The sequence below is a fragment of the Enterococcus sp. genome (assembly GCF_032555305.1).
Taxonomy (GTDB): domain Bacteria; phylum Bacillota; class Bacilli; order Lactobacillales; family Enterococcaceae; genus Enterococcus_A.
The window spans coordinates 1-57,671 of sequence record NZ_JAWGOQ010000017.1 but is presented as its reverse complement, the minus strand read 5'-3'; the positions used below and the strand labels follow the sequence as shown (position 1 = coordinate 57,671).

Annotated in this window: 58 protein-coding genes and 1 pseudogene (1 of these 59 running past the window's edge); 47 read left to right on the top strand and 12 right to left on the bottom strand. The window is 41.2% G+C overall.

From position 1 onward, the window contains the following. Both E6139_RS13330 and E6139_RS13325 read right to left on the bottom strand, forming a co-directional pair. A protein-coding gene (locus tag E6139_RS13330) for an ABC transporter ATP-binding protein (protein ID WP_316403560.1) crosses the window boundary here: on the bottom strand, nucleotides 1-1,005 show its 5' portion. 717 nt of this gene lie to the left of the window's left edge; the window shows 1,005 of its 1,722 coding nt (coding positions 1-1,005); its start codon is at nucleotides 1,003-1,005; its stop codon lies off the left edge, out of view. A 25-nt stretch (nucleotides 1,006-1,030) separates the two neighbouring features. After that, nucleotides 1,031-1,465 carry a MarR family winged helix-turn-helix transcriptional regulator gene (locus E6139_RS13325; protein WP_316403559.1) on the bottom strand — a complete coding sequence of 145 codons (435 nt, stop codon included), beginning with the start codon at nucleotides 1,463-1,465 and terminating at the stop codon, nucleotides 1,031-1,033. A 335-nt stretch (nucleotides 1,466-1,800) separates the two neighbouring features. Here E6139_RS13325 and E6139_RS13320 point away from each other — a divergent pair, with 335 nt between their 5' ends. The 10 genes from E6139_RS13320 (at nucleotide 1,801) to E6139_RS13275 (ending at nucleotide 12,989) form a co-directional block, all read left to right on the top strand. Beyond that, complete coding sequence (locus tag E6139_RS13320) at nucleotides 1,801-2,565, top strand: ABC transporter ATP-binding protein (protein ID WP_316403558.1); 765 nt, start codon at nucleotides 1,801-1,803, stop codon at nucleotides 2,563-2,565. Beyond that, nucleotides 2,562-4,238: an ABC transporter permease subunit gene (locus E6139_RS13315; protein WP_316403557.1), complete on the top strand. Its 1,677-nt coding sequence runs from the start codon at nucleotides 2,562-2,564 to the stop codon at nucleotides 4,236-4,238. Before E6139_RS13320 ends, E6139_RS13315 begins: the two co-directional genes overlap by 4 nt. Then, the gene (locus tag E6139_RS13310; protein ID WP_316403556.1) at nucleotides 4,162-5,136 is read left to right on the top strand and encodes an extracellular solute-binding protein; all 975 of its coding nucleotides are present in this window, start codon (nucleotides 4,162-4,164) and stop codon (nucleotides 5,134-5,136) included. Before E6139_RS13315 ends, E6139_RS13310 begins: the two co-directional genes overlap by 77 nt. A 10-nt stretch (nucleotides 5,137-5,146) precedes the next feature. Next, nucleotides 5,147-6,241, top strand: coding sequence for a 2-aminoethylphosphonate--pyruvate transaminase (gene phnW, locus E6139_RS13305; protein WP_316403555.1), 1,095 nt, complete (start codon nucleotides 5,147-5,149; stop codon nucleotides 6,239-6,241). Further along, nucleotides 6,231-7,052, top strand: a complete 822-nt coding sequence (gene phnX, locus E6139_RS13300; protein WP_316403554.1) for a phosphonoacetaldehyde hydrolase — start codon at nucleotides 6,231-6,233, stop codon at nucleotides 7,050-7,052. The genes phnW and phnX overlap by 11 nt, the downstream gene beginning before the upstream one ends. A gap of 745 nt (nucleotides 7,053-7,797) precedes the next feature. Further along, a complete protein-coding gene (locus E6139_RS13295; RefSeq protein WP_316403553.1) occupies nucleotides 7,798-10,047 on the top strand; it encodes a glucosaminidase domain-containing protein in 2,250 nt (749 codons plus the stop codon). 16 nt (nucleotides 10,048-10,063) lie between these two features. Then, complete coding sequence (gene lepB / locus E6139_RS13290) at nucleotides 10,064-10,630, top strand: signal peptidase I (protein ID WP_316403552.1); 567 nt, start codon at nucleotides 10,064-10,066, stop codon at nucleotides 10,628-10,630. Nucleotides 10,631-10,648: 18 nt separating this feature from the next. After that, nucleotides 10,649-11,392, top strand: a complete 744-nt coding sequence (locus tag E6139_RS13285; RefSeq protein ID WP_316403551.1) for a hypothetical protein — start codon at nucleotides 10,649-10,651, stop codon at nucleotides 11,390-11,392. An 18-nt stretch (nucleotides 11,393-11,410) separates the two neighbouring features. After that, nucleotides 11,411-12,526 carry a hypothetical protein gene (locus tag E6139_RS13280; RefSeq protein WP_316403550.1) on the top strand — a complete coding sequence of 372 codons (1,116 nt, stop codon included), beginning with the start codon at nucleotides 11,411-11,413 and terminating at the stop codon, nucleotides 12,524-12,526. A gap of 142 nt (nucleotides 12,527-12,668) precedes the next feature. Beyond that, the gene (locus E6139_RS13275; RefSeq protein WP_316403549.1) at nucleotides 12,669-12,989 is read left to right on the top strand and encodes a DsrE/DsrF/TusD sulfur relay family protein; all 321 of its coding nucleotides are present in this window, start codon (nucleotides 12,669-12,671) and stop codon (nucleotides 12,987-12,989) included. A 40-nt stretch (nucleotides 12,990-13,029) separates the two neighbouring features. Here E6139_RS13275 and E6139_RS13270 read toward each other — a convergent pair whose 3' ends face one another. Next, nucleotides 13,030-13,440: a hypothetical protein gene (locus E6139_RS13270; RefSeq protein ID WP_316403548.1), complete on the bottom strand. Its 411-nt coding sequence runs from the start codon at nucleotides 13,438-13,440 to the stop codon at nucleotides 13,030-13,032. Further along, nucleotides 13,425-13,877 (bottom strand): LytTR family DNA-binding domain-containing protein, encoded by a 453-nt coding sequence (locus E6139_RS13265; RefSeq protein WP_316403547.1) that lies wholly within the window; start codon nucleotides 13,875-13,877, stop codon nucleotides 13,425-13,427. The genes E6139_RS13270 and E6139_RS13265 overlap by 16 nt, the downstream gene beginning before the upstream one ends. A gap of 203 nt (nucleotides 13,878-14,080) precedes the next feature. On the opposite strand from E6139_RS13265, the gene E6139_RS13260 reads away from it, so the two are divergent. From E6139_RS13260 to E6139_RS13230, 7 genes and pseudogenes are all read left to right on the top strand, one after another. Continuing rightward, nucleotides 14,081-14,611: a helix-turn-helix transcriptional regulator gene (locus E6139_RS13260; protein WP_316403546.1), complete on the top strand. Its 531-nt coding sequence runs from the start codon at nucleotides 14,081-14,083 to the stop codon at nucleotides 14,609-14,611. A 136-nt stretch (nucleotides 14,612-14,747) separates the two neighbouring features. Then, nucleotides 14,748-15,179 (top strand): effector binding domain-containing protein, encoded by a 432-nt coding sequence (locus tag E6139_RS13255; RefSeq protein WP_316403545.1) that lies wholly within the window; start codon nucleotides 14,748-14,750, stop codon nucleotides 15,177-15,179. Nucleotides 15,180-15,317: 138 nt separating this feature from the next. After that, a pseudogene (locus tag E6139_RS13250) lies at nucleotides 15,318-15,515 on the top strand (MerR family transcriptional regulator); the annotation flags it as partial. 147 nt (nucleotides 15,516-15,662) lie between these two features. Continuing rightward, nucleotides 15,663-16,109: a VOC family protein gene (locus E6139_RS13245; RefSeq protein ID WP_316403602.1), complete on the top strand. Its 447-nt coding sequence runs from the start codon at nucleotides 15,663-15,665 to the stop codon at nucleotides 16,107-16,109. Between the two features lie 314 nt (nucleotides 16,110-16,423). Continuing rightward, entirely contained in the window at nucleotides 16,424-17,701 is a 1,278-nt protein-coding gene (locus E6139_RS13240) for an OFA family MFS transporter (protein WP_316403544.1), read from the top strand. Between the two features lie 184 nt (nucleotides 17,702-17,885). Beyond that, nucleotides 17,886-18,320, top strand: coding sequence for a MarR family winged helix-turn-helix transcriptional regulator (locus E6139_RS13235; RefSeq protein ID WP_316403543.1), 435 nt, complete (start codon nucleotides 17,886-17,888; stop codon nucleotides 18,318-18,320). A 3-nt stretch (nucleotides 18,321-18,323) separates the two neighbouring features. Beyond that, nucleotides 18,324-19,703 (top strand): MATE family efflux transporter, encoded by a 1,380-nt coding sequence (locus E6139_RS13230; RefSeq protein ID WP_316403542.1) that lies wholly within the window; start codon nucleotides 18,324-18,326, stop codon nucleotides 19,701-19,703. A 51-nt stretch (nucleotides 19,704-19,754) separates the two neighbouring features. On the opposite strand, the gene E6139_RS13225 is transcribed toward E6139_RS13230, so the two are convergent. Further along, nucleotides 19,755-21,677 (bottom strand): BglG family transcription antiterminator, encoded by a 1,923-nt coding sequence (locus tag E6139_RS13225; RefSeq protein WP_316403541.1) that lies wholly within the window; start codon nucleotides 21,675-21,677, stop codon nucleotides 19,755-19,757. A 179-nt stretch (nucleotides 21,678-21,856) separates the two neighbouring features. Here E6139_RS13225 and E6139_RS13220 point away from each other — a divergent pair, with 179 nt between their 5' ends. From E6139_RS13220 to E6139_RS13110, 23 genes are all read left to right on the top strand, one after another. Continuing rightward, nucleotides 21,857-22,171, top strand: a complete 315-nt coding sequence (locus E6139_RS13220; protein WP_316403601.1) for a PTS sugar transporter subunit IIB — start codon at nucleotides 21,857-21,859, stop codon at nucleotides 22,169-22,171. Nucleotides 22,172-22,249: 78 nt separating this feature from the next. Next, complete coding sequence (locus tag E6139_RS13215) at nucleotides 22,250-23,518, top strand: PTS sugar transporter subunit IIC (RefSeq protein ID WP_316403540.1); 1,269 nt, start codon at nucleotides 22,250-22,252, stop codon at nucleotides 23,516-23,518. Nucleotides 23,519-23,536: 18 nt separating this feature from the next. Further along, nucleotides 23,537-23,881 (top strand): PTS lactose/cellobiose transporter subunit IIA, encoded by a 345-nt coding sequence (locus E6139_RS13210; protein WP_316403600.1) that lies wholly within the window; start codon nucleotides 23,537-23,539, stop codon nucleotides 23,879-23,881. Nucleotides 23,882-23,892: 11 nt separating this feature from the next. Continuing rightward, on the top strand, nucleotides 23,893-24,675 hold the full coding sequence (locus E6139_RS13205) for a histidine phosphatase family protein (RefSeq protein ID WP_316403539.1): 783 nt from the start codon (nucleotides 23,893-23,895) through the stop codon (nucleotides 24,673-24,675). Nucleotides 24,676-24,748: 73 nt separating this feature from the next. Then, nucleotides 24,749-26,179: a glycoside hydrolase family 1 protein gene (locus E6139_RS13200; RefSeq protein WP_316403538.1), complete on the top strand. Its 1,431-nt coding sequence runs from the start codon at nucleotides 24,749-24,751 to the stop codon at nucleotides 26,177-26,179. Beyond that, on the top strand, nucleotides 26,179-26,778 hold the full coding sequence (locus E6139_RS13195) for a YczE/YyaS/YitT family protein (protein WP_410470537.1): 600 nt from the start codon (nucleotides 26,179-26,181) through the stop codon (nucleotides 26,776-26,778). The genes E6139_RS13200 and E6139_RS13195 overlap by 1 nt, the downstream gene beginning before the upstream one ends. A gap of 118 nt (nucleotides 26,779-26,896) precedes the next feature. Continuing rightward, nucleotides 26,897-27,265, top strand: a complete 369-nt coding sequence (locus tag E6139_RS13190; protein ID WP_316403536.1) for a hypothetical protein — start codon at nucleotides 26,897-26,899, stop codon at nucleotides 27,263-27,265. A gap of 43 nt (nucleotides 27,266-27,308) precedes the next feature. Then, a complete protein-coding gene (locus E6139_RS13185) occupies nucleotides 27,309-27,737 on the top strand; it encodes a MarR family winged helix-turn-helix transcriptional regulator (RefSeq protein ID WP_316403535.1) in 429 nt (142 codons plus the stop codon). A 103-nt stretch (nucleotides 27,738-27,840) separates the two neighbouring features. After that, a complete protein-coding gene (locus E6139_RS13180; protein ID WP_316403534.1) occupies nucleotides 27,841-29,607 on the top strand; it encodes an ABC transporter ATP-binding protein in 1,767 nt (588 codons plus the stop codon). Continuing rightward, nucleotides 29,600-31,384 (top strand): ABC transporter ATP-binding protein, encoded by a 1,785-nt coding sequence (locus E6139_RS13175; RefSeq protein ID WP_316403533.1) that lies wholly within the window; start codon nucleotides 29,600-29,602, stop codon nucleotides 31,382-31,384. The genes E6139_RS13180 and E6139_RS13175 overlap by 8 nt, the downstream gene beginning before the upstream one ends. Before the next feature lie 344 nt (nucleotides 31,385-31,728). Continuing rightward, nucleotides 31,729-33,246, top strand: coding sequence for a zinc ABC transporter substrate-binding protein AdcA (locus tag E6139_RS13170; RefSeq protein ID WP_316403532.1), 1,518 nt, complete (start codon nucleotides 31,729-31,731; stop codon nucleotides 33,244-33,246). Between the two features lie 18 nt (nucleotides 33,247-33,264). Next, the gene (locus tag E6139_RS13165) at nucleotides 33,265-33,381 is read left to right on the top strand and encodes a putative metal homeostasis protein (RefSeq protein WP_316403531.1); all 117 of its coding nucleotides are present in this window, start codon (nucleotides 33,265-33,267) and stop codon (nucleotides 33,379-33,381) included. Nucleotides 33,382-33,515: 134 nt separating this feature from the next. Continuing rightward, a complete protein-coding gene (locus E6139_RS13160; RefSeq protein WP_316403530.1) occupies nucleotides 33,516-34,559 on the top strand; it encodes a YibE/F family protein in 1,044 nt (347 codons plus the stop codon). After that, nucleotides 34,556-35,326, top strand: a complete 771-nt coding sequence (locus E6139_RS13155) for a YibE/F family protein (protein WP_316403529.1) — start codon at nucleotides 34,556-34,558, stop codon at nucleotides 35,324-35,326. The genes E6139_RS13160 and E6139_RS13155 overlap by 4 nt, the downstream gene beginning before the upstream one ends. 832 nt (nucleotides 35,327-36,158) lie before the next feature. Beyond that, nucleotides 36,159-36,533, top strand: a complete 375-nt coding sequence (locus E6139_RS13150; protein WP_316403528.1) for an LPXTG cell wall anchor domain-containing protein — start codon at nucleotides 36,159-36,161, stop codon at nucleotides 36,531-36,533. Continuing rightward, nucleotides 36,530-37,288 carry a WxL domain-containing protein gene (locus E6139_RS13145; protein ID WP_316403527.1) on the top strand — a complete coding sequence of 253 codons (759 nt, stop codon included), beginning with the start codon at nucleotides 36,530-36,532 and terminating at the stop codon, nucleotides 37,286-37,288. Before E6139_RS13150 ends, E6139_RS13145 begins: the two co-directional genes overlap by 4 nt. A gap of 30 nt (nucleotides 37,289-37,318) precedes the next feature. Beyond that, nucleotides 37,319-38,107 carry a WxL domain-containing protein gene (locus tag E6139_RS13140; RefSeq protein WP_316403526.1) on the top strand — a complete coding sequence of 263 codons (789 nt, stop codon included), beginning with the start codon at nucleotides 37,319-37,321 and terminating at the stop codon, nucleotides 38,105-38,107. 26 nt (nucleotides 38,108-38,133) lie between these two features. After that, complete coding sequence (locus E6139_RS13135; RefSeq protein WP_316403525.1) at nucleotides 38,134-43,005, top strand: hypothetical protein; 4,872 nt, start codon at nucleotides 38,134-38,136, stop codon at nucleotides 43,003-43,005. A gap of 21 nt (nucleotides 43,006-43,026) precedes the next feature. Continuing rightward, entirely contained in the window at nucleotides 43,027-43,833 is an 807-nt protein-coding gene (locus E6139_RS13130) for a WxL domain-containing protein (RefSeq protein WP_316403524.1), read from the top strand. Nucleotides 43,834-43,944: 111 nt separating this feature from the next. Further along, on the top strand, nucleotides 43,945-45,027 hold the full coding sequence (locus E6139_RS13125) for a DUF916 and DUF3324 domain-containing protein (protein WP_410470539.1): 1,083 nt from the start codon (nucleotides 43,945-43,947) through the stop codon (nucleotides 45,025-45,027). Continuing rightward, the gene (locus E6139_RS13120; protein ID WP_316403522.1) at nucleotides 44,999-45,772 is read left to right on the top strand and encodes a class A sortase; all 774 of its coding nucleotides are present in this window, start codon (nucleotides 44,999-45,001) and stop codon (nucleotides 45,770-45,772) included. Before E6139_RS13125 ends, E6139_RS13120 begins: the two co-directional genes overlap by 29 nt. 10 nt (nucleotides 45,773-45,782) lie before the next feature. Beyond that, the gene (locus E6139_RS13115; protein WP_316403521.1) at nucleotides 45,783-46,226 is read left to right on the top strand and encodes a hypothetical protein; all 444 of its coding nucleotides are present in this window, start codon (nucleotides 45,783-45,785) and stop codon (nucleotides 46,224-46,226) included. Between the two features lie 6 nt (nucleotides 46,227-46,232). Then, nucleotides 46,233-47,696 (top strand): helix-turn-helix domain-containing protein, encoded by a 1,464-nt coding sequence (locus E6139_RS13110; RefSeq protein WP_316403520.1) that lies wholly within the window; start codon nucleotides 46,233-46,235, stop codon nucleotides 47,694-47,696. A 279-nt stretch (nucleotides 47,697-47,975) separates the two neighbouring features. On the opposite strand, the gene E6139_RS13105 is transcribed toward E6139_RS13110, so the two are convergent. Then, the gene (locus tag E6139_RS13105) at nucleotides 47,976-48,323 is read right to left on the bottom strand and encodes a DUF1905 domain-containing protein (RefSeq protein ID WP_316403519.1); all 348 of its coding nucleotides are present in this window, start codon (nucleotides 48,321-48,323) and stop codon (nucleotides 47,976-47,978) included. 162 nt (nucleotides 48,324-48,485) lie between these two features. Between E6139_RS13105 and E6139_RS13100 the strand changes: the two genes are divergently transcribed. From E6139_RS13100 to E6139_RS13085, 4 genes are all read left to right on the top strand, one after another. Next, on the top strand, nucleotides 48,486-49,058 hold the full coding sequence (locus tag E6139_RS13100) for a TetR/AcrR family transcriptional regulator (RefSeq protein ID WP_316403518.1): 573 nt from the start codon (nucleotides 48,486-48,488) through the stop codon (nucleotides 49,056-49,058). Continuing rightward, complete coding sequence (locus E6139_RS13095) at nucleotides 49,055-49,231, top strand: hypothetical protein (protein ID WP_316403517.1); 177 nt, start codon at nucleotides 49,055-49,057, stop codon at nucleotides 49,229-49,231. Before E6139_RS13100 ends, E6139_RS13095 begins: the two co-directional genes overlap by 4 nt. A 120-nt stretch (nucleotides 49,232-49,351) precedes the next feature. Continuing rightward, nucleotides 49,352-49,741 (top strand): Rrf2 family transcriptional regulator, encoded by a 390-nt coding sequence (locus E6139_RS13090; protein ID WP_316403516.1) that lies wholly within the window; start codon nucleotides 49,352-49,354, stop codon nucleotides 49,739-49,741. A 93-nt stretch (nucleotides 49,742-49,834) separates the two neighbouring features. Next, nucleotides 49,835-50,428, top strand: a complete 594-nt coding sequence (locus tag E6139_RS13085; protein ID WP_316403515.1) for a class I SAM-dependent methyltransferase — start codon at nucleotides 49,835-49,837, stop codon at nucleotides 50,426-50,428. 39 nt (nucleotides 50,429-50,467) lie between these two features. On the opposite strand, the gene E6139_RS13080 is transcribed toward E6139_RS13085, so the two are convergent. Together E6139_RS13080 and E6139_RS13075 are read right to left on the bottom strand one after the other, a co-directional pair. Further along, on the bottom strand, nucleotides 50,468-50,977 hold the full coding sequence (locus E6139_RS13080) for a TetR/AcrR family transcriptional regulator (RefSeq protein WP_316403514.1): 510 nt from the start codon (nucleotides 50,975-50,977) through the stop codon (nucleotides 50,468-50,470). Nucleotides 50,978-51,309: 332 nt separating this feature from the next. Further along, nucleotides 51,310-52,149: an aldo/keto reductase gene (locus E6139_RS13075; RefSeq protein ID WP_316403513.1), complete on the bottom strand. Its 840-nt coding sequence runs from the start codon at nucleotides 52,147-52,149 to the stop codon at nucleotides 51,310-51,312. A 227-nt stretch (nucleotides 52,150-52,376) separates the two neighbouring features. On the opposite strand from E6139_RS13075, the gene E6139_RS13070 reads away from it, so the two are divergent. The 3 genes from E6139_RS13070 to E6139_RS13060 all read left to right on the top strand — a co-directional run bounded on the left by E6139_RS13070 (nucleotide 52,377) and on the right by E6139_RS13060 (nucleotide 54,469). Beyond that, complete coding sequence (locus E6139_RS13070; protein ID WP_316403512.1) at nucleotides 52,377-52,970, top strand: Crp/Fnr family transcriptional regulator; 594 nt, start codon at nucleotides 52,377-52,379, stop codon at nucleotides 52,968-52,970. After that, a complete protein-coding gene (locus tag E6139_RS13065; protein WP_410470536.1) occupies nucleotides 52,970-53,542 on the top strand; it encodes a YbhB/YbcL family Raf kinase inhibitor-like protein in 573 nt (190 codons plus the stop codon). Before E6139_RS13070 ends, E6139_RS13065 begins: the two co-directional genes overlap by 1 nt. 75 nt (nucleotides 53,543-53,617) lie before the next feature. After that, nucleotides 53,618-54,469: an arginase family protein gene (locus E6139_RS13060; protein ID WP_316403511.1), complete on the top strand. Its 852-nt coding sequence runs from the start codon at nucleotides 53,618-53,620 to the stop codon at nucleotides 54,467-54,469. 34 nt (nucleotides 54,470-54,503) lie between these two features. Here E6139_RS13060 and E6139_RS13055 read toward each other — a convergent pair whose 3' ends face one another. From E6139_RS13055 to E6139_RS13040, 4 genes are read right to left on the bottom strand one after another with little or no spacing between them, the layout of a single operon-like run. After that, complete coding sequence (locus E6139_RS13055; RefSeq protein WP_316403510.1) at nucleotides 54,504-55,625, bottom strand: glycosyl hydrolase family 8; 1,122 nt, start codon at nucleotides 55,623-55,625, stop codon at nucleotides 54,504-54,506. A gap of 11 nt (nucleotides 55,626-55,636) precedes the next feature. Continuing rightward, entirely contained in the window at nucleotides 55,637-56,950 is a 1,314-nt protein-coding gene (locus E6139_RS13050) for a glycosyltransferase (RefSeq protein ID WP_316403509.1), read from the bottom strand. Then, nucleotides 56,950-57,090, bottom strand: coding sequence for a hypothetical protein (locus E6139_RS13045; RefSeq protein ID WP_316403508.1), 141 nt, complete (start codon nucleotides 57,088-57,090; stop codon nucleotides 56,950-56,952). Before E6139_RS13045 ends, E6139_RS13050 begins: the two co-directional genes overlap by 1 nt. 12 nt (nucleotides 57,091-57,102) lie before the next feature. Continuing rightward, nucleotides 57,103-57,519 (bottom strand): hypothetical protein, encoded by a 417-nt coding sequence (locus tag E6139_RS13040; RefSeq protein ID WP_316403507.1) that lies wholly within the window; start codon nucleotides 57,517-57,519, stop codon nucleotides 57,103-57,105. Between the last annotated feature and the right edge of the window lie 152 nt (nucleotides 57,520-57,671).

The following is a 57,671-nucleotide window of genomic DNA, read 5'->3' as shown; positions in this document are numbered from 1 at the left end:
ATCCTCAAAAACTAATTTAGTAGAGGCGGTGTTTCGCTGATCCAATGTTCCCGGCACTATAGCAGGTTTTTTGCGCAGGACTTCGTTGATCCGATTCGCCGAAGCTAAGCCGCGAGAATACAAAACAAAGATTCGCGTGATCGAGAGCATCGCATTTAGAATGATTGTGAAGTAGGTCAGGAAGGCCACGATGACACCGGGCTGTGTCAAACCAGCGTTCACCCGGTAAGCACTAACGACGATCACCAACGTTAAACCTAAGTTCAGGAATAAATCCAACAGAGCGGGAGAGGCAGCCAAAGTTACATTAGCTGTCGTCTCTGCATTGACTAAAGACTGATTTACGTTTTCAAATCGTTGACGTTCGAAGGCTTCCTTTGATAAGGCCTTGATTACCCGCGAGCCAGTCACATTTTCCCGAACGGTCAAAACAAGCTGGTCAACTTGCTTTTGCAGCTTGCCAAAGAGCGGCACTCCTTTTTTGGAAATATGCGTCACCATCACAAAGATGATCGGCATCACTGCAACTAGCACCAATGTCAAAATCGGATCTAAAGTAGTAGTGATCAAAATCCCACCAACTAAAAGAATTGGTGCGCGAATCCCCATCCGCAGCATGACACCAAGAGTCAGATGGATATTGTAGGTGTCAGATGTTACACGTGAAACTAATGAGGAGACTCCGACGTCTTCAATTTGCGTCGTGTCTAGATAAGTAATCTTGTGGAACAGGTCTCCACGAATATGTTCCGTCGTATCTTTTGCGACCCGTGAGACCATCCGATTGGCGACAATGTTTGCCCACAAAGCAAAGGCAGAAGCCGCCAACATGACACCGCCCCAGAGAAGAATTTTCTTGGGGTCTTTTTGCGGAATGACCTGATCTAAAATATAGGCTAAAGTCCAAGGCAGGATCAATTCCATCATGGTTCCCAAAAATTTAATGATTACACCTATCGTTACTCGGAAACGATAAGGCTTCAGGTAGTTTAGAATTAATTTCATTTTTGCTCCTTATCCATGTTATCCATTATTTCTTGCTGCACATTTCTGCTTCAGCTTTCTCCATGATTGTGTGCAATCCAGATAATACAGCCTCTTGTTGTTCAGCTGGAATCTCCGCTAACAACGTTTGGTTCCAATCTGCTAGGATTGAACGAATTTCTGATTCGATGGCTAAAGCTTTTTCGGTTGGAAAGATTCTCAGCCGTCGTGCGTCCTGCTGGTCGCTTTGTCGAGTGACGAAACCTTTCTGCTCCAGCTGCGCCAATTGTCGAGCAACGTTGCTTTTATTAATAAAGATTTTGCAGGCCAGCTCTTCCTGTGAAATTCCTGGTTCAGCACAAACACTTAAGATGTAAGCATGATGCATCTCACCTAAGCCTAACTTCTTAAATTTATTTTCTCGATAGCAGGTTGAGAGTTGAGCAATGCGATTGATTGTTTTTACAAAAGAATTCTCCAAAGAAATGTTCCTCTCTGATTTTAATTAGTTCTCACTGAAACGAGCATAGAATAGTATAAAAGAAAAACGTTGCGGGTGCAACGAATAGAGGCCAGAAAAAACAATAAGTCTACCAGAGTGCGTTTGGTCGTCTTTTTCCTGTTGGCCAAGTGCAAAAATTTACTTTCTTTACACAACCATAACAATCTTTATTTTATCTTTGCGTGAACTTGACGGTGTCTTTACACTGCATCGGTATACTTTTTGTCAGAGGATACCGCTGTCCTTGTTTGTTTTCGCTGACGGTATCCAGTTTGAAAAATTGATTCGTAAATGCGAATAAAGGAGAGATACATTTGTTAAAACTCGAAAACATTTCGAAAAAATTTCAAGAGACGACCGTACTGGAAAATATTAACTTAGAAATCGAATCTGGCGAGATTGTTTCTATTCTTGGACAATCAGGTTCAGGAAAGACCACTTTACTAAATTTGATTTTAGGATTAGAAGAGCCAAGCGGGGGAGAAATTTTCTTTGACGGGATGAATATCACGCACACATTGATGGAAAAGCGGCCCTTCAATATTGTATTTCAAGATTATGCTTTGTTTCCTAATTTAACAGCTTATCAAAATCTGACATACGGGCTACGCAATAAAAAAGAGTGTTCTACTAAAGCAGAGGTTGATGAACTGATCCAATTATTGAATTTGGAAAACCATTTGGAGAAACCGATCCATCAATTGTCCGGTGGGCAGAAGCAGCGGGTTGCACTGGGGCGCACGCTAGTAATGAAGCCGCAGCTGCTTTTGTTAGATGAACCGCTAAGTGCTTTAGATGGGGTAATCAAGGAATCAATCAAAGTCAAAATCCAAGAAATCGCGCGGAAGCTTCAATTGACTATCGTCATCGTCACTCATGATCCAGAAGAGGCTTTGACGATGTCTGATAAAATCGTTGTTCTCGATGAAGGAAAAATCGCTCAATGCAGTTCGCCGGTCGAAATTATGAGTAAAGCTTCCTGTCATTTTGTCGAAGAGTTCATCGTCAACCAATTGGCGATCAAGCAACAGAATATTCAGCAAATATTTCAGCAATCTGTGGAAATGGTGGCATCATGAGAATCGCCTTTTCATTGAAAAAAATGATTAGCTGGTGCGTGCTTGCTTTCTTCTTTTTATTTTTGGCTTATCCGATCATTCAGATCGTGTTGACCGCTTTTCCCAGCTCGGGGGGAAGCAGTATTCAGATTTTCAATCAGGATTGGCAGGTATCGTTTGGCAACAGCTTGAAATACTCTTTAGCGGCGACAAGCTGTTCAACGATCTTAGGCTTTTTCTTAGCTTACGGAAATAATTTTACGCGAATCAACCGAAGATTTTTGAAACTGAACGAGAGCATCCTGGATTTTCCGATGCTTTTACCAACCATTACTTATGGCTTTGTCCTTATTTATGCCTTTGGTAAACAAGGCCTATGGAGCAAGGTTTTTCAACAGGAACTGTTCCATATCTATGGCTCTATCGGTATTTTATTAGGCTTTGTCATCTATACATTGCCGCCAATCTTTATTTTGATCAATAACTCGATGAAATACTTGGATACACAATTATTTGTTGTGTCTCGTTTGATGGGGGACAGCTGGTATCGATCGCTATATAAGACGATTCTGATTCCTTTGACTCGCGTTTTGGCGGTCGCCTTTCTGCAAGGCTTCTTCATGTCGTTTACTGATTTTGGGATTCCAAGTGCAGTTGGCGGACAAACACCCTTTATCACGACATTATTATATGAAGGCTTTATGGGAACAATTCCGAATTTTCAGTTTGGCTCCTTGGTCGCCCTGACGATGCTGCTGCCATCGATCATCAGTATCTTGGTTCTGAATCATCTACAGAAGAAGGTAGTGCGCTATGAACGACCGCGTCAGGCAGTAATCAAAAAGAATGTGGTGAGAGATTGGTGCTTCCGACTACTATTTCTTAGTTTGTCACTGTTCATACTAGGTGTCTTTGCTGTCTTGATCATTATTCCGATGGTGAGTAATTGGCCTTATGATTTGCGTCCAACGCTAAATAATTTTGCCCGCTTTATGCAAGATGACAGCTTGGTTTTAACGTTGAAAAACTCGCTGATGATGGCGTTGTTGACTGCCGGAATTGGAACGATCATTGCCTATCTAGCAGCAATCTTGACTTCTAGAGAGCGTAAGCTTTATAAGCTCAACCAAGTGATCGACAGTATCGCTACAATCACCAACTCGATTCCGGGAATGGTTTTGGGAGTTGCTTACTTATTATTATTCAGCGCCAGTCAGCTGCATAACACGTTAATCGTCTTAGTCATTGTAACGATTGTTCATTATTTTTCAACACCGTATCAAATGGCAAAAGAAGCGCTGCAAAAGATGAATTTGAATTGGGAGAATACCGCCAAGTTAATGGGTGACAGCTGGTTGAAAACCGTTTGGCGGATCTTGATCCCTAATTCAAAGGTGACGATCGTTGATATCTTTGCCTATTACTTTTTCAACTCAATGGTGACAATTAGTGCCGTAATTTTTTTAACAAGTGCCAATACAATGGTTATTACTGCCAAATTAAAAGAGCTCCAGCATTTTGGTCGGTTTAACGATATATTTATGCTTTCGTTGTTTTTATTAGTAATCAATTTAGCCATGCAAGGACTTACACAACTTATAAAAAGGGGAATGATGAATGAACAAAAAGAAACTACTCGCTTTACTTGGAAGTCTGCTTTTCCTTCTATTATTAAGCGGCTGCAGCAAAAGTAATGCTGCGAACGAAAAGGTCACGATTTATACGAATGCCGATGAAGAGCCGGTAGAGGTCATTAAGAATGTTTTAGATAAGAACGGCTACAAGGGAAAATATACACTGCAATCTTTTGGCACATCAGAGCTGGGCGGCAAGCTTTTAGCAGAAGGAAAAAATATTGAAGCCGACTTAGTGACGATGAGTTCCTTCTATTTAAATAGTGCTCAGAAAAAAGAGGAGATGTTCAAGGAATTAAAATTACCAGTTGATTCATTAACGAAGATTCCAGACTACACCGCACCATTTACCGTCCAAGAAGGAACGATTTTTTACAATACGGATGTGATGAAGGAAATGAAGCTGCCGATTCCGAAGAGTTTGAAAGAGCTAGCGGATCCGAAATACAAGGATGCCTTATCGATTTCAGACATCAAACAATCTTCTACCGCTTGGTTGCTATTCCAAGCCTTAGTTGATAATTATGGTGAGAATGAAGCAAAAACAATCCTACAAGGTATCTATAAAAATGCGGGGGACCATTTGGAAAGTTCTGGCTCAGGTCCATTGAAAAAGGTTCGTTTAGGAGAAGTTGCGATCGGCTTCGGAATACGACATCAGGCTGTCAAGGATAAACAGGACGGATTGCCGATTGATTTCGTTGAGCCATCAGAGGGAACCTATGCTTTGACCGAATCATTAGCAGTGATTGATAAAGGAAAACAAACCAATCCAGAAGCGCAAAAAATGCTGGATCTGATTTTAGAAAAAGGCCGCAAAGACTTGCTGGAGATTTATCCTAGTGCTCTATACAAAGGAGAAATAGTCAATTCGGAACAAGTAGCCAAAAATCAAAAGGTTTTCCCGAAAGAATTGACTGCAGAATTATTAGAGAAGCATCAAAAATTAGTTGATTAAGGAGTGTAACATGGAATATAAATTATTAACCCCAGGACCGCTGACGACGAGTAAATCTGTCAAACAAGCGATGATGGTGGATCATTGTACATGGGACCAAGAATACAAAGGAATCACACAAGAAATCCGACAAAAGCTGTTGGATCTAGCGGGTGTCACCTCAGAAGAATACACCACTATTTTGATGCAGGGCAGCGGATCATTTGGTGTGGAATCAGTCATAGGTTCGATGATTGGACTGAAAGATCATGTGCTAGTCTGTGTAAATGGCGCCTATGGCCGTCGAATAGTCAGTATGTGCGAGTGTTACAATCTAATGTACAGTGTTTATGAAGTGGCAGAGGATGAAATTCCTCAAGCTTCAGATATAGAAAAAATCCTGACTGGTGATCGCACGATATCAGCGATCGCCATGGTTCACAGCGAGACGACTTCTGGCATTCTGAACGAGTTAGAAGAAATAGCAGCACTGGCTAAAGATCAAGGTTTGCTGTTTATTGTTGATGCGATGTCTAGCTTTGGCGGGATTCCCATAGATGTTTCCGCACTGTCGATCGATTTTCTCATTTCAAGTTCGAATAAATGCATTCAAGGTGTTCCTGGCTTTTCGTTTGTTTTAGCCAAACGGGAGCAGCTTGAACAACGGAAAGATTTTGCTCGAACAGTGTCTTTAGATCTGTATGATCAATATGAAACGATGGAAAAGGATGGCAAATGGCGCTTTACTTCGCCGACTCATACTGTTTTGGCCTTCTATCAAGCGCTGAAAGAATTAGATAAGGAAGGTGGGGTCTACCAACGCTACATGCGGTATTTGACGAATAATCGCCTACTGCGGCAAAAAATGGGAGAATTAGGCTACCAGCCATTCATCACGCAGCATCAAGGTCCTTTTATCACATCTTTTCTTTATCCAAAGCAGCGAGCGTTTGATTTTCAGCATTTTTATCAGCATTTAAAACAAAATGGTTTTGTCATCTATCCTGGAAAAATAAGCAGCGTTGATTGTTTCCGAATTGGAAATATTGGGGAGATCTATCCAGAAGATATTGATCGGTTGGTCAAAGTCATTGAAAACTATTCGGAGGTAGCACATGTCAGTTAATACGATTATTTTAGACTGGGCAGGGACCACAGTTGACTTCGGCTGTATGGCTCCAGTCCATGCCTTCAAAAAAGCCTTTAGTAATAAGAACATCGAGCTCACAAACCAAGAGATTCGAAAACCAATGGGGATGCTTAAAATAGATCATATCAAGCAGCTGCTTTCGCTTGATCAAGTAAAAAGAGAATGGCTGGCGCTTTATGGCCGTCCTTCTGATGAAAATGATGTTCTTAGTATCTATCAAGATTTTGAAACCTACCTGTTTGCAGACCTGGCGGAAAATAGTCACTTAAAGCCAGAAACGAAGCAAGCGATGAGAAAAATCAAACAATTAGGCTATAACATCGGCTCTACAACGGGCTATACCAAGGAAATGATGGAGGTCGTTTTTGAAACGGCTAGAGTAGAAGGATATCATCCAGATTACGTTGTTACACCGGATGATGTAGATTCATTGGGACGCCCGTATCCCTTTATGATTTTTGAGAACATGCGTTTTTTTCAAAACCGTTCAATGGCGGAGGTAATTAAGGTAGGGGATACAATCTCTGACATTCAAGAAGGAAAAAATGCGGGGGTATTAAGCATTGCTGTTACAGAAGGCAGCTCCGTGATGGGGCTATCACTGGAGGAATACAAACAGTATTCTAAGGAAGAAATGGAGCAGTTGAATCAGCAAGCGGCTGAAATATTTTACCAACATGGTGCGGATCTTTGCATCAAAAATCTCTTGGAATTGGCAGAGCTTTTACAGGAACATTCAACGCTCCAGAACCTGCAAATAAAAAAAGAAAAGATTCAGGTAAATTAACGGAAATATCGACTTTTGCAGTCGATATTTCTTTATTTTTTGGCGGCAGAAAAAAAGCGGACGTAATTATTCAAAAAATAAATAAAAAAAACAAAAAAAGATTTTTTCTTTCCAGGATGTTCTTAATAAATTCACAATTACTTAGATTTAGGCTACTACAATTGTGGAAACGGATACAATTACCCAATTCTCTTAATTTTATCCAAAAATTAAATTTTATATTTCAAAAATGGCTGAGACATTCCTTATAAATGCGGGTAGAATAATATGTGTAACCAATGGTGCGCGCAATGAAGGTGTTTTCTCGATTTTTATGAGGTTGCTGCGAGGGGTATAAAAAACAAGTTTTTTTATAGCAGATATCAACGGTCATAAAGGTTCATAAAAAAACAAAAAATACATATAGAGATCCGGCCATTGTAATTTTATTACTGACAGCATGCTGAAGGTTGATAGGTATACTCAATCAGTGAACATGTTGATTAGCGTCTCTCCTTTTTTGTAGGAGAAGCCAAAATGCCGCGAGTCAGTGAAATATTGTGACTTATCAGATGCTATTAGCGATGAGCGGCGGAGGATGATCAGCATTCATTGGAAAATTTAAGTGGATGCATCATTATCGAAGATTGAATCAAGGATGCGGATTATTTTCAGCATCCTTGATTTTTTTTCAATTCATTGGTTGCCCCTAGTATTTGTTTCAAATACTTAGCTTGATTCAGGATAGAAAGAAGGGGAAATGTTCATGAAAAAGATTGTTATGGTAATTTGCGGGGTAGCAGTAGTTTGTTGGGGAGCTGCTAGTCTGCGTAGCGGAGCATTGAAAGCAGATAATTTACTACAAGAATCTTCTGTCGTAGAGACGACAGTTCCAGAGAGTTCGACTGTTGCACCAGCGGCACCAGAGCCTGCGCCAGCACCTGTACCGGAAACACCGGCAGAACCGTCTGCGGCGCCAGTTCCAGAGGCTCCTGCAACGGAAGCACCTGCTGCAACGGAGTCACCAGCGGAACAAGCACCGGCGGAAAGTGCACCGCCAACGGAGCCAGCACCGGAAACAACACCGTCGAGCAGTGCAGCAGAACAGCCAAAGGGCGAAAGCTCAACCAGTGAGAGTTCGACAAATGAAAGTTCGACTAACAGCGGATCATCGAGTCAAAGCTCGACAAGCGAGAGTACAACGAGCCAAACATCTAGTACAACCAGTTCGACTACACCGCCAAGTGAAACGTCGACTTCTAGTAGCACGCCGGGAAGTACGACTAGTTCAAATACTGGTGGTTCAACAGGAACAACGAGTAGTTCTGTGACGCCGCCAAGTACTAGTCAGGAACCGCCAAGTACGCCAGATCCGCCTGCTCCCGCGCCAACTCCGGTTCCGAGTCCTGGGCAAAATGTACCAACGCCGCCAGCATCAAGTGAACCGAAAGTTCAGACGAGTGACGCGGTTATCCAAGCGACACCGGATGCATTTTCTGAAACTAGTACATTGCAACTTCCAAGTGATCTGAAGACGTCAGAAGTGGCTCAATCAGATTTGAAGGGCTATGAGCTGCCGTTGCTGTCCAGCTTTGAAAACAAGGCTCATGCTGCTTTGATTTACGATGGAATCAAAAAACTTGGGATAGAACAAGAGCAGGATTTTAGTGTAGAGCAATTAGCTGCCAATCTTTACGGCGATTTGTTTGCGATAGAGATCACCGGCACGCCAGAAAAAGTAAATGAGGAAATCAGCGTCGGCAGTCTCCTGTATCAAAAGAAGAATGATCAGCTCGAAATAGTTGGCGTCTATATTGGCAAAGATTATTATTTGACGGTTGAAGATGTTGAAGTGGATGACTCACTAGAATCAACAGAAGCAGCGGAAGATGAAGCTGAAGCGATCAATACTGAAAAAGACGATGAAGAGACAGACAAAAAGGAAAAACAACGGCAAGTTGTACTTCAGCCGATGAATATTGATGAAGACCTGTTGGTTCAAGCATTGCCGAATGCTTCATTGACAGAATATGGTCAAACGATTTTAGCAGAGTATCCAGCATCCATCAATTTCACCGAAAATGAAGGAGCCAAGAAATTCATTTCTACGATTGCAGAAGATGCACGCAAGCTGGGGCAAGAATATGATGTATTTGCTTCCGTGATGATAGCACAAGCATTATTAGAAAGCGGTTCTGGCACAAGCAGTTTGTCGCTCCCGCCAAACTATAACCTGTTCGGAGTAAAAGGAACCTATCAAGGCCAAGCTGTTTCGATGGCTACACAAGAAGATCGTGGAAATGGCGATTTATACTCCATTAATTCCGCTTTCCGCAAATATCCGAATTATGCCGCTTCACTTGGAGATTACGTGCAATTATTACGCGGCGGAATTTCCGGCAATGACGGATATTATCAAAATGCATGGCGTTCTACCGCAAAGAATTACCTGCGGGCAACGCAAGCCTTAACAGGAAAGTATGCGACCGATACTTCTTATAATAGAAAGTTAAATTCGATCATTGCTGTCTACAACTTGACGCAATACGATCGCGTAAAAGTCGATCAGTCTTCGGGTGTCTTTATCAAGGGAAAAGACGAGATTCCTGAAGAATATCGCTCATTGATGCGTTACCCGGATTATAACGGGGTCAATTACAATACCTCAGGTTCGTACCCAGTCGGACAATGTACTTGGTACGCCTTTAATCGTGTGAAACAGTTAGGCAAGAGCGTCGATGACTTTATGGGCAACGGCGGTGAATGGGGAACTAAAGGAAAAGCTTTAGGTTATGAGGTCAGTCGTGAACCCAAGGCTGGTTGGTTGATCTCCTTCACACCAGGAACAGCCGGATCAGATCCACGCTATGGTCACGTTGCTTTTGTAGAAGTGGTTCGACCTGAGGGAATCTTAATCTCAGAGGGCAATGTTTATGGCGGTACCGTGATTTCCTATCGGGTGATTGATGCCAACTTAGCGAAATCTGATCTAGTAACCTACATTAAAGCAAAATAAAGGGGTGCCATCACTCATGGCAAATAAGCGACACGGACACGCAGAGGATCCACCGAATGACAGGAGGGCATTACTCTTAACCGTCCTACTTCTCATCATTCTATCTGTAACGATGCTGCTTGTTATGAGAGGACAGTTACAAAAGCGGTATAGTGTTCATACGATTTCGGGCACGTCGATGATTCCGACGCTGACCGAGAAGGATCAGGTTCTTGTTAAGAAAAAAACTCAAATTCAACGCTATGATATTATTGCTTTCTCAGTTGATAAGGAAGAGGGGATGTTTGTCAAACGTGTGATTGGTTTACCAGGCGACAGCATGTTTGTCCGAAATGATCGAATGGTTTTAGATATCGGCGAACAGGGTGATTTTGAAACGACGAATACGTACCATTTATCACCAACTGTGGCGGATGAATTTCAAACGTTAAACAAAATTCCAGAAGATGTTTACTTTGTGATTGGTGATCATGTAGACGTTTCTAAAGACAGCCGGACGTTTGGTTTTGTCCATCGGAAGTCAATCGAAGGAACTGTCCAATTCCGTTTTCCAGCGATTCATCTCGCTAGATTGGAAGACTAAAAGAAAAGGGGAAAACACGTGATAATCATTAACTGGATTTGCGTAGGGCTCATCATTATAGTGCTCTTAGTGTGGTTATATCGAATGGTTATCAACGTTCGATTGCAGATGATCAAGCCACCAAGAGACGCATCGGCGACTTTTCAGCGAAAGTTGGATTATGTCAAGCAAATTCAACAAACGAAGCATATATCGGCGTTACTATTCGTGACCTTCTGCCTAGCAGTAGGATTACTCTTAACCACGTACAGTCTATTCCAAGTACAAGATCAGCTATATGCGATCAACGAGCAGAACAATGCATTAAAAGATGACATTCAAGTGATGAAAAAGGATCAAAAGAAACTAATCAATAAGCTGCCGGTCAAAAAATATCCGCAAGAAGGGATCGGCTTACAGGAATATACCTGGGATGAATTATTCTCTGATGATAGTCGCGAGAAGCAGTATGCGATGGAGAGTGATTTATCGAATAAACTCAGTCCTTACTTTGGATTGCCGACGACCTTGATCGTCTTAGATATACCGACCCAAACGTTGAATATTGCCTTGGCTGGAGATTTAACCAGTGAAGACAATCGTCAGCAAATCAAAGAAAATATCCAAGCCTTTGCTGCTGAAGCAGAGGGGGTATCCAATCTGACACAGATTACCTTCCAGCTAAATGTAAGGGATGGGGAGAAGCAGAAACAAGATTATAGTTGTACTTTCTCTCGTGAGAATGGAGAAGATAAATTTGTAATGATTCAAGAAGAAGACTAACGGAAAGAAGGGAAAAAAATGGTAGCACAACAAAAAAAGAGCGGATGGTTTTTCAACAAGAACATTATCGATGAGATCAATTCTGTTCCAGAAGAGAAAGTTGAAAATGAAGGTCAAGCACCAGTGACAGCCCAAACACAAGCACAGTCACCAGCGCCTGCACAACCACAAGCCAAACCTGCTCCTGCTTTAAAAATGGTTTCTGATAACACCGTTCCTGAATCACCAGAAAAGCAGGCAGAAGAGATCAAAGAATTGAAACGTTTGATTTTTGAAAAGGAACAAGTTTTACAGAAATATAAAAAAGAAATGACAGCCCAAACCCAACAGCTGACGAAAGAAAATGAAAACTATCGTCAATCTGTCTTACGAATGGGTGAAGAAAAAGCCCAAAATCGTCGTCAGATCCAGGATCTAGAAGCTGAGGTTCAACGAGCTCGGCAAGAGGTCCAACGTCTGAAAGAAACACAAGAATTAGATAACTTGAAACAGCAATTGGAACAAGTTCAGGCTGAAAATGAAAGACTGAAGGATTCCGTTGCCCACTTAGCCACTGTAGAACAGGAGTTGGAAGAGATCCACGAAGAACATCAAGCATTGGTTGCCCAGCAAAAAGATGAAGAAATCCAACGTCTAGAAAAAATCCATCAATTAGAAGCTCAGATCAATGAACTGATCGCAGAGATCAACGAGAAGGATGAACAATATTCTCAATTGGACAAAGTGATTGTCGAGAAAGATCAAGCGATGGATCAAATGGTGGAGGAACAAGCAGCTAAAGAAGTTCAAGAAAAAGAAATCATGGATTTGCGGGAAAAAGTCGCAGAGCTTCGTTCAGAAAATGAGCAGTTAAAACATGATGCGATTTCGACACAGCAAGAAATTGGGGAAGTCTTAATCTCCGCACGGAAACAGGCCAACCGTATGGTAGAAAAATCTAAGATGGAGGCTTACCGGATCATCGATGAAGCGAAGAAAGAATTAGCAACCATCAACGATCAAGCCAAAGAGATTTCTGAAGAAGTGAATGAATCACGTCAATCCGTACTTTCAATGTACGAAGAGTTACAAACTCGAGTAGATATCCTTGCGCAAGGAAAAATGCAAGAAGACGTAACCCGTGTCACAGAATAATTTGATCAAAACGAAAGGTATCCGTTAAAATGCGGGTACCTTTTTTTAATGCCCAGACTGTCACTGTAAGCGTTGTTTTTAATGGCTGAAATCGCTATACTTTAAGCATGATCGGTATTTAATGATTAAAGGAGCGGGTAAAATGAAATTAGCGATTATCTTGGAAACCAAGGAGCATGAAAAAGCCTGGAATGCCTTTCGTTTTGGCGTAGCAGCCTTAAAGAAGGAGCATGAAGTTAAATTTTTTCTGATGGGTGAAGCGGTGGAAGTTGAGAGCATCGAAGACGAACAATATGATGTTCCTGCGGAGATGAAGAAGCTGGAAGAGCAGGGTGGCGAATTATTGGCCTGCGGAACCTGTCTTAAATCTCGCCAATTAGAAGACCAGACTTCTTGCCCAATATCGACAATGTTTGATTGTGTTGAAATGGTAGAGTGGGCTGACAAGACGGTGACATTCTAATAAATCAGTAAATCCCTGACTCACGTGAGCCAGGGATTTTTTATTGATTTAATTGATTTAAAGTAGCGGCCATTTTTTTATTGTCGTATTTTGAGTAAAAGTAGAAAGTGATGATGTGCAGGATTAATGTCAACAACAGCTCCGCAATGAAAAATGGGCGGATCAGGTCAAACATCTGAGTCGAATAGAGATACACACCTGTATAAGCGCAAAGGGTGTTGAGCACCGTGCAGATAAGTATGTTCATAGCAGCCTTAAAGGTAGAGTAGCTCCAAAGGTACGGGTAAATAACCCCAAATAGCAGACCGATCAAAACACTGATTCCAATCAAATTCCAAATGTAACTAAAAGAAATCTGCGTAAAGAAATCTGTTATCGAGCAAAGGATTGTGATCCAAACGAGGGTACCAAAAGCTGCTTGAAAGAAATTATTTTTTAATTGTTTGAACATAAGAGTTTCTCCTTAATTTTTTTGGCATAATGGCGGCTGACAACATAAGTTGAACCTGTTTTAGTATGAACTTCTAAACGTGCATGCTCTCCTAATTGGAAAGAATGGACACAATTCAAGTTTAGAATCTGCGAATTATTGATTCGATAGAAATTTTGGCGTTCTAAATCAACTAACTCTTTCAGACGTTTAGACATGTGATAGCTTTGCTTATTATGCATGTAAACTTTTACTAAATGTCCCATGGTTTCAAAAGAAACGATTTGATCAAGCGGCAATTTGATCGAACGGTTGTTTTTAGGATCGACCGCTAAAAGTTCCTGCTCTTGTTGCAGCTGTTTTTCAAGTCGCTTGAGCGTTGTTTTATTTTCAGGGTTCGCGAAGATGTCGATTTCGTTTAAGGCTTTTTCTTTTACCCAAGTAAAGTTGATGTTCATAAGTTCCCCCCTCTGTGACTTTAGCATAGCAAGGATTTGCGACAGATAGAATCTTTTTTTTGCTTGTTGCATAAAAGGATAGGTTTGTTGCACATAAAGGCAATGTCAAACAGCGCTTGCGCGAGAAAAAGCGTATGTAAGCATGGCTTTCTAGTATAATTTAGTTATAGATCCTATCATCAAGTTAGGAGGGAGAGATCATCATGATTGCTGAGATATTAAAAGAAGAAAGAAAAGCGCGGGGACTGACCCAGCAGCAGGCGGCGGAAATTTTTAACGTTACGCGCCAAACGATTTCGAATTGGGAAAATGAGAAAAATTATCCCGATATTCCGACGCTGGTCGCCCTCAGTGATTATTATGAAGTATCCCTTGATTATTTGATGAAAGGGGATGTGAAGTACATGGCTAAGATGAAGAAAGAAGCAAAGCTGTTGCAGTCGCTTCGAGTTGGTTTGTTTTCTGTAATTTGTGCCGGTATGTTACTGCTTTTTTCATTTGTCGGGTTTGCGGCAGCGGTCAATGGTGGAAGTTTGGCTGGAATCATTCCAACTCAGCTGTTAATAACGATCGCTGCGATTTGGGTGTGCGTAATCCATTTTAGAAACTTGAAGGATGAAATGAATCCTTCGACCAGAAGAGTAATTCGTATTCTATTACTCGTTACGTTGTTTATCACTCTTTTATGCACGGTGCTTTTTGTACTTGCGGCGGCAGGCGTGATTCATTTTTAAAACCGGATAGGCATCTTTATTGCATTGGCTAGGCGAGGGGCATATATTTAGCGTGTAGTGGATGAATCCCTGATTTTCTTTAGTAAAAGAAGATTTAACGATAGAAGAAAATGTCGAAGAAAGAAGGAACCTAGTCATGTTTAAGACTGTTGAGAGAGATGCGCTGACCGTTCACGGCTGGATTACGACTCTAAATGCCCCGAATTCTCCAGATGGCTTGGCAGAGATGAGCAAGCAGAAGATGCGGGCAAAAGAAGAATATGCCTCCAAAATAGAAGGTGATCTGCTGGCTGTGAACGCAGTGATCAATGGTGACCAATGCTATCTGATCGGTAATACAGATACCACAGAAACTCGTCCGTCAGAGTTTGAATTGCCCGCGGGTACTTATGCTCGCTTTGATCTCAGCTATACGGATCAAGTAGAACTGGATCAATTGATTGGCCGCTGTTACGGTGAATTGAACCAAAGCGAAGCCTTTCAAATTGCTGGGAATTTTAATCTAGAAGAATATACGGGTGTAGGAAAAATGTCTTTTTACGTTCCTGTTCATCAGAAAAATCATTAAGATCGAATGAAGGGGTTCATTCTGAAGTGAAAGACTGTCAAACGAAAATCGTTTGGCAGTCTTTTAATGTTGACCTTCACACTGTGTGAAGGTATATGATAAGGTTATCATTCGAATGATGAAGGATGGGAGTTAACGATGTATAAAATAGGTGAGTTTTCCAAGCTTGTGAATATATCTCCTCGAATGCTTCGCCATTATGACGAACAAGGGATCTTTTCTCCGTCTTCGATTGATCCTGTTAGCGGTTATCGTCTGTATAGCCTTGATCAAATCGCACGACTCAATCAAATTTTATTATTGCGAGATTCTGGTTTTAAGGTGAGCGAGATTAACAAGACCCTCGAAAGAATGAATGATCCACACTTTTTGGAACAGATTTTGGAGAAAAAGAAGGCACAATCCTGCGCAGCAATTGCTGCAGAAGAAAAAAAGTTAAAGAAAATCGAACAGCAGCTGGAATTAATCAAGGAGGACAATAAAATGATCACAGGAACCGAAATCGATTTTGTCGTAAAGAATAGCTTGAAGGCATTGGAATTGTATAAAAAAATATTTGAAATTGAAGTAGTGGAGGCAACGAATTATCCAGAAGGTAGCAATGAAGCTGTTTTTACTCTCTATGATACGCGTTTTCATATGTTGGATGAAAATCCAGAATACAGTTTGATTGCGCCGACACCAGATAAACCAAACACTATTTGGTTTAATATTTCGGTTGAAGATATTGAAAAGACACATGCCGCAGCGTTGGAAAACGGCTGTACAGAAGTTCAAGGGGTCACCAGCATGATGGACGATGCACTTCAGAACTCGATCTTCGTTGATCCTTTTGGTTATATGTGGATGCTCCATCAGATCCATCAAGTACTCAGCTTTGAAGAACGGATCAAAATTATCGAAGAGGAAATGAATGAGGAGCTTTCTTAAATAGATGCTACACTTTAGGACACTTATCTAACTAAGGATAAGTGTTCTTTCTTATTGGTTGAAAATATGTGTTAGCTAACGTAAATATAAGTGAGATACACATAAACACGTACTGTAATATTCTTTTTTTTAATAGCAAACAAGATAATCGGATTATATCAAAATTTTTGTTGAATTTAATTAAATGAGAGCGTATACTCGTGTTTATTGAGTGCTTAAATAAAATAAATTTTTGAACAAAAAAAGATAACGAGTGTTATCTCTTTTTTATCGCACTCAAACACACAAATGCAATGAAATCAGGAGGGAAGAGGATGCGCAGGGAAAAAAATAGATGGCTGATCGCATTATCAGGAGTAGCGATTCATCTATCTATCGGTTCAGCATACGCGTGGAGTGTATTCAAAGAACCGATCAAAGAGTTGACAGGATGGGACAAATCGTCAATCTCTTTTGCATTTAGTTTAGCGATTTTCTGTTTAGGAACATCAGCAGCGTTTATGGGGAAATTTGTGGAAAAATTTGGCCCAAGAAAAACAGGGACGGTCGCGTCGATTTTATTCGGGTTAGGAATCATTTCGACTGGTTTTGCCGTTTCAAGTCATTCGTTGCCAATGTTGTATCTGACTTATGGAATTATCGGCGGAATCGGGTTAGGAGCTGGTTATGTCACGCCAGTATCAACGATGATTCGGTGGTTCCCGGATAGAAAGGGCTTGGCTACTGGACTTGCCATCATGGGATTTGGTTTTGCTTCTATGATCACTGGACCGATCGCTCAACAGCTAATGGTGCGGGTCGGTGTCTCTCAAACCTTCTATATCTTAGGGGTTGCTTATTTCTTAGTCATGTTCACGGCTTCACGCTATTTGGAAAAGCCGCCAGTCGGTTGGACGCCGCAAGGTTTTGAGGCTCCAGATCCAAAAGAAGAAGTGCAGGTACAATATCGCGGAGTACAATTGACCGCCAATCAAGCAATTAAGACCAAAACATTTTGGTTATTATGGTTTATGCTATTTTTAAATATTACTTGCGGAATTTCGCTTGTTTCAGAAGCTTCACCAATGGCCCAAGAAATTACTGGGATGACCGCCGGCATGGCAGCCACAATGGTGGGTGTGATGGGTGTCTTCAATGGTTGTGGTCGCCTAGTTTGGGCGTTGATCTCAGATGTTTTAGGACGAAAAAATGTCTTTACGATTCTTTTTGTGATCGATATCGTTGTGCTATTGAGTTTATCAGTGGTCAGTTCACCGTTGCTGTTCGCAGTATTGATTTGCCTGTTGATGACTTGCTATGGCGCGGGATTCTCAATCGTTCCAGCTTATATCGGTGATGTTTTTGGTTCGAGAGAAGTCGGTGCGATCCACGGCTATATTTTAACTGCGTGGGCAGCAGCCGGAATGTTCGGTCCGATTTTCTTAGGTAAGATTACAGAAATGTTCCATTCCTATACAAATGTTTTGCGGATCTTTGCTGTTTTAGCACTAGTCGGTTTTGCAGCTTCAATGATTATTCGCGGCTCAATCAAGAGCTTAGCGAAATCAAACAGTAGCGAGACACCAACAGGTTCAAATACTAAGCACGCGTGATAACAAACCATTCAAAGTGATCAAGGCCTAGGGGCGTTGATCACTTTTTTTGGTGCGGAGATAATCTTCGATAATTCTTTTTCGTTATCATCATACAAATGTTTGAATAATGGTTGACTGATCAACTAACGTTTGGTAAATTAGTTGAGTAGTCAACTAATTATTGGATAGTCTGGAGGAAATTATGAAACGAAGTGTCGGACGTTTGATCTCGATTTTATATCGTAAAAATCAAATTTATCTAAATGCGGCGATGAAGCCGTTAAATATTACCACGGCAGAACAGCCGATCTTAATGTATCTTTATCGGCATGATGCAGTGACGCAAGAGGAAATTAGTGCGTATCTTCAAGTAGACAAGGCTTTGACGACAAGAACGGTTCAGTCACTCTTAGAAAAGGGCTTAGTTACGAAGAAAAAGGATGAAAAGGACAAACGCTGTAATAAAATTTCTCTGACTCAAAAGGGGCAGGATATGCGGGAAGCAATGGTTGAGAAGTTTGTTGGTTGGAACAAGATCATGCTGGAGGGCATGGACGAAGCTAAACGCGATCTGCTTTTCGAATTATTAGAGGAAATGGTTGAAAAAACCGAACAGCATGACCTAAAAGGAGGGTAAAAAATGGAAGCAGCAAATCCATTAGGAACAGAAAAGGTTTCAAAATTATTAATGCAATTCTCGATTCCGGCAATCATTGGAATGGTCGTCAATGCGTTGTATAACGTGGTCGATCGAATCTACATCGGGCATGCTCCTGGGTTGGGTGCCAATGGTTTGGCTGGCATCACGATTGGGTTTCCAATCATGATCATTTTATTGTCGATCGGTATTTTATTTGGTGTCGGCGGCGCGACGCTATTTTCTATGAAGTTGGGTGCCGGAAAAATCGAAGAAGCAGAACGAGCAATGGGAAATGCTTTTTCTTTGCTGATAATCAGTGGTCTTCTGTTCAAGATTATGGGACATCTTTTTTTGTCGCCGTTATTATCAGCATTTGGCGCTAGTGACACTGTTTTACCTTATGCCATAAGTTACATGCGTATCATTTTCTCAGGAGCTGTTTTCCAGATCGTCAGTATCGGGATGAATAATTTTTTGCGGGCGGATGGACAGCCTAAGCTAGCAATGATCACGATGTTTATGGGAGCAGGAGTCAATATCATTCTTGATCCAGTCTTTATCTATGTCTTTGATATGGGAATGGCAGGCGCAGCATTAGCAACGATCTTGTCGCAGTTTATTTCAATGGTGTGGATCTTGGCTTATTTTCTCAGCAAACGCAGTCATCATCAGCTGCATGTTAAAAATATGCGCATCAAGGGACAGGTTGCGGCTCGCATCACAACCTTGGGTCTACCAAGCTTCCTGCTACAGCTTGGGAATAGTATCTTGAACGTCGTGTTGAATATGACACTGTTGAACTATGGCGGAGATATCGCTGTATCGGGAATGGGGATTGTCAATAGTATACAAACGATCTTATTGATGCCAATCACGGGACTAGTACAGGGGGCTCAGCCCATCGTCAGCTTCAACTTTGGTGCAAAAAAATTTGGCCGAGTCAAAGAGACTCAAAAGTATGCGATCGTTATCGCGACCACAATCGTATGTATCGGCTGGATAGCAACTAGATTAATGCCAGAGCAATTGGTGCGGATGTTCAATAATGAACCAGAACTATTAGCCTTTGGGACCAAGGCGCTGCAGACATGGTTTTTGTTTCTGCCAGTCATCGGTTTTCAAATTGTTGCTTCGAACTTCTTCCAAGCGACTGGTCGGACCCGTTCAGCGATTTTCTTAACACTGACGCGTCAAATCATTCTATTGATTCCGGCGATTTTGCTTTTTTCAAGTAATTGGGGAATGGATGGGTTGCTTCATGCAGCACCATTTTCTGATGCTGGTGCGGCTCTGTTAACAGGGATATTTTACATTGGCGGTATTAGACGGCTTAGTAAAGAGCAGTCTGCTTCGTCCGAATTAGAGCTTGACGTTGAATAAAATAATGTAAGAAGCACGCTCAAATCTTAGATTTGAGCGTGCTTCTTTGTGTTAATAGTTTCGTTTGATTCTCGCATAGATAAAAGCACGAAAGGCTGAGAAATCTTTGATTTTCTTGATTTCCTGATAACTCTCAGTTGTCTCAAATAGCGAAATCAACGCTTCGTAAATATCTGTAAAACGACGTCGATCGACATCATTGATCGCTGCCAGTAGGATGACGTGGACTTTCTTGTCGCCCCAAACAATACCTTTTTCAGAAATCGCAACACTGATGACTGTTTGATGGGCATCCATGTAGACAGAATGAGGGATAGCGATCGCCTCAAAGGCCGTTGAAGAGGCGTGCTCTCGCTCCAAGACATGAGCCGTGAATTCTGTTGGTATCATGTCTTCTTGTTCTAAGCGATGACACATCTCGCTGATAGCTTCATCCGCTGTATCTCCCTGTAGCTGACTAGTAAAGAAGGCTTCAGCAAAATAGTCATCAAAGTTTTTTCGCAGGATACTTTTCTTGCGGTCCAAACGAATATTTCCTAAATCGGCGATCAGATTTACTCGCTGCTCTTCTGTAAAAATCGGAGAAACGTGGATCACGATGTAATCATTTGATTCCGGCACGGGTAAGGTGGTGATTAACAATTCGAAATCCAATTCCATTGTTTCAGAAAACTTTGAGACAACCGTCTGAATAAGCAGATCATTGCCAAAATGCTGAGTCAGTTTCTCGTAAAGCTGTTCGTCCAGATTCATATATTTCGGACAAAGGAGCACGGTTCGAATTTTTGAGAGATTCCGCTTTTGTCCTTCTAATTCAGAGCCGATATGCAATGCGATGTAGGCGGTCTCATCTTCACTGACGGAAATATCAAATAGGGCGCTTAAGCGTAAGGAAAGATAGACAGCGACATCATAGACCATCGGAAAGCTTTTTTTCAACGATTCCAGCATCGGATTTTTCAAGGAAGTCTCTTGCTTGGCGCGGGAAAATAGACCGCTGACATGCAGTGAAAAGGGAACAAGAAAGCTTTCACTCATCAAATTGATCCCAAAGGTCTGGCGCACATCCTCTAACACTTCATCAACAATCTGAGAAACATCACTGCCAACGATCTGCTCCAATTCTTTCAGGTTGTTAGAAGGAATATAGTTGGCGTTCGCCTGAAAGATCATGTGGATTTCTTCTCTTTCCAAACTGTTCAGCGTCAACTCAAATTCCTCTTCGATCAAGCCAATCATTTTCGTAACCAATTTTGCTTTGTCCTCCCGCAGCCATGAGCTGAACCAATTGCGGGTGACTAGGGATTTATCATTTCGGACAGAATCCAGCAAAATCAATAAATGCAGCATCAAGTTGACAAAAGAAAAGTCATTCAAATGATAGTTGGAATCATGCATGATCGAGTGGATGATGCTGGATAATTTTTCAATGTCCTCTTTATCAAAGGTCGCTTCTAAAATTTGCTTATCAATAAATTTATGCGGAACCTCTTCAAAAATAATATAGGAGATCAAACGGCGTTTTTCCTTTTCTTCACCGATAATCTGAATCTCATCCTGCTTAAGCATAAATTTGACATGATATTTTTCATAAGCCTTGTTCATCCGTGCGAGATCAGATTTTAGCGTGGAGTAGCTGACGAATAGTTCATCAGAGAGATCAAAAATATTCAATTGGCGATGCTCCATTAAAATCTGTTTGATAATGAAGAAGGAGCGCTCCTTGAAGGTTTGAGGCAACTCGCCGCTGGTATTTTGCGGCTTTTCCAACAGCTTAGCGGCTTCATCGGGTATGACAGTGTAGCCAGCATTGGAGGAGTTGATCACAGGTTCTGATCCTAGCTTATTCAATTCGTAAATATAGTTCTTCACCGTTCGCACGGAGACACTCATTTTTTCAGCCAAGATTCTGGAAGAGATAGGACTGTCCTGCTGCAGCAATAATTTCAATAGTTGTTCTTGCTTTTCTTTCATTTCCTCATCCCCCTCTATAGGCGTTCAATTTATTATAGCGTGAAATGGTTTAAGAAAAAATAGAGAGTTGCACGACCAGCGTGCAAGAGTCTAGTTGAGGGAAATGTGAAAAATCGTAATAATGAGGATGTAAAGAGAACAGCGCAAGGAAAAAAACACACTTTTAGGAGGAAATTATGATGGAAACAGTAAATATTTTACTTTGTTGCGGTGCGGGAATGTCTAGCGGATTCTTAGCTCAAAAAACACGGAAGGCTGCGAAGAAACGTAAAATTTCAGGCTCGATCGAAGCGCGAAGCGAAAGTGAAGTGGCTTCCTATTTAGACTCGATCGATATTTTGCTTTTAGGTCCGCATTATGCATCATTTAAAGAAGAGATGGCTGCACAGGCAGCACCCCACAACGTTGTCGTCGATGTAATCCCGCAAGATATTTACGGCATGCTGGATGGTGAAGGATTATTGGATTTTGCACTTAGCAAATTGGGAAAATAAAACGTTCAGACAAATCACGTTTTAGCATACGTAACAAAATGATACACCTGAAAAAATGAATTAGGAGGAACAAGTAAAATGAAAAAATTTATGGATTGGCTGGCGAATTCTTTTGCACCAAAAGCAAAAAGTCTGACTCAGCGACCTTCCGTTGCCGGATTATCGAGTGCCATGCAGAAGCTGATCCCGTTTATCATGACCGGGTCGATCGTCTTCTTTTACAATGTGTTTCGCTCATATATTCCAGCTCTACCAGACTTAGGCAATATTTCTAATTATTCATTCGGCATGATTGGATTGATCGCGGCATTTATGGTCGCTAATCAATATATGGAAAAGTTCAAACATCAGAACTATTCGATTACAGCAGGGATCGTATCAGTCTGTATCTTGATGATGACCTTGCACCCAGTTGGCGCAGAGGAAGGCGTCTATGATATGGGACGGGTAGGGCCGACAGGGATTTTGATCGGTGTAATTGTTGGTGCGATCGTCAGTGTGATCTTCCATTATTTCAGTAAATTACACTTATTACGTAATTCTGAATTACCGGATTTCGTCGTTGAATGGATCAATAATATCATTCCAATTTTCTTGAGCTTAGCACTATGGTCAACCTTGATCTTTGCTTTGAAGATCGATGTGTTCGAAGTAATCATCAACTTGTTTGAACCGATCCAAAGCTTCGGACAATCATTGCCAGGTCTGATCTTACTTGTTTTGATCCCAGCCTTCTTTTATTCGATGGGGATCTCGACTTGGTTATGGTCAGCAATTCAAAATCCGATCTTTATCGCCGGAATCGCCGCGAATACATTAGCGCTTCAAAGTGGTGATTTAGGAACGAACATTGTAACGAATGAAACCGTCTACAGTTTAGGATTAATCATGATGGGCGGAACAGGAGCTACATTGACATTGAACTTATTGATGTGCTTCTCAAAAGCGAAGAAATTAAAGACTTTAGGCCGAATCTGTATCGGACCATCATTGTTCAATATCAATGAACCGATCGTTTTCAGTACACCTGTGGTCATGAACCCGATTCTTATGATGCCGATGTGGATTAACTCAATCACTGGAAGTATTGTGGTTTGGTTCGCGATGCGGGGCGGATTGTTGAATATCCCGCAGGAATTGATGCAGGTAGCCCAGATTCCAGCACCGATCTCTAGTGTGATGATTTTACAAGATTTCCGGGCGATCTTATGGTATGTCCTGTTGTTCGCGATGTACTTGATTACTTGGTATCCATTCTTCAAGGTTTATGAAAAAGAAGTCTTAGCAGAAGAAGTCAAAGAAGAAAAAGCCGGTGCAGAACTAACGGCTCCAGTAGAGGCTGTATAAATGAATGAGGTGAAGAAGATGATGGAAGAAACAGAATTAGTCGAAGAAGAAAATGAATTGATCCCGGTAGCGATGCAGATCATTATCCATGCTGGAAATGGTCGGACGAAAGCACAGGAAGCGATCAAATTTGCAAAAGAATTAAATTTTGAAGCAGCAAATGAAGCGTTGAAGGAAGCCAAAGACAATATCGTTTTAGCTCACCATTCACAGACCGCGGTCATCCAAAATGAAGCCGCGGGGAAAAGTTATCAGTCTTGCCTGCTCTTCACTCATGCGCAGGATCATTTGATGACTATTACCAGTGAAGTGAATATGACCAGAGATTTAGTTGATTTGTTCGAATTGGCGATGAAAAAGTAGGAGCTTATTAAATGAAGAGAAAAGTAATAGCTATATTGTCCCTATTGAGCGTTGTTTTGGCGGTCTTTGGTAGCTCCGTAACGAGTGAGGCAGCTAAGGAATCAAAGGAAACAACGATTTATCTAGTCAGGCATGGAAAAACTTGGTTCAATACCCAAAATCAAGTCCAAGGATTTTGTGACAGTTTGCTAACAGAAGAGGGCGAGTCACAGGCAAAATTAGTCGGTGAAGGCTTGAAGAACGTCAAATTCACTGCCGCTTATTCTAGTGATTTAGGTCGTCAAAGAAAAACAGCACAGCTGATTTTAGAACAGAATGAGAAGAAGGTTCCACAGATTATCGAAAATAAGGGCTTTAGAGAGAAAAACTTCGGCGGCTTTGAGGGTCAATCAAATGACGACATGAATCTAGCGGTTGCTAAAGCATTGAATTTGGATTATCCCGAAGGCAGTGACGAATTATGGGATTTCTTGAAGGAAGAGCTGACTGAAGAAGAGTTAGCAAACAAGGTGGCAGAGGTTGATCCGACCAAGACTGCCGAGACATATGACCAAATGAAGCAGCGAGTAGAAAAAGCGATGCCGCAAGTAATGAAAAAAGTCGCGAAAAAAGGCGGCAATGTCTTGATCGTTTCCTCGGGTGGCATTATTCCAATCTTATTGGAAAGTGTTGCACCAGGAAAATACCAAGGAGAAAAAATCGCAAATTGCAGTGTCACGACATTGACCTATAAAGATGGTAAATACACGATCAAGAAAATCGGTGATACCAGTTTTGTCGATCAGAAAGAATAAATCATGTAAAACCTGAAGCAGTCCGTTATTGACTCATCCTTCAGTTTTAAATAAAAAGATGAGGAGCAAAGATATGAATAACGAATTTCCAAAAGACTTCCTATGGGGAGCAGCTACTAGCGCGTACCAAGTAGAAGGCGCGGCACAAGAGGATGGGAAAGGACTATCCCAACAAGATATCATCAACAGTGAACGTCATGAAAAATTCGGCTTTGCCGATGCCAGCGTGGCCAGTGATCATTACCATAAATACAAAGAGGATATTGCCTTATTTAAGGAAATGGGCTTTACCAGCTATCGATTTTCGATTGCTTGGTCGCGAATTTTTCCAAATGGGGATGACGTGGTCAACGAAGCGGGGATTCAATTCTATCGTGATTTGATCAAAGAACTGAAAGACAATGATATCGAACCAATTCCGACATTGTATCATTATGACCTGCCATGGCCATTAGTAGAAAAATACGGCGGCTGGCTGTCTCGTGAAGTAGTAAAAGATTTCGAAGTCTTCGCCAAATATGTCATCAATGAATTTAAGGATGATATCAAGTATTGGATCACCATTAACGAACAAAGTATCATCGTGCAATATTGGACACAAAAATGCTACGTACTGCCAGAATACCAGGACAACAATCAACTGCGTTATCAAATCAATCATCACATGAACTTGGCGCAGGCAGTAGCCGTGAAGTTGGCGCATGAAGTAGGAGCGAAAGCAGGTCCTGCGTTAGGCTACGCGCCGGTGTACGCTCGGACATGTAAACCCGAGGACCAATTAGCCGCGTTGAATGCGAATGATCTTCGTAACGCCTATTACTTAGATGTTTATTTCCGTGGCTACTATAATGTTGCAGCGTTAACTTACTTGAAAAAGGCTGGTCTGGCACCGGAAATGGAAGAAGGAGATGAGCAGTTCTTTGCGGAAAATCTATCTGACTTCTTCGCGATCAACTATTACGACAGTCAATGTGCCCATGCCTGTCCAGAAGGAGAAGAACGCCGCTGGTCTGGCTACAACTTATCTGGTAAAAAGGGTGATATGTCTGGTTTTGAGACCCATCCAGGCTTTTACCAAATGTGTTCGAACCCTGAATTACGGACAACGGATTGGGATTGGGCAATCGATCCGATTGGTCTGGAATATGTCTATCGGGATCTTTATACTCGTTACCGCGTACCATTTATGATTACTGAAAATGGTTTAGGCGCTTACGATGAGTTGACTCCTGATGGAAAAGTTCATGATGATTATCGCATCGAGTATTTACGTGAACATATCCAAGCGACCAAACGCGCGATGGATCTTGGCGTTGAAGTAGTCGGTTATATGCCTTGGTCAGCGATTGACCTGCTATCAACCAGCAACGGCTACAAAAAACGTTACGGTTTGATCTATGTTGATCGGACAGATGACGATGTAAAAGAATGCAAACGAATCAGAAAAGACTCTTTCTATTGGTATAAAGAGGTAATCGCGTCAAACGGCACGAAATTGGATTGATGAAGATGTTTTTACGAAATGTGATTTCTGTTTTAGGCTCGTCTTTAGTAGGCGTTGGTGTGGGGTTGTGTGTTACGACTGGCTTAGGGGCGGATGCGTTGGGTGTTTTGTGGGAAGGTCTTGCGAAGCATCTGCCGATTACTGTAGGGCAAGCGTCTTTGTTAGTTACCTGTACCTGTTTGATTATCGTCGCGTTGATCGATAAGAAGGAATTAGGATTAGCAACTCTCCTAAACCCAATCGCTACCAGCATCTTCACTGATTTGATGATCAAGTATGTAGCGATCCAAAGTGGAATGCCTGTAAAATTAGTACTTGTAGTAGTGGGGATTTCTTTTATCGGGATTGGTTCGGGTATTGCAGCAGCGACGAACGCAGGTAAAGAAGGATATATTGCTCTGAGTTTTGCTTTGAGCAAACGTCTAACAGTCGACTTGGCAAAGGTTCGAATGGGTCTGGATATGATCTGCTTTGTTACAGGAATGGTTTTAGGCGGACAATTTATGGTGGGACCCATTATCGGTGTCCTGCTGATTGGTCCGTTGCTGAAAATGACGAGTCAATATTGCGGAAAAAAGATGCAGCCTTTGTTGAGTTAACATAGTAGGTGCTTGAGATTTGTCAGTCTCAAGCACTTTTTTGTTTCGTTAATCACTGTATTTTGGGCTATAATTTATTTAAGAAAAAGTCTTTGCGAAGAAAACTGGGGGGCTGGACATGCCGATTATGGGAATTATTGAAAAGGCAGGGGTAGATAATGTACCGATACTTTTTGGGGCTCTAGGATTAGTTGTTCTTCTAATTAGTGCGCAGGGATATACGGGCGGGATTGGTTTCCGTGGGATTGCTTTCTTGAAGTATGGTAAGCGGATCTGGCAATTTTCCAATCGTTTATTTGGCGGACTGTTAGTGGGGATATCTTTACTGTTATATCTGTTGTTCAGACTGAGCGGTATTTCCGCTGGTAATAAAGTATTTATCGCTACAAGTGCGGTCCTGCTGTGTGCTCTGGTCAGCGATATTATTACGCTTTTCTTAAAGAGACGGCGAATGGTAATTACAGAGGTTGACAAAAAGAGAAAATGACTTTAAAATAGTTAGCATGATAACTAATTAAGGAGAGAAACTCATGAAAGAACCGGAAACAGTTGGTTTTGAGGTCAGAGAGTTATCACTGTTGATTGCTAGGTACGTTGAAAAGATGAGCCCTGATGCTCATATTAGAGGGCCTCAAGGCTTTGCTTTAGGGTATCTGGTAAACAATCGTGACAAAGAAATCTATCAGAAAGATCTAGAAGAAAAATTATCGATTCGCAAACCTACCGCCAGCAAACTAGTTGACCGCATGATTAAGAATGGATTTTTAACGACTGCTCCATCTCAAAAGGATAAACGATTGAAGCGATTAATTGTAACGGAAAAAGCGATTCAAACAACGATCAAAATTGAAAAGCAGATTGATGAAATTGAAAAAATATTGAGACAAGGAATTTCAGATGAAGAATTAACACAATTTTTCGCGACGATGGAAAAATTCAAAAAGAATATTCAACTCTAATCTGGTCGATCAAACGATCAGATTTCAATTTCCTATAATAGTTAGCATGCTAATTTAAAACCAAAATATCATTTGTTTATTTAAAACGATTAAGGAGGCCCCTATGATACAACTAATCAAAAGAACCAATACGAAAGAACGACTGCTGGCACTGGTAAGTGTTCTATTTATCGTCGGACAGGTCTGGATGGATTTGAAAGTCCCAGACTATATGTCGGAAATCACGACATTGTTGCAAACACCTAATACGGCTATCAGTGAGATTTTAACACCAGGCGGTTGGATGGTCTTGCTATCGCTAATGAGCTTCGTCTTTTCATCAATTGTGGGTTTATTCGCGGCCAAAATCGCTGCAAGTTTAACCTGCCGATTGCGCCAAGATATGTTTGGCAAGGTGATGGACTATTCTACCCACGAGATTCAACAATTTTCGATCCCAAGTTTGACCACACGGACTACGAACGACTTAACACAAATTCAACAATTGGTCGCGATGGGATTGCAATTGTTGATTAAAGGACCTATCACAGCAGTTTGGGCAATCTTAAAAATCGCCGGCAAGAACTGGCAATGGACAACGACGACTGGCGTAGCAGTATTGATCCTATTAATCATGCTGTCGGTCATTTTAACGCTGGTGCAGCCAAGATTCCGAAAAGTCCAACAATTGACGGATAAAGTAAACAGTATTACGCGGGAAAATTTAACAGGACTACGCGTGGTACGTGCTTATAATGCTGAAGACTATCAAGAAGAAAAATTCGAAGAGGCGAATCAAGAGTTAACATCGACCAACCTATTCGCAGGACGCGTGATGGCGCTTATGAGTCCCGGAATGAGCTTAATTTCCAGTGGCTTAACTTTGGCTGTTTATTGGTTTGGTGCTTATATGATTCAACAGGCAGCAGGCATAACGAAGCTAACACTGTTCAGTGATATGATCGTATTTTCTTCTTATGCAATGCAAGTAGTCATGAGTTTTATTTTGATGTCGATGATCTTCATGATCCTGCCACGGGCGACTGTTTCCGCAAAACGGATCAACGAAGTGCTGAATAAAGAAACCTCCGTTGAATTTCCTGATGAGGGCGAGAAGGTTCAACCAGATATTAAAGGGACTGTTGAATTTGATCATGTATCTTTCCGTTATCCGGATGCTTCTGAGCCGGTAATCCATGATATCAACTTTAAAGCGGAACAAGGCGATACAGTCGCTTTCATTGGTTCGACTGGGAGTGGGAAGAGTACCATTCTGAATTTGATCCCGCGTTTTTATGAAACCAGTGAAGGAACAATCTCGATTGATGGACAGCCGATCAACACTTATAGTCACGTGAATTTGAATGACATCGTCGGTTATATTCCACAGAAGCCAGTATTGTTCAGTGGAACAATCCAATCAAATCTGGATTTTGGGACCAGCAGCAATACTCCGTTGGATGAGGAAAAAATGGACGAAGCCTTGTCAATCGCGCAAGCTAGTGAATTTGTAAATGAAAAAGAAGAAAAGCTAAATAGTCACGTTGCGCAAAACGGGAGCAATTTTTCAGGAGGGCAAAAACAACGTTTGGCAATTGCCCGTGTGATTGCCCGCAAGCCAGAGATTCTCTTGTTCGACGACTCCTTCTCAGCGTTAGACTATAAAACTGATAAAAAATTACGGGAAGTCTTGAACGAAAAATTAGCGAGCACGACAAAATTGATCGTCGCCCAACGGATCAGCACCATCATGGATGCCGATCAAATCATTGTTTTAGATGAAGGACACATCGTTGGACAGGGAACCCACGAAGAATTATTAGAATCAAACGATGTTTATCAAGAAATTGCCTATTCACAGCTCTCAAAGGAGGAATTAGCCCATGGATAATACCTTAGAGAATGTTCAAGCGCAGGCAAAAGAACACCCATTAAGAGATAATGTACTTAGGGCACTGAATCAGTATAAATGGCCCTTACTTCTAGCGATCATATTTGCAACGATTGGAAGCGTAACTCAGATCGTTGGACCGAATCGGTTAAGTGAGATTACTGATTTGGTCTCAGAAGGCTTAAGTGGTTCGATCAACCTCACACGAATCAGTCAGATTGGATTGAGTCTAGTCATTTTATATGTAATAGGAGCAATCCTCTCCTACTTTCAAGGCTTCATCGTAGCGACAGTTACTCAACGCTTCTCTAAGCAAATGCGTCGTCAAATTTCGGAAAAAATCAATGCGGTTCCATTGAATTATTTTGATTCCCATAGTCAAGGAGATACTTTGAGTCGGGTGACGAATGACTTGGATACAGTGAGCCAATCGTTGAACCAAAGCTTGAGTTCATTGTTTCCCTCAATCACATTGTTTGTTGGATGTTTGGTGATGATGTTCCGCACGAATTTACTGCTGACGATCACATCAATAGTAGCTGTTTTATTAGGATTTATCCTCATGGCAGTCATCATGGCAAAGTCACAAGTTCATTTTAACCAGCAACAGGAAAAATTGGCCAAGATCAATGGCTTTGCTGAAGAAGCATATTCCGGCCAACAAGTCATCAACGCCTACAGTGCTACTGAAGATATGAAAAAAGAATTTTCAGACATCAATCAAGATTTTTACGGCAGTGTTTGGAAATCGCAGTTTCTCTCGGGAATCATGCAGCCGTTGATGGGTTTCATTGGAAACTTCGGCTATGTCGCTGTCTGCGTTGTTGGGGCTGTTCTAGCTTTAAGAGGCGATATAACATTAGGGGTGATCGTAGCCTTTACCGTGTATATTCGTTTATTCTCACAACCGTTATCTCAGTTAGCTCAAGCCTTTTCGAATTTGCAATCAGCAGGAGCTGCAATGAGTCGTGTGTTTGAATTTCTTGAAGAGGAAGAATTAGATGATGAGTCAGAAAAGAAACAAAAGCTGAGAAATCCAAAAGGAAACGTTCGTTTTGAAAATGTCAGCTTCGGCTACAATAAAGATCAGACGATCATCCATAATTTCAGTGTGGATGCTAAAGCAGGACAAAAGATCGCGATAGTCGGTCCGACTGGCGCCGGAAAAACCACGATCGTTAATCTGCTGATGCGATTTTACGAGACAAATCATGGAGAAATCGTCATTGATGGTGTTTCTACCAAAGATATGACCAGAGAAGAAGTTCATGATCAATTTTGCATGGTGCTGCAGGATACGTGGCTGTTTGAAGGAACGATCAAAGAAAATCTGATCTATAACCAGCAGCATGTCTCTGATGAAACAGTTATCGAAGCATGTAAAGCAGTTGGAATCGACCATTTCATCCGTACATTGCCAAAAGGCTATGATACTTATCTGGATGATAGTGTCAGCTTATCCGTTGGACAGAAGCAATTAATGACGATCGCTCGCGCTATCATAAAGGATGCACCAATGCTGATTTTGGACGAGGCAACCAGCTCTGTTGATACGCGAACAGAGGAACTGATCCAAGCTGCGATGGATAAGTTGATGAATAACCGGACCTCTTTTGTGATCGCTCACCGTTTATCGACCATCCGCAATGCGGATCTGATTTTGGTCATGAATGAAGGAAATATCATCGAGCAAGGCGACCATGAAGAACTTATGGCACAAAAAGGTTTCTACGCGGATTTATATAATAGTCAGTTTGAGAAAGAACAATTGGCTTAGATAAAAGCGACTAAAATCTACTGATTTTAGTCGCTTTTTTTTTTCGTAGTGGACGAAGTAAAAAATGAAAGCACACTCACATGAATGAAATTTCATGTTATTTTATGTTGACACACTTTTTTTAAAATGATAAAGTATCGTTGTTGAATCGTAACGGTTACGCTTTGTATCTTGTAAATTGTAATGGAAATCAAGGAGATTTAAGGTTGAGAAATGGAGGGGTCTTTTTAAGGAATCTTACGATACGACAAAATAGTACTGCTCGAGAAAAAATCTACAGAGTCCACGTGTTTTTTTATAATAGAGGATCAAAATAAAAAGTAACGGATAGAAAGAGGTTTGGAATGAAGAAGTTAGGATTTGTCATGATCAGTTTGTTAGCACTTATCGGGTTAACTGCCTGCAAGGGTAATCAAGCAGCGACAGGAGATAAAGAAAAAAAGTTGCAAATTGTCGCAACGTTTTATCCAGTGTATGACTTTACGAAAAATATTGTTGGAGATGACGGCGATGTGACCTTATTAATGCCTGCAGGTTCGGAGCCCCATGATTATGAACCATCGGCAAAGGACATGGCAAAAATCACTGAAGCAGATGCATTTGTTTATCATAATGAGAACATGGAAACTTGGGTACCAAGTGCCCTTAAGTCTTGGCAGAAGGACAAACCTAGGATCGTGGAAGGCACAAGGGAAATGCTTCTATTGCCTGGCGGTGAGGAAGATCATGATCACAGTCATGAGGACGGACATCACCATGAACTTGATCCACATACTTGGCTTTCACCTTATCGAGCAATCCAAGAAGTGACATCCATCAAAAATCAATTGATCAACTTGTATCCAGATAAAAAAGCCGAATTTGAAGCGAATGCAAAAAAATATGTAACAAAGCTTGAAGCCTTAGATAAAGAATATTCAGATGTGTTGAAAACGGCCAAACAGAAGAATTTCGTGACTCAGCATACAGCCTTCAGTTATTTGGCTTTGGATTATGGCTTGAATCAAGTGGGAATCTCAGGAATCAATCCGGATCAAGAACCGGATCCTTCACGTATTGCTGAGTTGAAGCACTATGTTGAGGACAACGAAATCAACTATATCTATTTCGAGAACAACAACCAAGGAAAAGCGGCAAAAACGCTCGCAGATGAAACGAAGGTAAAACTGGAGGTCCTAAATCCATTAGAGAGCTTAACTCAAAAGCAAATGGATGCTGGTGAAAATTATGTGTCAGTGATGGAAAAAAATTTAGCGGCTTTAAAGAAAACAACAAGTGTTGCCGGGAAAGAAGTCAAGCCTGAAGAAGAATCTCAGCAAGAAGAAACGATTTATAACGGCTATTTCAAAGATTCACAGGTGAAGGACCGTAAACTATCCGATTATGCTGGAGATTGGCAATCGGTCTATCCTTTATTGAAGGACGGTACATTGGATCAAGTGTTTGATTACAAAGCGAAGCGAAACAAGGACAAGACGGCAGACGAATATAAGAGCTATTATGAAACAGGCTACCAGACAGATGTTGATGAAATCAAGATCACCGATAATCAAATAGATTTCATCGTTGACGGGAAGCATCACAACTATACGTATGAATATGCTGGATCCGAGATCCTAACCTATGAAAAAGGAAATCGTGGTGTCCGCTTTACCTTTGAAACTAAAGATCCGGATGCAGGGAACTACAAATATGTTCAGTTCAGCGATCACGGGATTGCACCAGCCAAAGCCGCGCATTTCCATATTTACTTTGGTGGTGAAAGTCAGAAAGCGTTGTTTGCTGAGCTAGAAAATTGGCCAACTTTTTATCCAGTAAAAATGAGCGGTCATGAAATCTCGCAGGAAATGCTGGCACATTAAATAAAAGAGGGGAAATCAATGGAAAAAACCGACTTGGCAAGTGCGTATCGCCGTTTAAAAAGTCCCAATATTAAGACCCGCAAACGAGCATTGAAAATCATTAAAGAGGTAAAACGTAATCAATTGAAGAAATAGTGAGCCTATCTCCTGATCAGAAAACTGGTCGGGAGATTTTTCCTTTAATTTTTTTAAGTATCAACTATAGGTGTGCCTAACTTTATTGCTGGATGGTAGAATAAGCGAAAGATGAATTATGAGGGAGGTCCTCTATGAAGAAAATTCTCACGTATAGTTTTGCTTTGTTGGCTATTCTCTTGCTAGGTCTATTGATCCAAGCAAAGAGCAGTGCCCTTTATTCAGAACCGGTGATGCGGGTAGAAAAAGCAGAAGCGGATGCCGCAACGCAGACGCAAAAAGTAACGGGGGAGCTGCTGAATCAAAGCGGCAGCGTCACCTTAGAAACAACCTATTATGAAAATGAAAGTGTCTCCCCGCTATATCGCACAGGAGATCAGCTGATTCTGCAAAAAATGGGGAACACTTGGCGAGTACAGGCGTTAAAACGAGATGGCTATGTCTTTATTTTGCTAGGCTTGTTTATTTTTGTGATGCTCTCCATTAGCGGGAAAAAGGGGCTTCGCGCGCTGCTAGGCTTAGTATTGAATAGCACCTTGCTGCTTTTGTTTTTATGGATCAATCAACAAAACGGCCGTTTGTCTCTCCTGTTTTTGATGAGTATCTATACAATCATTGCGGTATTTTTAGCGATGGGCACCTCTTATGGCTTTAAAAAGCTGGATATTCGAAAAGTCTTTGGTACCTTAGTCAGTGTCTTTCTCGCGTTTACTGTCTGTGTCGTTGCGATGAATTTTCTGAAAGATGAAGGCTTGCGGTATGAAGAAATGCAGTTTATCACGCGCCCATACCGTTCCGTCTTTTTAGCCGGGTTGCTGATCGGCGCGATCGGTGCAAGTATGGACAATGTAGTGACGATCATTTCAGCACTGGATGAGATTCGCGCGCAAAACCAGCAGCTTCCGTTGAAAAAACTCATACAATCAGGGCGAGAAATTGCCCAAGATACTGCTTCGTCAATGATTAATGTCTTAATGTTCGCTTATCTTAGCGGGGCTATTCCTTCCTTTGTATTTTACATGGCGAATGGCTGGATTTTTTCTGAGGTGATCGGTATGCACTTGTCATTAGAGATTTTACGAACCTTGTGTGGCGGCTTCGCGATCGTGTTGTCTGTTCCAGCCGCCTTGTTTGCCTTCAGTATGGCTGAAAAAATGGGCAGGAGGCGATTGCGATGAGTGTCTTGATTTTTCTTACCTTGATTTTGATGGGATTGGTGCTGCTGATCTTCAAAAAAAGTTCAATCTATATGATCACTGGGACGTTTGCTAATTTTTGTTTATTTATCCTGCTGTTGTATTTATTGAGTCAAGGCTTTCCAGTATATCCAGCAACCTTATTGATTTTTCTAGCTGTAACGATCGTGACATTGTTTTATATCAATGATGTGAATCAAAAAACGAAAGCTGCTTTTCTCTGTATCTTGTTTTTCTTGGTCGTATTTACAGCGGTCACGCTGCCGCTCATTCACGTAGTTAAAGTACAGGGCTTTGCTTTGGAGGAACTAGATGAATTACAGATGATGGACCTTTCTGTCTCTGTTCCTTTTTCCGCATTGAATCTCTCGATCATCTTGATGAGCTTCTCGGGAGCCGTGATCGACAGCAGCATCGCTGTCAGCAGTTCGACCTATGAAATTTATCGTCGCTCCGAGAAGCTGACATTCAAGGAGTTAGTTCAATCCAGTATGACAGTGGTTCATGAAATACTGAGTTCTACGATCAACACCTTGCTTTTTGCTTTTATGGGTTCAAGCTTAGCGTTGATTATTTGGTTTCAAGATTTGAACTATTCGTTTCTTGAGATTATCAACTCCAAAGCTTTTGTCGGGGAGCTGCTGACGAGTTTGTTGACGGGAATGGCTGCAGTAATCATTCTGCCGGTTGCCTCGTTGGTTTCCAGTTGTATATTTTTCAATAAAACATTTTGTTCGTTAGAAGATTAATGTGCTTGCTGACTGTCAAAAAGGTTCCCCATAGAATGAATAGTTCTATTTGTTATGGTTGGTTTAATAAATGAAAAAAGTAGTTCCTTTTTTAGATTTGTGTCTATACAAATTTAAAAAAGGGACTTTTTTGATTGTACTGTTAAATGAATATTTATATAAATATTTCGTAAGTACACAATAAATAACACTCGTTGAGCATTCAACTTTATACATAAATTTTTAAGTTTTTTGAAAATAATTTATAGATTTAAAAATAAGAATAAATTGTTAAAAAGTTTTGTTTCTATAGAAAAGCACTCATGTATATTGAGTATGTAGTTATTTTTAGATAATCAGCGAGAGAAAAAAATAGTCCAAAAAAATTCTTGAAAAATTCATATCTTTACAAATACTTACTTTTTGTAATGGAATAAGAAAGGGAATAACTTATTGAAATGAAAGTTAGTTAGCTGATAATTGTTCTTTAATGATCATGAGGTTTAATTTGAAATTTAATAAACCACTATGAATTCACTTTTAATAAAACTTATTTCATAGAGTTTCTGCCCTGTTATGGTGTTATCTTCAAAAATACATATGCTTGCTTTTTTTTTGTTGGACGTTGTAAAATCCACGGTGTGAAAATGATAATTATTACAAATTACCAAATAAATTAATTTGATTTATTTGAATAGTTCTTTTCGGTTCAGAAGATTTATACGTTCACTTTTTTTTTGTAAATCTAAAAAAAAACAAAATAGAATTTAAACCAAGAGGCTTGTAAGATATGGATTGTCCGTGAGATCAAAAACTTTTATCCAGACAGGTGTATCGAAAGGGGGGACTTACAATGAAAAAGCGAACCTCACTCATTCTATTCAGTTTGTTGGTCTTAAGTTTTTTTCAAGGACCATCGTCTTATGCGGAGGAGCAAGACTATCACTCACATGGTGTAACCAGCTTCTACGGAGTTTATGAAAAACCTGAACAGCCAGGAGCACAGCAGCCAAGTGGTTCGGATTCTTCCGACTCACAAGGAAGCCAGAAAAATGGAAGTTCGAATGGTTCTACGACTGCAACACCGAATTATTCGGCATCTGGTCAGGCCATTATTCCTAAGACAGGTGATCAAAGCTTTGTGACTATGCAAGTGAGCGGTTTCGTATTATTAATGATGGTTGTCACGTATGTATGGATACAGAAAAAAGGAGAGAATCTTAAATGAAAAAAGGCTTATTTTTAATGTCAGCTGCGGTACTTTTAAATTTAGCGGTGGGAACAGCCCAAGTTTTTGCGGCTGAAGAAGGCGGTACGATGCCTACAAATGGGACCGTCAACTTTATTCCAGGGGAAGACCCAACAGATCCGACAGATCCGACAGATCCTGGAAACCCTATTGATCCTATTGACCCGCCAACTCCAGTAGGCGGCTCATTATCAATCGATTATGCCTCACGCTTTAAATTTGGCGCACAAAAGATTTCATCGAAAGACGAAACGTATTACGCTGCGTTAGATAAGTTTAAGGGAACAGATGGAACAGAAGTTGAAGATAACAACTTTGTTCAGGTGACAGACAAACGTGGGAATTTAGCTGGTTGGAATTTGTCTGTTAAACAAGAAGGCCAATTTGTTACTGCGGAGAATCAAGAATTGACAGGTGCTCAGATCAAAATCGCCAAAGCCTCATTGATTGCAGCTGTGAATGATGATTCATTGGATGCTTATAAACCTAGCACGGTGGCAAATTCAATTACTTTGACTCCTGACCAAGCGGCTTCAGCAGTAGATGCGGAAGCTGGAAAAGGTGTTGGAACTTGGGTTTACCGTTTCGGAGATGATAATGAAGCTGGTAAAACAGCTATTGAACTATTTGTTCCAGGAAAAACAGTAAAACTGGCGAAGGAATATACAACAAAATTAAATTGGGAGCTAAGCAATGTTCCAAGTAATCCAGGAACACCAAGCGAACCCGTATAGAACTACGATAGATAGAAAGTTGGTAAACAAATGAAACGAATCAAATTATTTAGCGTGCTTGCTTTAAGTGCGATGACTATTACTACCTTGAGCACCACAGCTTTTGCGGAAGAAGCCGTTGAATATCACTCTCATGGGGTTGTAGAATTCCGCCCAAACACCGATCCGACTGATCCAGTCGATCCAGAAAATCCTGATCCAGAAAATCCGGTTGTCCCAACGGATCCATCCAATCCCGGCGGCGAACCAGAACCAGGAACACAAGGACCGTTGTCAATTGACTACGCCTCTACGTTTGATTTTGGTGTGAATAAAATTTCCAATAAAGATGAAACTTATTATGCACGTGCGCAACATTATAACGACGGGCATTCAGATACACCAGATTATGTACAGGTTACAGATAATCGCGGAACCAATAGCGGATGGAAACTGACAGTTAAAGAGTCAGGTCAGCTGACAGCCACTACGGATACCCTAAACAAAGTCTTAACAGGTGCTCAGATTACTCTTGCTCATCCAAACGTGACATCAAATGCATCTGGTGTGACTGCGCCGACCGCGGCGGAAGATATCTCTTTAAACCCAGATGGTAGCGAATCTGTTGTCATGACAGCGGCTGAAAAATCAGGAGCAGGTACTTGGGAAGATTATTGGGGGAAAGTCGAAAGTGTTCAAGAAGAGGATGAACAAGGAGCGAAACAAGATGTGAACATCACAAAAGATGTGGCGTTAAGCGTACCGGGTTCAACTCCTAAGGATGCAGTGAAATATCAAACGACGCTAACTTGGACATTGACAGACGTCCCTAGCAATTAGGAAAGAGAAGAAAGAGGCGAGAAAATTTGTTCAATAAATTTTTGGGAACGTTCATCACCGCAACCTTGCTTTTTAGTAATGCACCGATTGCGACCATGGCGGTACAAGCTTCATCCCCAGTAGAAAATACAAATGAACTTGTCGAAAAGACCGAGCCCACTAATGCTGAAACTATCATTTCAGCCTCTCAGTCTTCTCAACTTCCAGCTGCAACTTCGAATTCATCAGATAGATCGAATGCAACAACAAGTTCAAGTAATTTGGAAAATACTGCTTCAACTGAAAGTTCGACAGAACACGTTAATGTAACGATTTCGTTTCAAACGGATCAGGTGCATCCCTTTTCTGAGGGGAAAACGCAGATTGATTTAGAAACAATGGAAGGAAAATTAACAAGCATTCCTTCTTTTGGACCGACTGATCAAGCAGATTTGACAGGTTGGCAGGACAAGCAGGGGAAGGCTTGGACCGAAGCTGAGCTGAAAGATCACATATTTACTCAAAATGAGACATTTATCGCGGTATTTAAGAAACGTTCAAATGTAGCATTGACATCTGTCTCTGACTCAATTAAGGACGTTATCAGCACAGCGGATAAGACAAAAGTAATCGCAGTGCCAAGTCCAACAGGTGAAAATTATAAAGAGTATGATGGCACAGAAGCAGGCGTCAAAGAAGCATTGTTTGATATGTATTCTGTTAGCGGCAATAAAGACTATGTTTTATATTTTGGGAAAAATATTTCTATTGGTCAGTCAACATTGGATCGGACGATACCTGCAACAGTCGATAAATCGACGATTACCTTTTATAGTTTGCAAGGTAAGATCAACAATTTAATAATTACTGGTAATAGTGAAGACCCAATTACTACAGACACTGCTGTTCCTGACGGTTCAAATCGAATGACCTTTGCATCTGAGGCAAATTTCGGTAACAATATTAGCTTTAGAAATATGACCTATATCGCTGGGGATATCTTTATGAATGGTCATAACTTAACGTTAAGCGGTGGTTCTTCAGGTGATGCGTTAACTATTTATGGCGGAGCTGATACGGAGGATATTACTGGTAACCCAACAATCACTGTTAATACTACTGGATCCGGAGCTTTTGATCTATTCGGTGGAAATAAAAGTTCAGGAACACTTACTGGAAATCCTACACTGCAGGTTAACAACACGACAGGGTCCTTAGGAAAGGTCGTGGGAGGTAGTGAGAAAGGGACAGTAAAGGGTGATGTTACAGTAAATATCAAATCTGTTGCTGGAACCGTAGCTGACCTATATGGCGGAGGCTATGGTGCAGGCAGTACCAGTCCCGCTAATGTAGAGGGTAATGTAAAAACAACTATTGATGTAGAGGATAGTAGCACAAAATTTTCTTTAGGTGACTACTATGGCGGAGTGAACTATGGAAACATTACGGGTAGTGTTCAAAATACGTTAATCGGAAATGGTTCATGGTCTGGCCTATCAACAGATTATGTTGGCGGCTCCTATAGCGGGAATATTGGAACGGATCGTTCAACAACAGCGATTACCACTAATCTTGATAGTAGTCTGTTTACAGAAGGCACGGGAGTATTCGTTGGTGCCAACGCGAAAGATGGGACGATCACCGGCTCAATTACTAGTTCAATCAAAGCGGGTGAGTATCACAAAGGATCATTAGTTCGAGTCGATGGCGGTGCAGGAATGGATGTTGCTACCGCTGATTTACAGACAGGAACAGATGCTGCTTATGATGAAATGACGCCACAGGCGCGAAAAGAGTACGCTGAAAAAACAGCGAAGTTCAAAGTTTATGGGAATATCACAACGACAATCGCTCAGGGAATGATTAGTGAAGGAGCGGATAACGTAGCGTTTACTCGAGGAGCTGGATACGGTGGTTATATCGAGGGAAATACTACAGTTGAAGTTGGCACGCTGCGGTCAGATAAAAAAGTCGGCGGTGCAGGATTTGTTTACAGCTCTGGTGGACGTGAATATAAAGACGGAATCGATTATAAACCTTCTGGCTCGCCCAGTGATTATGAAACGGAGTCGATTGGCGCCTTTGATATTGTTGGCGGCGGCGGAAGCAATGCTGCGAGAGCAACAAATATCTATATTTATGGAAATACCAAAACGGTCCATAACAATGATTTAGCTCGTTGGACCTATGGTGGTGGCTTTTCAGGAATTATTGAAGGATCAACGACCAATGAAATGAATGCCGGGATGGTATCCACGCTAGAAGGTTCTGGTTACTCTGGCAAACGTGTTTATGGAAATACAAAAGCGATTGTGAATTATGGAGAGGTTGACTGGTTCCTAAGCGGCGGTGGCTGGAACGATGAGAAAATCGTTGGAGATGTTGGTGTGGAGGTAAATGATGGAATCATCAATGCCTCAATGGGAGCTTCCTATGGTTTCTCTTCTGATCACACCGTCACTGGAAATTCCCATAATTATATTTATGGCGGCGATTTTTCAGGAGAACCGTTAAAAGGACCGAGCGCTTTTTCTGGCGGGGTTACCAATAACGGCAGCCTGCTTGGTGATGCGAATCTGACAATTGATTTACGTAATTATACTGGCACTTTTAAGTTGCCGAGCGGTACAAATGTTTCTGGTGGTCGCCCGTACGATGGGGATACCGAATTAGGTACCTCAGAGGAGAACACAATTACGTTAAACATTTATTTAAAAGATGGTGTTGATTCCTTAGCAGGTGCGAATGTTTATGGTGATGGCGGGAATAACGCTGCTGACACCAAAAGCGGGAAAATCACAGTGAATATGGAAGGTGTTGGCTCGAATGTTGGACATCTCTATGCAACCGAATATTCCAACATTAAAGATGGACACATTTTGCGTGATGTGACCGCAAATATTCAAGGTGCTACTAGTATTGCTGGCTTATCCGGTGGTTCCGAAGGTGATGATTTCACCAATACAATTGTTAAAAATAGTACCAATCAGGTTGTTTACAATTTCGGAACAGATGTTGATGGAACTGGAGCCATTCAGAAAGATCCGATAAAAGTTACGGGTACTGGGATTATCAATTTCACTCAATTGAATGTTACGAATGGCTTAAAGCTATCTGCGGATGATGGAAATATTTCTAATGGTGGAAAGGCGACTGCTGCTTCACATAAAACGACCTACAATGAGTTTGGGGATATTCATTTATCTAAAAATGCAGGCTTAGGTGTCGTTAAGGACGGAAAAATCATTTCTGGCGGAAAGCTGATCGTAGAAGATGAGGGAACGCTGGAATCTCCTCAGGGGACAGGTGTTGTCAATATCTCTGATTTTGAAACACCCAATGAAGAGAAGGATCGTTTGACTTGGATCAAGAATACGACGGATACCAACAAATTACTCGATGTTAAAGGAACTTGGTTCGGTGAAAGCAAAGGGTATCAAGTATTGACGATCAATCCAACGAAAGATAATGCGAAAAAGATTACTCCACAAAATTTTAAAGGAACTGAAAAGGCAACTGGAAAAACTTTTATTGGTGACAATGATGTGACTGGTACAGATGGCTACGGAGTGATGCTGCCTGGTTCAGTGATTGACTATGAAGTGGAATCCCCTGGTATTGCAGAAGGGGCCGGAGCAATCACGCACAATGTGGATACGGTCAAAGAAAACAACGAACCATTGCCGATCGAGGCATGGGGGACAGATATTGCTGGCAAGGAAGTGCAAAAGGGCCGCTTGATTATTCCTTATAAAGCGGACAATCAATACAAATTAAGCTTTATTCCAGATGCAGCAACGGGCTCATGGTTGTATAGCGGTAATATCACTTCTACTAAGGTAGATAATCCCAATGAAACGATTGGTGAAAGTACCAATACAGATCCTGTGGACTGGAAAATTCCTGATGGGGAGTATAGCTATCAAGTAAAAGTGAAGTATTCAAATGAAGCGCATGTTACTGCTCAGAATATTCTTTTAAAAGAAAGTGAAGCGCAAGCACTAAGCTCAAAAGATCAAGTGATTGATTTGATGAAAGCCAGCGGCGGTCCCTTTTTGAAAGAGGACATCGATCTTGAAGCGATTAAACAACCTCTAAAAGCAGGAGAGCTTTCGCGGACACATGAAATTCATTACAGTGCGGGAACAACGGAATCTAACAAAAAGGAAATTACAGCAAATATCGTGATTGTTCCTGACGGTAGCGAAGTAGCCGGAAATCAACAATTCGCAGTTTACGCGCAAAATGCGTTGCTTGAACTTCCTCAAGCTAATGGATTGGCTTCCATTGATGCGCTGAACAGTTATACCAAGGCTAAGGTTATCTTTGCAGATGGCAGCCCTGAAAAAAGTCCTGATTTACCGCAAGCAACCTTTGAAGCGATAAAAAATACTACAGCAGCAGAACTAAATAAAGAAGTTCCAACAACGTATTCCTACACGCTTGACGGGGAGACAGTCGCAAAAACTGTTACGGTTCAAATTATTCAAAAAACTGGACAGCTGTTACTAAAAGAAGTTCCTTCAAGCATGGATTTTGGAACTCAAAAGGTCAGCAATAAAACAATGACTTATTGGCCATCTTACGCTGGAAAATTAGTCGTATCTGATAATCGCGGAACGGATAAGGCTCCATGGAGACTTATGGTGCGGCAAAGCGAACCATTGAAAAGTCCGACAAATTCTTTAGCTGATTCCTTGATCTTTGAAAAGGCTGGTACGGATACGGTTATTGGGGCCGACAATATTCAAGTCGAGGAAAAGCAGCTAACTGAAGATGGCGATTATACCGTTAACCAAAATTGGAGCGCGGCGAACAAAACGGGAATCAAATTAAAGGTTCCTGTTGGCAAGCAACAACTTGGTAATTATGAAGGAAAATTATCTTGGACATTGGAAGATGTACCAAGCAATAATTAAAAGATAAGAGGAGAATAAACAATGAAAACTATTTCGAAATTATTATTATCAACAATGTTTTTGGGCGCACTTGCAGCGTCACCAGTAACGACCCTAGCAGCAGATGGCGGAGTATATCACTCAGACGGAACAGTAGAATTCGTTCCGAACGAAGATCCGACTGATCCAGTTGATCCAACCGACCCAACCAATCCAGTCGATCCAACTGATCCGACTGACCCAGATGGTCCAGAACCAGGAACGAACGGTCCGTTATCAATTGATTTTGCTTCTAACTTGAACTTTGGTAAACAAAAAATCACGTCGACTGACCAAGTTTACTATGCAGCAGCGCAACAATTTTACAATGTTGATCAAGCTGGAAACCCAACTGGGGAAGCACAGTATGGTCCAGACTATGTGCAGGTGACAGATAATCGCGGAACTGAATCTGGCTGGAAATTGACGGTTACACAGGATGAGCAATTCAAGAGCGCAACCGATCACCAATTAGAGGGTGCTTCTATCAAATTAAAAAATGCAAATATCCAAACAATCTCAGCTTCAGCTAAACCAACAATCGCAAGTGATACGGTATTAGTTCCAGGTACAGCCTCAGATGTTATGGTTGCAGCTGCCGGTCAAGGAGCAGGAACCTATTTGAATGATTGGGGAACAAAAGACGGCTTGACTGAAGTAGATGAAGATGGACAAAAAGTTCAAAAAACTGACAGTATTGAATTATCTGTACCAGGTAAATCAACGAAGTATGCTGAAAAATACTCGACAAAATTAACTTGGACATTGTCTGACGTACCAGAAAATGGCGGAGAAACACCAGCTAAATAGAGCATGAATGAGTTCAGGGTAAGATTCGCGAGTTTCGTGAATCTTACTTTGTTGTTCTATGTAATTTAGCTGTGATAAAAGGGGAGAGCTATATTGAAACGAATAAAACGAATGTTTACATTAATGGTTGCTGTATTATCTGTTATGGTCGGCGGAGCGAAAGCTTTTGCTAGTGAATTCAGTTTTGCAGTAACACCAACGATACCAGAAAATCAAATTGACAAAAACAAGACCTATTTTGATTTACAGTTGAATCCAGATCAAAAACAAACGGTTTATGTTGAATTAAGAAATGACCTTGATCGTGAAGTAAAGGTAAATGTAGCAGTCAATAGTGCCAAAACGAATTCAAATGTGATTGTTGAATACGGCAATAATAAAACCAAAGCGGATAAAAGCTTGAAATATGATTTAACTCACTATGTCAAAGCACCGAAACAGGTGACATTAAAGTCCAAATCAGCGATGCGTGTACCCTTTGAGTTAACGATGCCAAAAGAAACGTTTAACGGTGTCATGGCAGGCGGAATTACCTTCAAAGAAGCGAAGACTGAAAAAGAAACGACAAAGGATTCTGATAGCAAAGGTTTAGCAATTGAAAATGAGTATTCTTACGTGGTGGCATTGTTGATGCGTCAAAATACACAATCAGTTACGCCTGATATGATCTTACATACAGTAAAACCAGGGCAAATCAACGCCCGCAATGTGATTTTAGCGAATTTGCAAAACAATCAAATGACGTATATCAATCAAGTGACGATGGATGCATCGATTACCCAAAAAGGGGATTCAAAGGTTCTATATGAAGCGCATAAAGATTCCTTACAAGTAGCGCCGAATACTAATTTTGATTTTCCAGTGCCGCTAAATGGCGAACCGTTGAAGCCGGGAGACTATCACCTGAAGATGGTTATCAATGGGAACAAAGCAGCTGATGGTCAGTATGTTCGCGGAAAAGATGCGGATGGAAAAGCGATTCATTTCCAAAACCAATGGATTGTTGAAAAAGATTTCAGCATCAATGGAGATGTTGCTCGCAAGTTAAACGACAAGGATGTAACGATTAAGAAAGATTACACATGGGTATTCATTTTGATCGGCATTTTATTGTTGTTAGTAGTATTATTGATCATCTGGCTGATTTGGAGAAAGAAGAAAAAAGATGAAGAGGAAGAACGAAAAGCAGAATAGACTGATAAAAGTAATTTTATTAGTCTTCCTTTATGCGGGTATTTTACTTATTTGCTTTCCTATTCTAAAAGATAGCTTATTTGTTGAAAAGACTACAACGATAAAAACGACAGAGGTTGCGAGACTTTCAGAGATTGATCAGATTCCCTTTGAGCGAATCGAAGCACCTGCCATTTCGGACATTATGAAAAGCAGCGATGCCTACACGAGTATCGGGGCCATTCAACTTCCTTCAATTGGAATGAGTTTGCCAATTTTTGCAGGTCTAAGTCAAGAAGCGATGCTCTATGGTGCCGGCTCGATGTACCCTGAACGTGATCCCAATACGAACAACTTGGTTTTATTGGGACATCATACAGGTGTGTCAGATTTGCTTTTTGGTAAATTAGCGGAGGTGAAGCGTGGCGATCAGATTTATCTTCGTTATTTATCCCGATATTATGCCTATGAAATACAAACGAAAAAAATGGTTAATGAAACACAGATCAACGTTTTAGAAAAATCAACGGTTCCTTTGTTGACATTAGTTACTTGTGATCGAGATACAGCTACTAAAATGCGATTAGTCGTTACAGCTAAACCAGTGAAGCAGATGTCGACCGTTGTCAAAACAAAAATGACCCATCAAGTCAAAGAAAAACAGGAACAACAAATCCTGCTGAAGGTCGGCCATGTTTGGTTGCCTTTGCTAGGAATTATCGCCGTATTGGTGCTCCTGACCTATTTAATTATTAAGAAAGTTTGAGGTTATGAATGTGGAAAACAAGAAGAAAATGATTATTATGGGAACGATCGCTCTGTTTTCCACATCCTTGCTTTTTCAAAATACTTCTCTAGCAGACGATGTGTTTAGTCCCATAAACCCTAATCAAAAAGTAAAGCCTGTGGAATCTTCAAGTTCCACACCTGAAACGACCGAAAGTTCTGTCGAAGTTGCCTCAATGGAGCCAGATCGCACAACGGATTCGTCAACAGAGAAGCAAAGCAAAAAGCAACCTGAAAAAAAATCGGCCAAGGAGCAGACTGTGAAGCGGAAAAAACGCTATTTAGATGATTCTTTTTTCTCCAACGAGAGCAACCAATTTACTACCTTGAACAGTAGTGGTACTCCAGGAGGCTCGGACGATTTTACCGATGCGCGGCTGGCTGAAACAATGAAAGTTCTCTCAGGAATCGCCTTGTACGGCAGAAAGAAGTGAGCATAAGTGTTGAGTCTGGAAAAGTTTTTGGATAAAGATGCGAAACGAAAATTTGAATTTTTACGCCTGCTGGAAGAGTCCGGAGATTTGACAGAATTAAATACGGTTATTCAAGACCGATTAAAGCTTTCGAGTTTTCTTTTTAGCAAGACGATAGAAGAATTGACGACCGATGTTTCAAATTATGGATTGGAAAAATTCTTTTCGATAAAAAATGATTCCGTTCAAACCACCTTGCTGGAAGTCGGACAAGCCACTTCAGACCTATTACTGGAGCTCTATTTAAGAGATTCTCTGTCTTTTAAAATCTTTTTAGCACTCTTTGAAGAAAATTTTCAATCGACCCACAGCTTTGCTTTGGATCAATACACCAGCTATACCAGTGTGTATAATCGGATGCAGCAGTTGAAGCAGTTTTTTAAAGAGGCTTCGATTGCGATGAACAAGAAATACCAGCTTACTGGTGATGAAGCGAATGTCCGATACGTTTTGACTCGTGTCTTTTCCTTTGTGCTTTCTAGCGATGATAGTTTGTATTCCGATGAGATCAAACAGCAAATCGAGGTAGTTCTAACCGAGCTGACAACTGCGGGAATGCAATTTCCGCGCAACCTGCGAACTAAGTTGAGGCATTTTCTAGCTATTTCACTTGTTAGACAGGAACAGGGACATCTGTTGACCGAATTCAATGAAAACAAACAAAAAGTGTTGAAGCAGTTGAAGACTATTTATTCTGAAGATTTTGCACAGATTGAACAGCTGGGTTTAGAAAAGCATTTAGCTGAGGAACTCTTTTCTTACCTTTATACGAACGGAGTCTTAGCGCCAACCGCCATCGCTGATCAGTTTTTAGGAAAGCGTATCAGTCGTCTAAATGAGCATTTTTTAACAAGGATTGCACAAAATTTTGAAATGGATAGCGCTGAGTTGAAACGGGTTCTTTGGCCGGAACTAAGTCGACTGCACTTTGAATTAGTGTATTTTCCTTTAAATGCTTTCTATTCTTTTGAACGATTTGACGTGAGCTTTTTTGAAGAATCTTATGTCGAATATTTCAACTTTTGTCGAGAGTATCTGCGGGATGAAGCGTTCGTTAAAGAGGAAGGACTTTTTGATTATCGTCCTTACATCTTTTATAGGTACCTGATGATTTTAGTGGGAAATCTGGATTTGGAACAGGTGATGCCCAAATTGACGATTTGCATCGATTTTTCATTCGGTCAGGAATACAATGCCTTTATCAAAAAGAACTTGAGCTTTTTTGTGAACCTGAATGTTGCAACACAATATATCTATGATGATCAAGCAGATTTAGTAATTACTAATCTAAATTCAGAGTATGCACCATTAGAGGTAGAAAAAGTTATCTGGCTTGACCCACCAAGACCAACAGACTGGGCCAACTTAGGCAACCTATTACTGAAAATTCGAGCGGAAAAGCACGAGCGTTTACGCTCTGGAAATAAATAAGCCCCCCTTTAACCAGCGGTGATTCTTTGCCGTCGGTTTTTTAATGTGCCATGGGTAGCAGTTATCCAGCAGGTGAAAGTCCAATCACGGGTTACCGTCCAGCATAGCGAATCACAAGCAGAAGTCCAAAAGGTAAATATATGACCAAGACAGTGAATCAAGAGGTTGTAAAGCGTAAGATAAATGTCTTACGCTGGGGTATCCTGTGGCCGGAAAAGCACGAGCAGTTTTAAAATCAGCAGCCGTTAAAGCCAATCGAAAAAGGGGAACCATAGGAAGTCAACATAGTCCATCGTCAGGCTGCAAAACAAGCTTGATCGAATCAATCGTCCGAATTGGAGTGGAGTAAGGACTATCATGATTGATTCGCGATAATTGATTGAGAATGCTAAAGGTAGTCGAATAGCTGTTTTTTTCTGGGAGCTGTGTCAGATTTTTTTTAGTTAATGGAATATAATACCCCCCTTGTCCTTTAGGGATTAATTTACACTCAAAGGAAATTTGCTCAATCGTAACTTCCACAGGAATATTGCCTTTCTGCTCACAGACTTCCCATACGTTAAAAGGTATTTCAATAAAATGCCGATTGCCCTCTTGAGTGCACTTTCCTTCAAACTTATACCGCATAGTATCCCTCCATCTCAATTCTTTTGTCATAAGCAAATGATAGCTGATGACATCTTGGCTAGTTCATTATAGAAATACTGAACCAGTGGCTATTGACAATCCTGTATATTCTGATAAAATTAATCATGTATTAAACACGTTTAGTTGGAGTGAGGGATGTAAATGAATGAAGAAAATGTCAAGGAGCGGCTGATTCAAGCAACGGTGGATTTATTGCAGAAGGAAAACGGGGCCAAAAAAATTACCGCTAGAAAAATCGCGGAGACAGCAGAGGCCAATCTGGCGATGATCAATTATTATTTCAAATCCAAAGATGAGCTGGTAAGTATCGCTGTGAACCAATTGATCGAAAAGAGTGGACAAAAGCAAGAAAAACAACAGGAATCGAATGATCCTACAGAAAAGCTGATCGCCTTTTTAATCGCTACCGCAGATAGTACTTGTGAGTATGCGGAATTAACCCGACCAACAATCCCGTACTTACTCTTGGAAGGAGAACTTGATTTACCTTATCAGATTTTGCCGATGGTAAAGGACTGTTTCAACAATCAAAAGGCTGAAGTGGAGTGTCGTGTGATTGCTTATCAATTGGTTTCGTTTCTGCAACTAGCGTTCTATCGGGGAAAGGATTTTGAACGCTATTCTTCAATCAATGTGATGGATAGGGAACAACGTCATCAACTTTGTCGAATGCTGGTGGAGAACGCAGTTAAAGAACAGGAGGGAGTTCAATGAGAATTTTAGGGATTTTTACCTTGGTTATGTTGGCTTGCACCTTGCTTTGTGGACTTTGGATGAAGTTTGGGCCGGGCGAAAAGGATGCGGGGTTTCATGGAATGCTGTCTGTTGCCACTGTGGTTTTGTCGATGGTGACGATCGTTGTATTTATGTTGAAGCTGCCAAAGTAATTACCTGAAGCGATCAGAGTCGAAAAGATTTTGATCGTTTTTTTTGAAGACAGATTGACAAATAGCTTTTACGTATATATTATGGATAAATAATATCTCTAATTGAAAAGGAGGATACTCATGAAGTTTACCAAAGCAGCGAATATGGGTCTGCATGTCATGGTCTATTTTGCACAAAATGATCAATCAGAGAGTAACTTGAGTATTCATGATGTGGCGAATAAATTTGAAGTTTCACCGTCTTATTTATCAAAGATTTTGACTCAGTTAGCCAAAGCGAATCTGATCTCATCGGTTTCAGGAGTCAAGGGAGGCTATCGGCTGAAAATGAGTCCCGTGGAAATCTCTTTTTTAGATGTCATCCATGCAATCGATGGTTTTCCTGATGAAGTCAGTTGTTTGGCGAATAATCAGCACAGCTGTCCTATCAGTCAGATCATCAATGAAGGCGAAGCTAAGATGTGGGAGTATTTTGCTTCGGTGAAACTTAGTCAGCTGTCTGCGCTTTAAAATGAAGCCCGCTCTTCATTTTAAATTAATCAGCGATATAAAATATCTTTAATATGAATACAATGGTTAACACAAAAGAAAAGGATGAGTAAAATGCCACATCACACACATGAGCACCACAATTTAGATAACGAGGAGAATTTCAAACGAATGGTCGCAGTTTTAGAGGGGGAAGAACGCAGGCTGCAATTATCAGCCGAAGCGATTATCAGCTATTTACCGGATCTAACGGGGCGAACAATTTTTGACGGCGGCGCGGGGACCGGCTATTTAACTTTGCCGCTGGCTAGGCAAGCAGAGCGAGTGATCGCATTTGATCAATCACAAAAAATGCTGGATTTGATCCAAGAAAGAGCGACGAAGGAGCAGCTGACAAATATCACCAACATGACCGGTGACATCAAAGCAATCGATTTGCCGGACAGCTCAGTAGATGTTGCCATCGTTTCAGTGATGATCCACGAAGTTCATCCTTTTGAAGAGGCCTTGCAGGAATTGGCGCGCATCATCAAGCCAGGCGGACAATTTGTGATTGTAGAATTTGAATCGGAAACGGATCATGCCAATGGCGGTCATCGGATCCCGTCGCATGTAATGAAGGCAAGCTTGGAAAAACTGCAGCTGCCGATTATTCAGCAAACCACGCCAGCGGAAGGAATGTATCTATTCGTTGTAGGTAAAAAATAAACAAAGAAAAAGTGTTCAGAAAATTATCTGAGCACTTTTTTAGTGGCTTAAAAAGTCTGAACAGATCTTAGCCAGTTCGGTGGGTGTTTCTCTTGCGCCATTTTCTACCCAAGTATAGAGGATCGACCAGAAGATCCCCGTCGTGAAGGCCTTGGCGTATTTTGCAGCGTTTGGACTAAGTTTGTCTTGTCTGATATACGCAGCATTCAGTTTCGGGACATGGTTTTGATATTGTCGAAAAGCATAGAACATCAAGTCATTTTTATAGAGGAGTTTCAATTGCTTACTGTATTTACGCCAAAACGCAAAGTGGTAATAAAGCAACGTCTCATAGTCTGAAGCGAAATAATTTTTTTCGAAGGCGGCATATTCCATAAATAGCAATTCAACGCTGCGTTCAAGGACTTCTTCCTTGTTTTTGAAATAGCGATAGAATGTTTTGCGTCCAATGTCTGCTTCTTGGGCGATTTGCGTAACGGTGATCAATGAAAAGTCATCGACTTTCATCGCCTCAAACAAACCCGTGATAATCTCAGCTTCTTTTCCCATAATCCCCTCCCTGACACACTATTAGCCAATCTGTTTTATTTGTTTGAAACAGCAAGGCTGCTCTCTTAAACTATACTTTGATGACACATGTGTGTCAATGAAGGAGCAGAAAATGATTTATGGAGAATCGTATATCATTAACGGCATCAGACAGTATGTCCAGATAATCCTGCCAAGATTAATCAAAAAGTCACGATGCCTAAGTTCTATATTTGCATGAAAAAGCCGCTCATTTTCCTCAGTGGACAAGAGCGGCTAAGTTTAATCAAGTTGTGAATAGTATAGCGATTTCTAGAGGGAATGCAGGAACTTATCTGGAAGTTTCGCCCAAGCTAAAAATCAAATTCGTCTGGATTTGGTCCGACACGCAAAGCTTCATTTAATTGGTTCAAACGTGTCATATCAGCGGAATCCAGTTCAAAATTGAAAACATCTGCATTGCTTTTCATCCGTTGTTCATGGACCGATTTGACAACCAGTAAGATATCTTGCTGAATATCCCAGCGCAGGATGACTTGTGCTGGTGTTTTTTGATGTTTTTCAGCGATGTCTTTAACAACAGGATCAGTTAATAGTTTTCCCTGCATCAAAGGTGACCAAGCTTGAACTTTAATGTCATGCTTTTCACAGAAGTCGCGGAGTGCTTGCTGGGCTAATTTTGGATGCAACTCCACTTGATTGACCACAGGAGTGACTTTTGCAAAAGATAATAATTCTTCTAAATGATGGATCTCGAAATTGCTGACGCCAATGGCTTTGATTTTTCCGGCTGAATATAGTTCTTCCAAAGCTTGCCAAGATTCCTTGAAGGCAGCTTTGCCTGGCCAATGAATCAAGTATAGATCCAAATAATCTAGTTCTAAACGTTTTAGTGTTTCTTCGAAGGCCGTAATCGTTTCCTCATAAGTGAGATGGTTGTTCCAGACTTTTGATGTAACGAATAGATCTTCTCGTTTGATATTTGTCGCTGCCAACCCTTCTTTGATGCCGACCCCTGTACCAACTTCATTTCCGTAGATTTGAGCGGTATCGATCAAACGATAGCCATTAATAATCCCGTTTTTAACCACTTCCGCAGTATCCTCATCAGGTATTTGAAAGACACCTAAACCTAGTCCGGGAATTTCCACCCCGTTGTTGAATCGTACTTTATCTGTTAATGAATGAATCATTTAAAAGCCCCCTTATAATTTCCTGAGCTTAGTATATGGGGTGAGTTTAAAAATGTATAGTACGTACTTTTAAGTACCATTGATACCAAAAGGTAACTTTTGCGGAGTAGTGGGGCAAACACTTAAAAAATAATTATTAAGAAAATAATGCCTTCAATTATCCTATGTTAATGACAGGGCTTTCCTCCTTCGCTACAATTAAATAAAAAGAATAGAGGGAGCAGGCGATGCAGGCTATTGAACAAGCAATCCGGAGTTTAGTCAAACGCTATGCCAAGGTGACAATCAAGGAAGACGTTCTTGATCGGTTGATAGATTTAGGGGCCTTTGTCGAATTTCCGGCGGGGGATTTGATCGTTGCATCCGGGGATGAAGAGAATAAGCTCTATTTACTGGTAGATGGATTGATTCGAAAGTATTATTTGGACTATCAAGGCAATGATCTGACACACCAGTTTTTAGAGGCTGGACAAGTTTTCAGCACGCAGCATGTCGTATTTAGCGGGCAGGTCATGTGTAATTTTGAAGCGGTAGAGCCTTGCAAGTTAGTCTGTTTTGATTATGAGCGGGTTCAAAAGCTGATGCTGGATGATCCCTCATTAACAAAAATCTATATCGGCATCCTTGAAGAGACCTTGCGCATTAAATTGGTGCGGGAGACAGCGTTGCTGGCAGAAACGGCAACGGAGCGCTATGTGAAATTGAAGAACGAGATTCCGGACATTGATCGGCGGGTCAGTCATGGACACATTGCTTCGTATATCGGGGTCACGCCTGTTTCCTTGAGCCGCATCCGACGAACGATGAGAGAGGAAAACTGATGAAGAGGAGAAGAAAAATGGTTGTTGGATTTGTTGTTGGAGTCGTCTTGGTAGCTGTGATCATTCTGGCAGTTACGCGGCAAAAAGATATCGTGATTGAAAATGTTTCTAAATTGACAGTCACCAGTTCTGCCTTCGCTGATGGCGGCATGATTCCTGAAGAATATTCAGGGAATGGGAAAGATATCTCACCGGAGCTGCAGCTATCCAGACTGGATAAAGCTGCAGTTTCCTTAGCGGTGATCATGGATGATATTGATCATCCTCTGGTCGGTGTTTACAATCATTGGTTAATTTGGAATTTGCCGGCAACTGAGAATATCCCTGCAGAAATACCAGACGGCGAGCAGGTAGCTCAATTAAATAATGCTGTTCAAGGAATAGGCTACGGTAGACATCGCTATCGCGGGCCAAAGCCGCCCTTCGGCAGTCATCGCTATAAATACCATGTTTTTGTTTTGGATAAAAAGCTAGATTTACCCGCCTCGGCTAAGAAAAAAGATCTTTTAGCAGCGATGGAAGGGCATATGCTGCAGTATGGTTATCTGGTGGGGGAATATGCGGCTAAATAAATCAAAGTTGCATCAATCACGGGCTAAAAGGTAAGATAAAAGCAGCAGTAAATAAAATGGTAGAGGAGAAAAGTGTTGGATAAAACAATTCGCTTAAGAGTCCCTCAATGGCAAGGTGGGAATAACCCGACTTACTCACTGGGTGAGGATCTGCTGTCATTTCTAGTGCCTAAAAATTTGGAGCATAATGAAGTTGAAGTACCGATTCCTGAGTATGAAGAGCCTTTGGTACGAGAAAATGGTGTGACAGGACAAAGTATTGTTGCTGAGAACGTGCAGAAGACAATGGAACTGATTCAAGAAGAACTTCCCGATAAGATCATTACCTTAGGCGGAGATTGTCTAGTGTCACAGGCACCTTTCGACTATTTACATGGAAAATACGGCGAGGAGCTAGGGATCATTTGGATTGATGCCCATCCAGATATTTCAACTCCTGATATCTTTTACAATGAACATGCGATGGTTCTAGGGAATCTATTGAATGACGGCGACCCCGTATTAGCAGAGAAGGTCCAGCATCCATTTAAAGCAAAAGATGTTTTGTATGTTGGGCTGCAGGAACCCACTGCGGAAGAAAAAGTGATTCTAGAGAGACTAGGAATAGAATATCAAGTTCAAGATCAAGCCCGAATCACACCAGAAGAAATAAAAGCATGGTTAAATCAGCATCAGTTTACTAAGGTAGTCGTTCACTTTGACCTGGATGTGTTGGACCCGAATGAATTTCGCATGCTGTATTTTGCAGAGCCAGGAGTCACGGATTACTCTGCTGAAGCTGGTAAAATGTCCTTATCAGAAGTGAAAGAAACGATGCAGGCTATCTCAGAACAAAGTGATGTCGTTGGGCTGACGATTGCGGAATTGTTGCCGTGGGATGTTCAAAACTTGAAAAACCTTTTATCCGATTTTGATATTTTTCGTTAAAGCAAAAGACAGGAAGAGACGACTCTTCCTGTCTTTATTTGTTCATCTGCAGGGTTACCAAGGTGGTCAAGGTATCACCATAGTAGTCATTTTCTGATAGTCCGTCGTTCACTACCCATGCTTGTGAATTTACTAGGTTTCCATAGGCTTCCTTCTGTTTTGCAGCGAACAGAATAGGAGCTGAGAAGTTTTTGGATTGGCTTGAAGATAAGGCTTTTCCTGAGAGTGTATAGCCTTCAGCGATCGTGTTTTCTTCCAAGAAGAAGTTCATCATTTTACTTAATACTTGATTGACAGCTTGGTCATTTGAGCTTGCAAGGCGCCAAGGAATTCGGCAAGCGTTGGCGCCATAATTTCCATCGTTCGCTCCGGCGACTTGATCTTTTTTCGCAGGAGAAACAGTCCCATTTTCTACCCAAGCAAAGTCTGGGATTAGTCCGGTTTTATGCTGTTTACTCAATGTTTCCAGCGCTTTAACAGAACTCGCTTTGAGGGTTTGCCAGAAATCATCCCCATCCCCACTGAATGAAGCAAAGGTATCGAAGTAACTAGGGATGATATCTGATGGACGAATCAAGTCATAAGAGTCGGAATCTTTCGTTGCCCAATCGCCGACCGTTAACAGCTTGTTCGTTGAATTGTAGTTTCTCACTTTGATTCCTGAAAGCAGCCTTTGTGCCGCGGATTTATAGTCTGTTTGACTATCTGGCCACTGCTCACTTGCTTCAATCAAGGCGTAGGCAATATCCAGATCGCCATCCGTTGCATTCGTTGTTTCTTTTTCGATTTGTTTGCCGCCTTCAAATTTTTGCCGCCAGCTCATCAGCGGATTGTCTTTGCTGATTTGAAAGCTGCTATAGTAACGGTAAAAATCATTGAAATCTTTCTCGGAAGCCCAGCCACGTTTTGCTGCCTCCATAGTGATCAGCATGCCATAGCCGTGACCTTCGGATAGTGAAATATTGGCTTTTTCCTTGGGATTTGTGGTGACGAACGCTCCTTCATTGGTTTCCTTCACATAAGTCGATCGCCATTGTTGATAGGCTGTTTTTTCTAGTTTTGTCTGATTATCTTTTATATTGAAAAGCACTGCGGCGATGTAGCCTAAAAAAATCAAAGCCAGCAGTGACCACATAATTGCTGGACGTCTGCGCATAAATCTGCCTCCTAGTTGTCGAAACGTTGTGTTTTATACCATTTGCTGCTATCCCGTTGAAACAATTTATCCCCTACATAAGAAAAGAAGGCGACGATCGATATACCTATGAACAGTAAGGAATAGGTAAAGTAAGAGGCAATGGCATAAAAGAAATTCGCGGTGGTTGCTTGGCCAAACTGACTAGACAAGGCTAGTTGAATCTGCAACAGGTAGATCGCAAACATTAAGGCCCAATTTACTAGTAAAAGAGCGCCAATTTGACGGTTACTTCCGCCAAAAGTGAAAATCGCGTCGATCGATGGGAACCAAATATGCAGGATCATCGCAAATAAATTAGCAATAAACATAATATTGGATAAAATAATCGCACTGGTGAACCAGAAGAACGTATTGAAATAATAAATACTCTGCAGGCGAATCCGCCAGTTGGAGCCGCCGAAAATATCTTTGACATTACTGATGATAACTTCGTAGTTTCCTTTAGCCCAACGTTTTCGCTGACGGTAGTAAACCGATAAGGTCTCAGGTTCTTGTTGAAATGCTTCCGCGCGCGAGGCTAGAGCGATTAATTTGCCAAGCTTCATAATTCTAAAGCTTAATGCAGTATCTTCAGTCAATGCGCCATTATCCCAGCCACCCAATTCTCGGATCATCTGTGTTTGAATAATGAAATTGGTGCCGGGAATTTGTCCGATTTTAAACAATTGCCATAAACCGGTATGAATGATTCGTTGGCTGGTGACAATCTCTAAATTGATACAGCGTGTCAAAAAGTTGCGCTTATAATTTCTCGTCTTATTTCTGCCAAAGACCGCACCATAACGCTCAGGGTCCTCCAAGGCTTTTTCGACTAAAAAGTGCAGCGCGTTTTGTTCAGGCATCGCATCCGCATCATACACACAGAGATATTCTCCATGAGCGATCTCCAGCGCGTCATTTAATACTCCGGCTTTTCCTCCAGATCCTTTGCGATCAATAACTTTAGTCAAATAATAGCCTTCGTACTCTGGCTGTTGAAGGATCGTGTGGACACGCGCATAAGTGTCGTCATCACAATTATCCGCAAAAACTAGAATCTCCATTTTTTCCCGCGGGTAATTCATTTTCAAAATAGCTTTCACCGTATCTTGGATAACGATCTCTTCATTATGTGCCGGAACAACGATCGTGATAAGCGGATAAGAGCTGAGCGGCTCCAAACGATTTTTTGGAGGTCGAATATTTTTCAGCAAAAAGTACACTGCACCAAATAGAATGACTAAGGTAATTAATAAAGAAAACCAGATTGAGATGATCCCAAACATTAATAAAATCGTACTCATCAGTAATCTCGCCTCCTAAAGTAACGCCAAATTCGATCCTTAACAATCAATAAGCAGAGAAATAAGACCACAGCCGCGACAAAAAATATACCTGTGACGATTTTACTAGCTTCAAAGAAGTAAATGAGTAGCTGATCCATGCGTTTCCCTCCTTACAATATATATTCATCGGTCAAATCAGCTTCGGAACGTCGTCTAACACGGCTGATTACTTGTTCTGCGGTCATCTCGGTATTTCCTTCGATGACAATCTCTCCAAAACGAATGACTGTGTTTTGTGATCGATCAAAGTTTTTGAATGGAAACAGTGAAAATTGTGTCTTGGTTATTCTGTTCATTTTTTGGATAAATTCAAGACTATCTCCCGATTGATACACGGGGGACATAACGACAAAGGTTCCATTACCTAGGTAAAACTGATCTTCTTCTGGCAACCGAATATCACTCAATTCTTGTGCCAGTGCCTGCAGTAATTGATCGGTGGCCTGATCATTTTGATACTTCAGTTGTTCAATGTAATCGACAGTGTAGAAAGAAACGACAATTCCACGACCAGTTCTGGCATACAAATTCATTGCGCACTTAAATTTTTCGAAGCGTGATTCGAATTCTCCTTTATTATATAATATCTACTGAACAAATCACTTTTCTAGAAGGTTAGTGATCTATCCTTAAATAAAATGAAAAATTGCTGACTAGGAGGAGCACCTAAAAATTCTCG

Excerpts from the sequence above, each read along its gene's own strand:
- E6139_RS13315 (WP_316403557.1), top strand. The coding sequence starts at position 2,562 with ATGAGAATCGCCTTTTCATTGAAAAAAATGATTAGCTGGTGCGTGCTT.
- E6139_RS13310 (WP_316403556.1), top strand. The coding sequence starts at position 4,162 with ATGAACAAAAAGAAACTACTCGCTTTACTTGGAAGTCTGCTTTTCCTT.
- phnW (WP_316403555.1), top strand. The coding sequence starts at position 5,147 with ATGGAATATAAATTATTAACCCCAGGACCGCTGACGACGAGTAAATCT.
- phnX (WP_316403554.1), top strand. The coding sequence starts at position 6,231 with ATGTCAGTTAATACGATTATTTTAGACTGGGCAGGGACCACAGTTGAC.
- E6139_RS13295 (WP_316403553.1), top strand. The coding sequence starts at position 7,798 with ATGAAAAAGATTGTTATGGTAATTTGCGGGGTAGCAGTAGTTTGTTGG.
- lepB (WP_316403552.1), top strand. The coding sequence starts at position 10,064 with ATGGCAAATAAGCGACACGGACACGCAGAGGATCCACCGAATGACAGG.
- E6139_RS13280 (WP_316403550.1), top strand. The coding sequence starts at position 11,411 with ATGGTAGCACAACAAAAAAAGAGCGGATGGTTTTTCAACAAGAACATT.
- E6139_RS13275 (WP_316403549.1), top strand. The coding sequence starts at position 12,669 with ATGAAATTAGCGATTATCTTGGAAACCAAGGAGCATGAAAAAGCCTGG.
- E6139_RS13270 (WP_316403548.1), bottom strand. The coding sequence starts at position 13,440 with ATGTTCAAACAATTAAAAAATAATTTCTTTCAAGCAGCTTTTGGTACC.
- E6139_RS13265 (WP_316403547.1), bottom strand. The coding sequence starts at position 13,877 with ATGAACATCAACTTTACTTGGGTAAAAGAAAAAGCCTTAAACGAAATC.
- E6139_RS13260 (WP_316403546.1), top strand. The coding sequence starts at position 14,081 with ATGATTGCTGAGATATTAAAAGAAGAAAGAAAAGCGCGGGGACTGACC.
- E6139_RS13255 (WP_316403545.1), top strand. The coding sequence starts at position 14,748 with ATGTTTAAGACTGTTGAGAGAGATGCGCTGACCGTTCACGGCTGGATT.
- E6139_RS13245 (WP_316403602.1), top strand. The coding sequence starts at position 15,663 with ATGATCACAGGAACCGAAATCGATTTTGTCGTAAAGAATAGCTTGAAG.
- E6139_RS13240 (WP_316403544.1), top strand. The coding sequence starts at position 16,424 with ATGCGCAGGGAAAAAAATAGATGGCTGATCGCATTATCAGGAGTAGCG.
- E6139_RS13235 (WP_316403543.1), top strand. The coding sequence starts at position 17,886 with ATGAAACGAAGTGTCGGACGTTTGATCTCGATTTTATATCGTAAAAAT.
- E6139_RS13230 (WP_316403542.1), top strand. The coding sequence starts at position 18,324 with ATGGAAGCAGCAAATCCATTAGGAACAGAAAAGGTTTCAAAATTATTA.
- E6139_RS13225 (WP_316403541.1), bottom strand. The coding sequence starts at position 21,677 with ATGAAAGAAAAGCAAGAACAACTATTGAAATTATTGCTGCAGCAGGAC.
- E6139_RS13220 (WP_316403601.1), top strand. The coding sequence starts at position 21,857 with ATGGAAACAGTAAATATTTTACTTTGTTGCGGTGCGGGAATGTCTAGC.
- E6139_RS13215 (WP_316403540.1), top strand. The coding sequence starts at position 22,250 with ATGAAAAAATTTATGGATTGGCTGGCGAATTCTTTTGCACCAAAAGCA.
- E6139_RS13210 (WP_316403600.1), top strand. The coding sequence starts at position 23,537 with ATGATGGAAGAAACAGAATTAGTCGAAGAAGAAAATGAATTGATCCCG.
- E6139_RS13205 (WP_316403539.1), top strand. The coding sequence starts at position 23,893 with ATGAAGAGAAAAGTAATAGCTATATTGTCCCTATTGAGCGTTGTTTTG.
- E6139_RS13200 (WP_316403538.1), top strand. The coding sequence starts at position 24,749 with ATGAATAACGAATTTCCAAAAGACTTCCTATGGGGAGCAGCTACTAGC.
- E6139_RS13195 (WP_410470537.1), top strand. The coding sequence starts at position 26,179 with ATGAAGATGTTTTTACGAAATGTGATTTCTGTTTTAGGCTCGTCTTTA.
- E6139_RS13190 (WP_316403536.1), top strand. The coding sequence starts at position 26,897 with ATGCCGATTATGGGAATTATTGAAAAGGCAGGGGTAGATAATGTACCG.
- E6139_RS13185 (WP_316403535.1), top strand. The coding sequence starts at position 27,309 with ATGAAAGAACCGGAAACAGTTGGTTTTGAGGTCAGAGAGTTATCACTG.
- E6139_RS13180 (WP_316403534.1), top strand. The coding sequence starts at position 27,841 with ATGATACAACTAATCAAAAGAACCAATACGAAAGAACGACTGCTGGCA.
- E6139_RS13175 (WP_316403533.1), top strand. The coding sequence starts at position 29,600 with ATGGATAATACCTTAGAGAATGTTCAAGCGCAGGCAAAAGAACACCCA.
- E6139_RS13170 (WP_316403532.1), top strand. The coding sequence starts at position 31,729 with ATGAAGAAGTTAGGATTTGTCATGATCAGTTTGTTAGCACTTATCGGG.
- E6139_RS13165 (WP_316403531.1), top strand. The coding sequence starts at position 33,265 with ATGGAAAAAACCGACTTGGCAAGTGCGTATCGCCGTTTAAAAAGTCCC.
- E6139_RS13160 (WP_316403530.1), top strand. The coding sequence starts at position 33,516 with ATGAAGAAAATTCTCACGTATAGTTTTGCTTTGTTGGCTATTCTCTTG.
- E6139_RS13155 (WP_316403529.1), top strand. The coding sequence starts at position 34,556 with ATGAGTGTCTTGATTTTTCTTACCTTGATTTTGATGGGATTGGTGCTG.
- E6139_RS13150 (WP_316403528.1), top strand. The coding sequence starts at position 36,159 with ATGAAAAAGCGAACCTCACTCATTCTATTCAGTTTGTTGGTCTTAAGT.
- E6139_RS13145 (WP_316403527.1), top strand. The coding sequence starts at position 36,530 with ATGAAAAAAGGCTTATTTTTAATGTCAGCTGCGGTACTTTTAAATTTA.
- E6139_RS13140 (WP_316403526.1), top strand. The coding sequence starts at position 37,319 with ATGAAACGAATCAAATTATTTAGCGTGCTTGCTTTAAGTGCGATGACT.
- E6139_RS13130 (WP_316403524.1), top strand. The coding sequence starts at position 43,027 with ATGAAAACTATTTCGAAATTATTATTATCAACAATGTTTTTGGGCGCA.
- E6139_RS13125 (WP_410470539.1), top strand. The coding sequence starts at position 43,945 with ATGTTTACATTAATGGTTGCTGTATTATCTGTTATGGTCGGCGGAGCG.
- E6139_RS13120 (WP_316403522.1), top strand. The coding sequence starts at position 44,999 with ATGAAGAGGAAGAACGAAAAGCAGAATAGACTGATAAAAGTAATTTTA.
- E6139_RS13105 (WP_316403519.1), bottom strand. The coding sequence starts at position 48,323 with ATGCGGTATAAGTTTGAAGGAAAGTGCACTCAAGAGGGCAATCGGCAT.
- E6139_RS13100 (WP_316403518.1), top strand. The coding sequence starts at position 48,486 with ATGAATGAAGAAAATGTCAAGGAGCGGCTGATTCAAGCAACGGTGGAT.
- E6139_RS13095 (WP_316403517.1), top strand. The coding sequence starts at position 49,055 with ATGAGAATTTTAGGGATTTTTACCTTGGTTATGTTGGCTTGCACCTTG.
- E6139_RS13090 (WP_316403516.1), top strand. The coding sequence starts at position 49,352 with ATGAAGTTTACCAAAGCAGCGAATATGGGTCTGCATGTCATGGTCTAT.
- E6139_RS13085 (WP_316403515.1), top strand. The coding sequence starts at position 49,835 with ATGCCACATCACACACATGAGCACCACAATTTAGATAACGAGGAGAAT.
- E6139_RS13080 (WP_316403514.1), bottom strand. The coding sequence starts at position 50,977 with ATGGGAAAAGAAGCTGAGATTATCACGGGTTTGTTTGAGGCGATGAAA.
- E6139_RS13075 (WP_316403513.1), bottom strand. The coding sequence starts at position 52,149 with ATGATTCATTCATTAACAGATAAAGTACGATTCAACAACGGGGTGGAA.
- E6139_RS13070 (WP_316403512.1), top strand. The coding sequence starts at position 52,377 with ATGCAGGCTATTGAACAAGCAATCCGGAGTTTAGTCAAACGCTATGCC.
- E6139_RS13065 (WP_410470536.1), top strand. The coding sequence starts at position 52,970 with ATGAAGAGGAGAAGAAAAATGGTTGTTGGATTTGTTGTTGGAGTCGTC.
- E6139_RS13055 (WP_316403510.1), bottom strand. The coding sequence starts at position 55,625 with ATGCGCAGACGTCCAGCAATTATGTGGTCACTGCTGGCTTTGATTTTT.
- E6139_RS13050 (WP_316403509.1), bottom strand. The coding sequence starts at position 56,950 with ATGAGTACGATTTTATTAATGTTTGGGATCATCTCAATCTGGTTTTCT.
- E6139_RS13045 (WP_316403508.1), bottom strand. The coding sequence starts at position 57,090 with ATGGATCAGCTACTCATTTACTTCTTTGAAGCTAGTAAAATCGTCACA.